Raw genomic sequence first — 55,997 nt, forward strand, 5'->3', positions numbered from 1 at the left:
CGCACCCCGCACTCCCCGCACCCCCGCACCCCCGCACTCCCGCACCCCGCACTCCCCGCACCCCCTAAAACTGCCCCTGCCACGAAATCCTCTGCTCCGCCCGGTTCTCCCCCAGCGATCGCACAGCGGTAATTTCAATCTGGGCATAGGTGCCACGGGTCAGGGGGCCGCGATCGATGGGCAGTCGCCCCAGGGCCAGCTCGAAGCGGTTGCCCGTCAGGCTCACCAGTTCCGCTGGCACTGCATCGTCGTAAACGGTGACGTAGCGCGGGCGGCGATTGTCCCTGGGGTCGTCGCGGGTGGTGCGCAGGGTGAGGCGAAATTGGGTCGTCAGATAGCCCGACTCGCTGGCCAGGTCGACTACGGCGGCCTTGAGGTTAGCGCCGCTGCCCTGCACGCCCCCCAGGGCCAGGCGGGTGACATCGCTGGCCCGCACCGCGTTGGTCACAGTAATCACCATCTGGTCGCCCTGGCGGCTGGTGGTGTAGTCGGCCCAGAGGCTGTCGGGAAACGTCGCCCCCAGCGACCCATCGGGCTGAATTTCGGTGCGCACATCGCCGCCCGCGAAGGTGCCCAGCGGCCTAGGGGCCTGCCAGTCAAGGCGGACGGTGCCCTCCACCCGTCCGGCGTACTCGTGATAGGTGTCGCTAACGCGGGAGCCGGGAGCCAGCAGGGCACTGGCGCCGCTGCGCTCGGTCCACAGGTTGCGCGAGAGCTGCACCGGCTGGGTGGCCAGGGCTTGTAGCCCCACCGCCACCGCTGGGGTTTCGGGCTGCAACGGCTCTAGCTGGTTGGCCAGCCACAGCTGGCCATCGGCACCGGGCGCGCCATCGCGGCCAAAGGCACCGTTGCTGCCGCTGCGGCCATCGCGGCAGCTGTAGCGGGTGTTTTGGCAGCTGTAGTCGGGCTGGCCGGGGGTGCCGGTGCAGGTTTGCACCTCCCAATCGCGATCGCTGCAGCGGCAGCCCAGGGCACCGCTGCCGCCGCGCCCACCGCGCCCAAATCGTCCGCCCCGGGCGTCTACCGAGAGTTTTTGCAGGGCGGTGCGATCGCCAAAGTACACCGTCAAATCGCCGCCGCTGCCGCCGCTGCCGCCGCTGCCGCCGTCGCCGCCGTCGCCGCCATCGGGGGCGCGCAGGTTGTAGCTAACGTCGCGGGGCTGGCCGCCGCAGCGGGGCCGATAGCCGTCTTCGCCATTCTCGCCGTCTTCGCCGTCGCTGCCGGAGAGGGTAAAGCTGGCCGGGGTGCCGTCGGCGATCGCGGTCTGGCTTGGACCAGCGGCCCCGTCGCGCCCGGCTCGTCCGGTGCGGCCATCGCTGCCCTGGCTGCCGTAGGTGCGCGTGTCTTGGGCCCAGGCCAGCATTGAGCAGCCGTTTAGCCCCGGCAGCGGTAGGGTGGTAACAATGCCCAGGCAAAGCGGTGCTAGGGCGAGGGCAAGGGCGCGTTTCATGACGAGGTTTCTCGGTGTGCAAAGCTACCCCAGGGTAGCCACGCCTTTGCCTAGACAGAACGGTCTATGTGCCAGAATTCCCGCTCAGCTGCCTTGCGTTCAGAGCGCTAAAGACCGGGGCAGGCGCTGCCTTCAAGGAAAATTTCGGGATATTGTTTGGGGATATTGCTCAGGACGATCTGACATAGCCATAGTCGCGTTGGTTAGGGCATCTAGAAACCCCATGAACGTTCAAACGTTTGAGCGTTCCTAGAAAACATGTCTGAACCAGACTGGCCACAGCTATAAGGACTATCTAATACGGACTATCTAATACAGAGATGAGTTCAACCGAGCTGCCCCTACTCTCCGCAGGACTTTCAGGTTAGGATCAAGCCGTCGTTACCGCCTGCACCCATGTTTTTAGATGAGCTAACTCCATTCGTTCAAGAGCTTACCGCCCACCCTGTAGCATTTTTGGGCGGGCTGACCTCGGGTTTGCTGCGGCTCAGCTTGTCGGACGACCCGGTCAAAAGCTGGCTCCAAAACCAGGGGGCCGCTCCAGCCCACAGCGACAGTGGTGCAAGCCGCGCCAGCTCCCGCAACGGCGGCCCCCAGAGCATTTCCATCGATTGAGCCGACCGCTTAACCCGACTAAGTAAACCAACCGACTGAACCGACAGGCGGTGCCGGAGCTAAGAGCGGCAGGAGCCCAGGCCTAGGCCCAGCTCTGGTGGGGCAGCAGTTCGGCAATCCAGCCTTTGACCCGCGCGACTAGCGTCTGGAGCTGTTCGCCCGATTTTTGGGCGGTCTCCAGGGCGCGGCGATAGTCGGCGATCGCGCAGTTCCAGTCACCGCGCAGGTGGTAGGTGCGGCCGCGCTCAGCGTAGATGAACTCGGGCAGTTGGTAGAACATCAGGGCCTCGTCAAAGCAGTCTAGGGCCAGGTCTAGGGCACCCATCTGCCGCAGGGTGGCCCCCAGATTAATGCGGGCGCGGCTGTTGAAAGGGTTGAGGTCAACGGCCTGCTCATAGTCGTCTAGGGCGGCGGGCAAATTGCCCAGGGCCGCGTGGCACAGGGCCCGGTTGTTGTAGGCCTGGTCTAGATCTGGGCCGAGGAAAACGGCGCGATCGCAGTCGGCCAGCGCTTTGCGGGGCCGATCCATCCACAGGTGCACCAGACCTCGATTGCTATAGTACATAGCTCGCTGGGGATGGCGCTCAATCAGCTGATTCAGCAGTTTTAGGGCCTGGGGGTACTGCTGACGCTTAACCGCCGCCGCCGCCAGCCGACTCAGGGTATCGTCGGCGGTAGTGTAGGTGGGTGGCACCGCATCAGTGACCGCCGACAGGGTGTTCGAGTCAGTAAGTTGCGCCCCGCGCGGAATGGTGCAAACCAGGGGCTGTTGTGGTCGGTAGATGTGCATGGCTATAGTCCTGTCGTGTGCTCATAAACCGTGGAACCAATCCAGCGGGACAGGGGAATAATGCCCCCTAGCCCATACCATCGATGCAGGAACTTATACACAGAGTCCCATTCATGCTGGTGTGGCTTAACCGTATCTGTGGCAGTTATTAAGTTGGCTCAGCCCAGCAGACTAGGCCAAATGAATGAAATCTTGGTCCGCCTCAGACGGCAAACCCATTAACCCTGCCCGATGTCGCTATAGTCGCATCTCCTTCCAGCGGGCTAAACCGAAAAAAAACGGAGGTTAAACCCACTTATCCGAGGGTTAACGCGATTTAGCGCCGCAACTTAAGGGAATATACGGAGAAACACTATGTATTTTCTTGGCCCAAAGTGAGGATTCTGTAACTACCTGAGTATTTATCGGGCATTGCGCGCAGAGATCTGCGCCTGCGCCTGGGTCTGGTCTACTCGGCTCGCTGCAGCGCCGAAATTTTGGGGTCGATAATTTTGCGTCCCTGGCCCGGAAAGTTGATCGCCAGACAAATCTTGTTGCCCGCGCCAAAAATGTGGGTCACCTCGCCGGCGCCGTAGGCCTTGTGCACCACCACATCGCCCACGGTCCAGTCAGACTCGTGGGCACCGCTGCCGGGTTTAGCGGCGGCCTCGCTCTTGTTGCGAGCTTCCCGCAGGGGGGTGCTCCACTTCTGGGGCAGGCCCGTGCTGCTGTTGCCCGTCACTAAATCGAGGGGCAGCTCCGATAAAAACAGCGAGGGGCTGGCGGGCTCGCGGTTGCCGTAGAGGCGGCGGGCGCGGGCGTGGGAGATAAACAATCGCTCCTTGGCGCGGGTGATGCCCACGTAGCAGAGGCGGCGCTCTTCTTCGGTGGCGGCGGGGTCTTCCAGCGATCGGTGGTTGGGAAAGAGGCCCTGCTCTAGGCCGACCAGAAACACGACCGGAAACTCCAGCCCCTTAGAAGAGTGCAGGGTCATCAGTGACACGGCTTTGTTGCCTTCCTGGGTGTCATCGAGATCAGAGGCCAGGGAAGCATTGGCCAAGAACGCCAGCAGGGAAGGGTCTTCGTTTTCTTCCTCAAACTGCAGCACGGCGTTGTAAAGCTCCTGCACGTTGCCGAAGCGATCGTCGGCCTCGTCGGTGCCCTCGGCCTTGAGGGCCGCCAGGTAGCCGCTGTCTTCGAGCACCCCCTGGATAATCTCTGAACCCTTTTGCTCGTCGATGTTCTGGCGATACCGCTTGATGATCTCAGCAAATTCCAGCACCCCCTTGGCCGATCGCCCCGCCAGGGTCTTCACCGAGGTCTCATCCGCCAAAATCTCCCACAGGGGAATGCCGCCCAGGGTTTGGGTGGCCTGCTCCAGCTTGTCGAGGGTGCCCTTGCCGACGCCGCGCCGGGGCACGTTGATCACCCGCTTGAGGCTGACGGTGTCGAAGGGGTTGGCGATCGCCCGCAAATACGCCAGCACATCTTTGATTTCGCGGCGATCGTAGAACCTGAGGCCGCCCACCACCTGGTAGGGGATGCCGTAGCGGGTCAGCACCTCCTCAAAGGCGCGGGACTGGGCGTTGGTGCGGTAGAGAATGGCGAAGTGGCCCCAGTGCAGCTCCGGGTGCTGGGTCTCCAGGTTGCGAATCTGGCTGATCACAAAGTCGGCCTCGGCGTTTTCGTCATCGGCCCGGTAGACATAGATACTTTCGCCCTCGCCCCGAGTGGCCCGCAGCACCTTGTCGATGCGCTCGGTGTTATTTTCGATCAGGTGGTTGGCGACTTCGAGAATGTTCGAGGTGGAGCGGTAGTTTTCCTCCAGTTTGACCATGGAGCGGGTGTCGTCGTCGGGCAGCCCGTCGCCAAAGTCATCCTGAAAGTTCATCAGAATGGTGAAGTCGGCAGCTCTAAAGGAATAGATACTCTGGTCTGCATCACCAACAACGAAAACAGAGCGATGGTTCCAGTCTTTGTAGGTGGCAATGGATTCGCCGTTGGTGGCCAGCAGCCGAATTAGCTCGTACTGGGTGCGGTTGGTGTCCTGGTACTCATCCACCAGAATGTGGCGAAAGCGCTTGTGCCAGTAAGCCAGCACCTGCTCATTCTGCTGGAACAGAAAGACAGGCATCAAAATTAGATCGTCAAAATCGAGGGCGTTGTTTTCGGCCAGGGCCTTTTGGTAGTGGCGGTAAACATCGGCAATTACCCGGCCCCGGTAGTTGGGCTGCTCTTTTTCCAGCTCATCGGGGGTGAGCTTCTGGTTTTTGGCGTTGCTGATGGCAAAGCGCACGGAGCGGGGATTGAACTTTTTATCGTCCAGGTTCAGCGTTTGGGTGACGATGGTTTTGACCACGCCCTGGGCATCCGACTCGTCAAAAATGGAGAAGTTCTTGGTCCACCGGTAGCCCGCCGGGTGCTGGTATTTCTCAATGTCAAACCGCAGAATGCGGGCGCAGAGGGCGTGGAAGGTGCCAATCCACAGGTGCTTGGTGATGGTTTTGTAGACCTGCGATCGGAGCTTGGTCTGCTCATACTGGGGCAGAGAAGAGAGCGATTTGCCGTGGCGGGCCTGGGCATCCTGCTCGGCAAACAGCACCTCAATGCGCTCCTTCATTTCCTTGGCGGCTTTGTTGGTGAAGGTGACCGCCAAAATGTTGTCGGGGTCGGTTTTGTGGGTGAGCACCAGGTTGGCAATGCGGTAGGTGAGGGCGCGCGTTTTGCCCGACCCCGCCCCGGCCACCACCAGCAGCGGCCCACAGTAGTGCTCGACGGCCTGGCGCTGGGCGGGGTTGAGGGGGGCGAGAAAATCAGTCATTGTAGCCGGGTAGGGTTTTTGCCTATTTAGTATGACACTGGCCGCGATTAAACGATGCGGCGGTCTTGGCTGGAAGCTCTGCCCGCCGCTGTCGCTACCTGGCGCAGCAACGGCACTTGCCAGCGGGGAATCGGAGCCATCAGCATGTGCCTCAAGGTCTGCCCTAATCATAGCTCCGCCATTGCTCGCCCCAGTCTCAGATACCTAGCAGCAAGCGGGCCGCAGTTGCGCTCAACCACCGTTTGAGCGTCCCTGGCGTGACCAGAGGCGCTGGCCCCAGCCGATCGCCGGGTTCCGGGCGAAAACCCGCTGCTGGAAACCCGTGGCCAAAAGTCCTGTGATATTCTCAGGAGAACGGTGACGCCGTGGTCAATTCGTCTGCAAATTCGCTTTTCTTAACCCTATGAAGTTGTCTCGACGGTGGTTTAACCAGGCCTGCCTGGGGGTAGCGACGGCGCTGGTAGCGGCGGCCTGCGGCGGTGGCGGCAGCAGCAATGTAGTCAGCGTCGGCTCGAAAGACTTTACCGAGCAGCTCATCATCGGCGAAATGTATGCCCTGGTGCTCGAAGAAAACGGCTTTACCGTGGAGCGCAAGCTGAATTTAGGCGGCACCCCCGTGGCCCAGGCGGCGATCGAAAGCGGCGACATTGACCTCTACCCCGAATATACGGGTACGGCGCTGCTGACGGTGCTCAAGCTGCCGGTCAGCACCGACCAGAAAGCGGTTTACGACACCGTTAAACAGGCCTACAAAGACCAGTTCAATCTGGTGTGGCTCGACCCGTCGCCCATGAACAACACCCAGGCGCTGGCTATGACCGAGGAAAAGGCCACCGCCCTCGATATTCGCACTATTTCTGCCTTTGCCGCCCAGGCCAGCAGCCTGACGCTGATTGGCCCGCCAGAATTTGAGGTGCGCGAAGACGGGCTGCCGGGGCTGAAGGCGGCCTACGGTGACTTCACCCTCAAGAGCTATAAACCCGTCGATGCGGGCTTGCGCTACAAGGGTTTGGTCGATGGCGAAGCCGATGTGGCCGTAGCCTTTGGCACCGACGGCGAGATCAGCGCCTTTAACCTGGTGGTGCTCGAAGACGACAAGGGGGTGTTTCCGCCTTACCAGATTGCGCCGATTGTGAGCCAGGCGGCGCTGGATGCCAACCCCGGCATTGCCGAGGCGCTCAACCAGCTTTCGCCCCTGCTCAACGATGAGGTCATGCGCCAGCTCAACTACGAGGTCAGCGGCAAGCAGCGCGAACCGGCGGAGGTGGCGCAGGAGTTTTTGGTCAAGGCAGGTCTGGTCACGCAATAGCTTCCCCGAAACATTTTCCCTAGAGAAACCCCTCAAGAAATCCAGCAAATCCCTAGAGACACCCATGGGCACCATCCAGTTTGACGATGTTTCGCTGCGGTTTGCCGGGGGGGCGCGTCCGGCGGTGAACCGGGTGACCTGCCAGATCAACTCAGGGGAAATTGTGGTGATTTTAGGGCCATCGGGCTGCGGCAAAACCACGCTGCTGAAAATGGTCAACCGCCTCTACGAGCCCACCGCTGGCAACATTTTTTTAGATGGGGTGAATATTCGCAAGCTCAAGGCGACCAGGCTGCGGCAGCAGATTGGCTACGTGATTCAGCAGTCGGGGCTGTTTCCGCACATGACGGTGGCCGACAATGTGGCGGTGGTACCCCGGCTGCTGGGCTGGGATAAGCCCCAGGTTCAGGCCCGCATTGACGAGCTGCTGGAGCTGGTCAAGCTGTCGCCGGGGGAATTTCGCGATCGCTACCCCGCTCAGCTTTCCGGCGGGCAGCAGCAGCGGGTGGGCATTGCCCGCGCCCTGGCCGGCGACCCCACCACCCTGCTGATGGATGAACCCTTTGGGGCGATCGACGCGATCACCCGTACGGCCCTGCAAGACGAGATTTTGCGGCTCCAGGGCCAGCTCAAAAAAACGATTTTGTTTGTCTCCCACGATGTGGAAGAGGCGCTGCGCCTGGCCGATCGCATTCTGGTCATGCGGCTGGGCGAGGTGGTGCAGTTTGACACCCCCTTTAACCTGCTGACTAAGCCCGCCGATGAGTTTGTCTACAATCTGCTGGGGGCCGACGACATGGTGCGCCAGCTCGGCCTGCTGCGGGTGGCCTCGGCGATGATGGCGCTGCCCCCCAACTACAGCAATGGCCACAACCCCACCCTCTCCCACTGCGACAGCCTGCGCGATGCCCTATCGCTGATTTTGCGCACCGGTGCCCCGGCGCTAACGGTGCTGGAGGACGGCGACCCGGTGGGGCTGCTCACCCTTGACCACATTCGGCAGTCGGCGGTAGTTGGGACTTCTCGATGAGTTATCTGATGAGCAACCCCGGCGATGTGCTGGTGCTGCTGCTGCAACACCTGCGGATGACGGGCATTGCCCTGGGGGTTGCGATCGCCTTCGCCGTTCCCCTGGCTCTACTGGTTACCCGCCTGCGCTGGCTTGCCGTGCCCGTAATGGGTGGGCTGGGCATTCTCTACACCATTCCCAGCCTGGCGCTGATTATCTTTTTGGTACCGCTGTTTGGCCTCAATGCCACCTCGGTGGTTGTGGCGATGGTGCTCTACACCCAGGTGATTTTGGTGCGCAACCTGACGGTGGGTCTGGCGGGCATCAACCCCGCCGTGCTGGAGGCGGCGCGGGGCATGGGCATGGGGGTGGGTCAGCGGTGGTGGCGGGTGCAGGTGCCCCTGGTGCTGCCGGTATTTTTGGCCGGGGTAAGGATTGCGGCGATTGTGGCGATCGCGATCGCCACCATTGGAGCCAAGTTCAACGCGGGCGGGCTGGGTAAGCTGCTGTTTGACGGCATTCAGACCAACCGCTACGACAAAATTGTGGCGGGGTCGATCGCCGTGGCCGGGCTGGCGCTGGTGATCAATGGACTGCTGCTGGCGCTGGAGCACTACGCTCAACCCCAGCGGCGACTAAAGCATGACTAACAGCTTCATTGCCTTATACCGTTTGTTGATGGTGTGGCAATAGTCACGTTGGCCAGGACATCCAGAAACCTTACGGCGTTCAAACGTTTGAACGCCCGATGGAGATATGCCTTAACCAGACTGGCTACAGCTATAGAGGCAGAATGCTGCGCTCTTGCGAGGTTTTTGGCTAAGCCCGCTGCCCGCACATCAGGCGTTGTTCCGCCGTCACCTGGTTGTACATAGTCTCCAGGGCAGAAATATTGTCCTTCAGGGTGTAGCGCTGGAGCACCCGCTCCCGCGCTTTTTGACCCAGTAGCTGAGTAATTTCAGGGTGGTCGCGCAAAATCGGCAAAATGGTTTGCAGCTGCGACGACACCCGCTGGGTATCGAGCACAATGCCCGCTCCCTCGGCCAGCACCTCGCCATCGGCCCCGGCGTCGGTCGCAATGCAGGCGCTGCCGCAGGCCATTGCCTCCAGCAGCGACAGCGACAGCCCCTCCACAAAAGAGGGCAAAATAAACCCATCCGCCGCCCGCAAAATATCGATGCGGCGCTGCTCGCTGGCGAGGTAGCCCAGCCAGAGAATATCGTCGTCGTCATAAAACCGCTTGAGCGAGGCTTCTAGGGGGCCGCCGCCCACGATCGCCAGCTTGCAGTTTGGCCCCATTTCGGCCTGTCGCCAGCCCCGCAGCAGCGCCTCCACATTTTTTTCGGGCGAGATGCGCCCCTGGTAGACAAACAGTCGGCGGGCGTAGAGGTCGGCCTTGACCGCCGACGGCCCCGGCGAGTAGCGGCGGGTGTCGACCCCGTTGGGAATGACCACCAGCGTAGAGGCAGGCACGCCCAGTTTGCTTAGCAGGTCGCGCTGGAGGTCAGAAAACACAATCACGCGATCGTAGTGGGCCAGGCAGGGGGCGTAGAGCTGGTAGGTGAGATGCTGGGTGCCCGAGGTGAGGCTGCGCACCCGGCGATCGAAGGCGGGATGGAAGGTAGCCACCAGGGGAATGTTGAGTTCGGCGCAGATCTCAGGCAGCCGAAAATCGAGCGGTGACAGGGTGAGAGAGGCGTGAACCAGATCCGGCTGCAACCGCTCTAGCGCTTCGGTGAGCAGCTTGCCCGATTTTAGCGAGGGAATGGTGAGAATCTGAGACTTGAATAAAAACGGCAGCGGGACTTCGTCTGAGCGATCGGGCTGGCGGCGCTCGGGCTGGCGGCGATCGGAGTGAGTTTCCTCTCGAGTTTGGGCAAAATGCAGAAAGGTGACCCGATATCCCCGCTCAAGCAGAGCGTTGGTAACCTCCCGGCCGTAGGTAACATTGCCACAAAAGGGCGATTTCTTGCCAAGCCACGCAATGTGCATGCCGTACAGCGGTATCCGTTAAACAACCGAAACAAGCATCAGCAGAACGCTGACACGATTCGCACAGCGTTCGGGAACCGACTCGAAACCGAGTAACCATCCCGGAATCGCCCCAGGGGCCAGTCTTTGATCATTCCCCGGGTAGCCGCACCAAGTTTCTAACTTTTCAAGGTAAAAAAATGGTGTCTAGCGTGGACCCTAGGTCTTTCTCATAGCCGTATCGGCAATATACCAGGTTACAACTCCCCCTAAGCCCACCAGGGCACCCATACCGACAAAAACGTTGGCTAAACCCAGGCGCGCTTCTACTACGCTAGCCAGGGCTAGGGGCAGGCTGAGGGCAATGTTGACTAAATTATTTTGGAGGCCAAATACCTTGCCGCGCATGGCTTCCGGCGTTTTTTCTTGAATCAGTGTCTGCATGGGAATGCCGACAAAAGCGCCACAGAGGCCGAGGACGGCAATAATCGCCATTGAGGCCCACAGCTGCTGGGTGGTCCAGGCCAGCGCAATCAGGCAAATCGCCATGCCCACCGCCCCCCAAAGGCTCAAAAAGCGCCTCGGAAAGCGGGGACCAAAGTTACCCACCAGCACCGCCCCCAGCCCCAGGCCCACGCCCCCCGCCGCCAGCAGAAAGCCAAACTGGGAGGCCTTAATCGCCGGAATCATCTCTGCCAGCCGCACGGCCAGCACCGCCAGGGCCGCAAACACCGACGACAGCAGCACCAGCTGAATAATCGCTACCCGCACCTGCACCTGTTCGTTTAGATAGCGCAGGCCGTCTTTGATGTCGGCCCAAAACTGAGCCAGATCTTCGTGGGCCGCTGAGAGATTTTCTTCGCTGGGAGCCATGGTCATCAGGCAGAGGCCCGCCATTAGATAGCTCAGGCCGACCAAAATAGCCGGACCGTTATCGGCAATGCCCAGCATCAGCATCAGCCTGTCGGCCAGGGCCAGCAGCGGCTCGCCCACCGCAAACCCGACAATGACCGAGGCCATCATGGTGGTGGTGTAGAGCGAATTGGCGGAGAGCAAATCGCCCTTCGCCACAATCAGCGGAATGATAGACTGCTCGGCGGGGGCAAAAAACTGGGTCAGAGTAGAGATTAAAAATGTCACCAGCAGCAGCAGCAAAAAGGCCACCGGAAGCCCCAGCACCGTGCCCCAGTCCATAGTTAGCCAAATGCCCAGGGGCAGGGCCATGACCAGCCCGCCGCGCAGCAGGTTGGACCACACCAGCACCGGGCGCTTGGGCCAGCGATCGACAAACACCCCTGCCAGCGCCCCAAACAATACGGCTGGCACGGTAAACGCGATCATCACGGCAGATACCCAGCCGCTAATGGTTTGGCCGGGGGTTTCAAACCGAGCCGCAATAATGGCGATCATCAGCACCAGGTAGACTTTGTCGGCCAGCTGAGAAAACAGCTGGCCAGCCCACAGAATCAAAAAATTGCGATTTTGAAACACCGCTCCAAAACCATTCTCCGGTTCGGGAGGCAGGTCTTCAGAGTAGGCCGCAGCGCTCCCCGGACCAGGATCATTGTCTAGGCTGGGGGCAGACTCCTCAGACCCTGCCTGGGGCAGATGGTTTGCCTCGGCGGTATCAGTATCAGCATCAAACTCGCGGAGCATGGGTTAACCAACGAACCAGGGCACTGGGCAGCTCACTATCCAGCAGTTTAAACGGTAGCAAAACAGACATCAACTAGAGCTGCCGACCGGATAGGACGCTCAAAGTAGTCTTCAGTATATTCTCGCAGAAGCCGCTCAACTCGCGCCCAAAGCTGCTGGCTTTTTCCAGATCCAGCGGAATCTGAGCCTGGGGATAGGCTGGGAGATAGACCCATGGGCAGAGTAGAGACAATGTCAGGCTTACTCAACTGCTGGAGCAGGGCGACATCGGTGGCGCTCAAAAGGCTGGAGCGCTTTTGGCCCTGGCTAGGGTAGCCTGAGGCCTCGGCGAGCTGGGGTATCGCGGCGGACTGCACCAGCCCTCCGGCCTCGGCACTGAACTCGACTCGCCAGGCGGGGTCGAGCAAATTGGGTACGATGGCGACCCGGCTGAGGGTGCAGCGATGCACCTCCGGGGCTACCCCAGCCAGGGCCAGCAGGTGGTAAAGCCCGTGGCATAGGGCTGCCAGCAGCGCCTCCGGGGCAACGGTTTCAAGGCGCTCCAAATGTTCGACTAAAACGTTGAATAAATCGCTCTGGGGACAGTCGCTCAGGGCCATCAGCAGCACCACCTCCGCCAAATACTGGCTGGCGGTCAGCCGACCCAGGTGCTGGCTCAGTTTAGGGAAAGTCCGTACGGTTTCGGCCTGAATTAGCTTGTCCAGGCGTTTGCCTTTGACCACCAGGCAGTCGTTGATCACAAATAGGCCGCTCCGTCCGCCCAGCCGCGACTGGTGCTTGCGCGACCCCGGTGCCACCGCCCGCACCAGCCCTATATCGGGGGTGAGAATGGTCAGCAGGCGATCGCTCTCGCCCAGGGGCATCGCCTTGAGGTTGATGCCAGTGGCTTTGTAGGTTTGGCTCATGGGGGCAGCGACAGAGCTAGAACCTTTAGCATAGCGCTCCGCCAGAAAATGGCTCAGGCCTCGATGCCGACAAGGCTGAAAGTGCATCCACAACATTTATCAGATATAGAATTTGCGTTACGTCATTACTGGGAGCACCCCGATGGACTCACCTCGATATACCCGTGGTCAAGATGCGCTGTCTAGAATTCATGGCCACATTGGGGAAGGGGTTATGGCGGCGCTGGGCGATATTGCCCCTGACTTTGCGCGGCTGATTATTGAGTTTCCCTACGGCGATATTTATTCCCGAGCTGGGCTGTCGCCCAGGGAGCGGCAGATCGCCACGATCGCTTCCCTGGTCACCCTTGGCAACGCGCCTGCTGAGCTAAAAGCCCACATTCAGGGCAGCCTCAACGTGGGCTGCACCCGCGAAGAAATTGTCGAAGTGATCATGCAAATGGCGGTGTATGCTGGCTTTCCTGCCGCCGTCAATGCACTCATGGTGGCCAAAGATGTGTTTACAGAACTCGATCTAATCGATGTGGCCGGGGGCAAGTGACCTCGCAGGGCTAGGGAACGCGATCGCTGATCAAAAACTTCTACCCCCTCGCCACACAAAAGCCGGGCAGATAGGGTAAGTTTATGCCTGTGGTTTGGCCTGAGTGGTTATGGGCTACAAGCGTTTTTTCACCGGGCTGTGCCTGGGTTTAGTTATCAGCGTGTGCATTGCCTGCTCCCAGCGGGTGCTGCTGTCTGAACCGGTTCCCCCGGCCGAGGCCGTGGCTGAGGATATTTCCCCCCATCAGGCCCGCGAAGGCTCGGCGGTGGCTCCAGACCCATCGGTGCCTGCCGCTCCAGCTCTATCGATCGAGGCCCAGGAGTGGATCGCCAGTGCCTCAGGCGGCATGGCCAATCCGCCCCGCAAAGACGTACGCCTGGTGGTGATTAGCGACCTGAACAGCGCCTACGGCTCCACCGACTACGACCCGGAGGTCGACAAGGCGATCGCGCTCATGCCCTTCTGGCAGCCCGACCTGGTGGTCTGCGGGGGCGACATGGTGGCGGGGCAGAGCCCTTCCCTCACCCCCGAGCAGATCAATGCCATGTGGCAGGCCTTTGACGCCCACATCGCGGCCCCCCTGCGCCAGCAAAAGGTGCCCTTTGGCTTTACCATCGGCAACCACGACGCCTCCAGCGCCACGGGGGTCCACGGCCAGTTTTTGTTTCAGCAGGAGCGCGACCTGGCCTCCAGCTACTGGGCCGACCCGGCCCACAGCACCGGGGTAAACTTTGTCGATCGCGATCAGTTTCCCTTCTACTACACCTTTGAGCAGCAGGGCATCTTCTTTATGGTCTGGGACGGGTCATCCAGCCGCATTCCGGCGGACAAAATGGCCTGGGTTGAGCAGGCGCTGGCCAGCGATACCGCCCAGCAGGCCAAGGCGCGCATTTTGCTCAGCCATCTGCCCCTCTACGGCGTGGCGGTAGGCCGTGACGAGCCGGGTGAAGTGATGGAGAACGCCGACCAACTGCGGGCTATGCTGGAGCGCTATAACGTACACACCTACATCAGCGGCCACCACCACGCCTACTACCCCGCCCACCGGGGCAAGCTACAGCTGCTGCACACGGGCATTTTGGGGGCTGGCCCCCGGCCGCTGATCGACAGCCGTCTGCCGGCCTGGAAAACTCTGACCGTCGTCGACATAGACTTTAGCGACCCGGCCTTAACGACCTATACCACCTACGACATGCAGACGCTGCGCACCATTGAGTACGCGGAGCTGCCTCGGTTTCTCGCCAGCCACAATGGCGTTGTGCTGCGCCGAGACATTGACTACGACGAACTGGCCCCCGACGAAAAATCCTTCTGCGAACAGCGACTGGGGAAAGGACTCTGCACCAGCTATCTACCCTTTCCTAGACCTAAGACCTACGCCGCCTAGTGCTCGAAGGTCGAAATATGCCGACTATTCCAGCTCGCTTGGCTCTCTAGCTCCCCTGCTCCCTCGCGATTAGCAGTAGTCGCCACATTTGTGCCGCAGTCTACTAGAGGCCGTTCTTAAGTTGCCTTTAAGCTGCTCCTCCTAAAAATGTGGAAAATGTAGGTGCTGAATTTGGGGAGTATGGCATGGATCGACGTAGGGCTTTAAGGGTGTTGGGCTTAGGCGGTGCCAGCGCCGTCGCTCTGGGATCTAGCTCGCTGTTGCGGGCCGTGGCCAGCGAGGGCGATCGCAGCTGGGGATACGTCGGAGATGACGGCCCCGCCGCGTGGGGCGAGCTTGCCCCTGAGTTCAAGGTTTGTAGCCTGGGGCAGGAGCAGTCTCCAATTGACTTGCATGACCCTATCCGGGCTGACCTCAGCGCCATTACCTTTAACTATCAGCCGGTGCCACTGCGCCTGATCAACACAGGACACACCATTCAAATCAACGTCGATGCAGGCAACACCATTGTCCTGGATGATCAGACCTACACCCTGCGGCAGTTTCATTTTCATCATCCCAGTGAGCATACGGTAGATGGTGCAGCATTCCCGATGGAACTACACCTGGTACATAGTAACGATAATGGCGAGCTAGCGGTGGTCGGTATTTTCTTGACCGAGGGCAGCGAAAACCTTACCCTAGCGCCAGTTTGGCGGGCCATGCCGACGCAGAAAAGTGAGGAAATCGCTGTCCCAAATGTTCAAATTGACCTAGATGCCCTACTCCCTCGCCACTGCGCTACGTTCCGCTATTTTGGGTCGCTAACCACGCCACCCTGTTCAGAAACCGTAGCCTGGTCGGTGCTGCAAACGCCTCTAGAAATTTCAACGGCTCAGGTTGATCAGTTTAAGGCGGTGTTTCCGCTCAATGCCCGCCCGGTTCAAGCCCAGCATCGACGAATTTTGTTGGAATCCAGGTAGCTAAAGCTGGCATTCAGGCGCGTTACCTGTGCTAGTCTTGGAAAGACGCAGGGGCCTGTTGCCCCTACTTTGCAGTCTGCATTGTTTGACCAGGGATATCAGGAGGTGGCTCAAAATCCCTAGGCCATAGTCAAAGTTTTTTGGAGGGGGCTTGCTGCCCCCGATGTCGTATTACTTCAGTTCGGCTAATCTTATTCAAGGAGTAAAGAAGCAATTTCGTATGACTCAAGTCGTTGTAGGTGAAAACGAAGGCATTGAATCAGCCCTGCGCCGCTTCAAACGGCAGGTTTCTAAGGCGGGGGTTTTCTCAGAGGTAAAGCGTCGTCGCCATTTTGAGACGCCGCAGGAAAAGCGTAAGCGCAAAGCCGTTGCGCGCCGCAAGAAGCGCTACCGTTAAGCGATCTCTAGGGGGTAGAGGCGATCGCTTCGGCGCTCCTCACCCTGTCAGCCCCCAGCGCGGGCGCAATAAGCGGGACACCGATAGACGATGTCCCGCTTATTGTATTCAGCTATTTCCCTATACCCGGCTCTTCCTCGGCGTTGGCGTTGACTAACGTGAGCAGGGGGCCGATTTGCTCCTGTCCACTCACGGCCAGCTCGCTGTGGCACAGCACCACCTGCTCGGTCACGCGACTCAATAAATCGCGCAAAATTCGCTCCGGGCGATCGCGGTGCAGTGTCTCCAGATCGTCTGTACGCCAGGGCTGTCCGGCGTAGGTGCTCAAAAATATGGGATATCCAAACAGCAAATCTTCGGTGCCCCCCAGCCACCGAGGCGACCCAGCGTCAATCCAAAAGTGCCAGCGGTGGCGCAGCCGCTGCAAACGGTACTGATACACCGTGGCGATGGTAATCTCCCGCTGGCTGGGGTCAGCCGATTCTACCGGGTAGGGGTCGGCGGTAACGGTGCCCTGGCGCAGCAGCAGAATAAATCGCTCCAGGGCCGGTTTGAGCAGGTGGGCTGGGGTGATGCCCAGGGCGGGCGGAATTTGGCGCAGCCGCTCTTCGATCGCCCAGTACTGCTGGGCGGTTTCCATCAGCTCTCGCAGGGCAGACAGCTGGTCGGGGGGCAGGTGACTGCCGCCCCAGTAAAACGTCTGGATCGCCCGGTCGAGGACGCTGACCACCCCCAGTGTCAGCCGTCGCTGGCGCTGCTGGCGCTGCTGGCCAATCCACTGACGCAGGCGGCTGTAGGCTTCCGTGGCCCTATAGCCCAGCCGATCCCAGCGATCGAAGCGCTCTATGGGCAGCAGCTCGGGCTGCTCCAGGCTGGGTTCAAAGCAGTGGTCAACCAGCAGTTCCGCCCGCACTGGGTCGATCTGAACCGCCTCGAACCAGGGGCCAGTCTCGGGCGCCTGGGGAATTTGGCTCAGCACCAGCAGCATTTCGGCTACGGCCTCAGGGTCGGCCAGCCGTCCCTGGCCGGGGTAGACAAAAGTTAGCAGGGTGAGTAAAGCTCGCACCAGGGGCGAGTGAATCACGGGGCGCTGGTCGTTGAGGGAGGCGACGGGCAGCCCCCGGCTGGACAGAATTTCCGCCAGGCTGTACCGGGCGATCGCGTCCAGGCCCGGCCCAATAATCGCCACCTCGTGGGGGGCCGCCTGCCCAGTGCCAATCACCTCGGCCACCCGTTCGGCCGTCTGCCGCAGCAGCTCTCCCCGCGATACCGTTTGCAGGGTTTGAAAACAGGCCAGGGGTTCAGGCAGCGTCATCGGATCCATAACCCACTGCACCACCCAATCGCCCCAGCCATAGCCGAGGGAATCGGCGGCGGGGTCAGGCCGCTGAAGCACTTGGCACTGGGGCTTGAGCCGCTGCTCTAGGGCAGTTGGGTCAGCGCCCATGCCCAGCCGCCCCTGGCCATAAAGGTTCCAGGTCAGCGCCACCGGTCGCGCCCGATCGATAAAGACCTGGAGCCACTGAGCCGCGATCGCCGGGTATTCATCCAGGTCATCGATAAAGACGCCGCTGTAGCGGGCCAGCAGCTTTTCCTGGTAGAGCGGATGGGGCAGCAAATGCCGCCAGTACAGCTCAGTCATGACGCCGTAGGTCAGCAGGCTGCGCGCCAGGCACCAGTCTCGCCAGCCGACCACCGCCTCACCGATGGCCTGCCACACCGCTGCGGGAGCGTACCCTGAGGGTATGCCCTCGCTCAGCAGCACCGGCAAGTCCTCGGCAGGAATGCCCGCCGCCGCCGCCATCTGCAAAAAATCGAGCGATCGCCGGACAGCCTGGGCCTCTCGCCAGCCCTCTACCGTCAGCGTCCCGTCGATCAGCTTCTCCTGCCACAGCCCGGCCGCCAGCTCCTGCTCATTCTCAGGCCGCAGCCGCAGCGGAAACTGTGGCAGCAGCCCCAGGCTATTGACCAGCAGCGGCCAAAACAGCGTCACCTCGTCTTGAATGAACCCGTTTGGGGTGGTCGTCACTACCGCCGCATCGGGGGCTACATCTCCGAGCCGAGCCGCCAGCCGCAAACGGTTGTCACCGTTGGCCGCAAACACCAAATAGCTCTGCCCCAGCTCCAGGCTCGGACCGGATGCAGAGCGAGTGGCCGAGGCAGCAACAATCTGGTCAAGCAGCCAGGCGGTCTTGCCGCTGCCCGTTGCGCCCTCAAGCCACTGAGGCCAGTCTGCCATGCTACCTACGCCACGACATTGCTATGCCTACTCTACCCTGGGCAGCTCTGAGCGCCATGATAAAAAGCCCTAAAACAGCTCACACAGCTGCTTCAGATCGCCTAATTCCTCGCTGACGTAACAGGTCAAGGGGCAAACCAGATTATGAAACCGATACCGCTACCACCATTAGCCCAGCGATCAGCGCCAGCGCCAGGCCGCCCAAAATAAAATAGGTGCGCTTTTGAGACGCAGTCGGCGGCTCAGCCTCATACATCTTGGGTTCACTGGCAAAATTATTCAGGCGACCGCCGTCTTCGGTGGTGTAAGGCATTGTTAGAGATCCTTCTTAAAAGTTGACTAACCTTAAAAGAAGGTTACCTGAAGACGGTATTAAGTGGGTAGCCCGCGATCCCCAATCAGGCAGATAGCCGGGGACCATCACGTCGCTGCCGCCGCCTCACGGGGGGATAAGTCGAGGGCAATGCGCTGCCCTACTTCGGGGCTGAGGACTTGAGTCGTCATGCCTTTCCGGGCGATCGCATCCTGTAGCATTTGGGGATTGCCCCTGGCCTTGAGCCAGTTAACCAGCACCCCGCTATAGGTCACTTCTCCCGCATCGGCGGTAGGCAGCACCACCTGGGGCTGAAGCCAGTCCACCAGTTCCAGCGCACCCTTTTGCCCGCGAATAATTGGCCCCACCAGCGGCAGTGTCAGATCTAGCACCGGGGTGATCACCACATCCACCGGCCCTTCTTGTTTGAGTTCTGGGCGGTGAAAGCCGTGGGGCTCATAAAACAGCGAGATGCCGGTTGTGCCGTCGCGCAGGATGTAGCCATTTTCGATCAGGGTGGGGCCAATCGGGGCACCCGGCACCGCCTTAATCGTCACCAGCCCGTTGAGAGTGAAGGTCTCGCCATGGTCTAGGCCGATGACCTGGCTATAGCCAAGGCCCTCGGCCACCTTAGCCGCGCTGGCTGAGCCCACCACCGGAATAGATCGATCTAGCGACTTTAGGGTAGGCGGATGGGCGTGATCCTCTAGTCCCTGGCTCAACAAGATCAGATCGATAGCCTCAGGCAGCGGCTGGGGTTGGGGGTGCTCACCCCTAAACAGCCAGGTCTGCTGTCCAAACACCAGCTCGCCCACTAGCCAGGGATCCACCAAAATACGCTGACCCCCGACGGTCAGCAGCCAAGAATTACTGTCGAGCCAGGTCACGTCCATGGGCAGGGGTTTTGTAGAGCGGTCTATACCAGTGTAACGGATTCTTTACAGTGGCAAAATCGGTGGTTCGGCCCAGCGATTTGGGTGGTATGTAGCCTGCGATATTCCCGCAGCGGATACCGCCCCGGAGCGACGGCCCAACTCTGGCCTCAGCCCTGTGCTGCAAACGGCCTTCGAAATTGTGCAAATGCGATGATCCCCGTATAATCCATGTTGGTCTGAGGGTCAGTTTTACGCCCGTTCCTCCATCATCTGTGCTGCCATGGCCCGTCTTCAAGTCAAGCCCTACACCGTGCTGATTACGGCAACCGGCAAGGCACCGATTACGCTGCGGCTGCGCCCGGTGACGCTGCTGGCTGGTGTTGGACTGCTGGTTGGGCTTCCCCTCGCCTGGATTGGCATGCTGCTGCACCAGAACGTACGGTTGGCCCAGCAAAACCAAGATTTATCCGAAACCGCCAGCGAGGTGCTCACCGAGCTAGACGCCATTGGTACTGAAATCGAGGTGCTTAAAAATCGGGCGGGGCTACCCGATGGACGGGTCGAGAGCACCCGCATTCCCGGCGATGAGCACAAGATTCCACCCCGGGGCGGGATCTCTGAGGCTGCCCCCGCTGAAATCATGTTTGAAGAGGCCCGTCGGCAGCTGCCGAGGGTGGAGAAGATGCTCTCGATCGCAGTTAAGCCTGCCCTGGAGGAAACCCTGGAGTCTGAGGCCGAGCAGGCGGCGGCCTTTCCCAGCGGCCAACCCCTGGCGGGAAAGCTCTCTGTCTCTTCGGAGTTTGGCCTACGCCCCAACCCTTTTGGCGCCCGCGGCTACGAAATGCACGAGGGACTCGATTTTTCTGGCCCGGTAGGCAAACCTATTCTGGCCACTGCTGAAGGGGTCGTGGTCCAGGCCGATTACAACGGCGGTTTCGGCAACCATGTGAGAATTGATCACGGCTACAACTACGAAACCCTCTACGCCCACATGTCGAAGCTAGCGGTCAAAATCGGCGATCGCGTCGAGCGAGGCGATGTGGTGGGCTATCTGGGCAACACCGGCCGTTCGTCTGGCCCGCATCTCCACTACGGCGTCTACCGCAACGGCCAGCCCGTGAACCCTCGCTATTATTTGAAGCTTGAGGAAACAAAATAAGCCCAATCCAAGTTCAGCCGTGGAGGTTTTTTGGCGGGGAAACCCCAGATCCTGAGCTGGACTTGGCATAGTAGGATCGGTAAACGTACCTGGGCCAGCACTGGCATTACCGAATCTATGGGCAACACCTTTGGGCACCTGTTCCGCATCACTACCTTTGGCGAATCCCACGGCGGTGGGGTGGGGGTGGTCATAGACGGCTGTCCACCTCGTCTGGCTATCTCCGCCGAAGAGATTCAGGCCGAGCTAGATCGCCGCCGCCCTGGCCAGAGCAAAATCACGACTCCCCGCAAGGAAAGCGATCGCTGCGAAATTCTCTCCGGGGTGTTTCAGGGCCAAACCCTGGGCACCCCGATCTCGATCCTGGTGCGCAACGAGAACACCCGCCCCCAGGACTACAGCGAGATGGTGACCACCTATCGGCCGTCCCATGCCGATGCCACCTACGACGCCAAGTACGGTCTGCGCAACTACCAGGGGGGCGGGCGATCCTCAGCCCGAGAGACCATTGGGCGGGTGGCGGCGGGGGCGATCGCCAAAAAGCTTCTCCAGCAGGTGGCGGGCACCGAGATCATTGGCTATGTCAAGCGCATTCAGGATCTGGAGGGCACCGTCGACCCCAACACCGTTACCCTAGAGCAGGTCGAGGGCAACATCGTCCGCTGCCCCGACGCCGAAGCCGCCCAGCGCATGATCGACCGCATTGAGGCCATCCGCGACCAGGGTGACTCCATCGGCGGCGTGGTGGAATGCGTGGCCCGAGGCGTTCGCGTCGGCCTGGGTTCCCCCGTTTTCGACAAACTGGAGGCCGACCTGGCCAAGGGGGTCATGTCGCTCCCCGCTAGCAAGGGGTTTGAAATTGGCTCCGGGTTTGCGGGCACCTTGCTCACCGGCAGCCAGCACAACGACGAGTTCTACACCGACGAAAGCGGCACCCTGCGCACCCGCACCAACCGCTCCGGCGGCACCCAGGGCGGCATTAGCAACGGAGAAAACGTGATCATCCGCGTGGCCTTCAAGCCCACCGCCACCATTCGCAAACCCCAAAACACCGTCACCAACACGGGCGAAGCCACCGTACTGGCCGCGCGGGGCCGCCACGATCCCTGCGTGCTGCCCCGCGCCGTGCCCATGGTCGAGGCCATGGTGGCCCTGGTGCTGTGCGACCACCTGCTGCGCCACCACGGCCAGTGCGAGCTGTTTTAGCATGAAGATCACGCACCTGGGCCAGGTTTCCGAAGAGGCTGTCTCCCACAACCCGGCGATTAAAAAGCGGGTGCTGCTGCGATCGCAGGATTTGCCCCACCTGACCAATTTTTCCCAGGCTCGCTTTGCCCCGGGGCAAGTTGCTAAAGGCCACAGCCACGGCGACATGGCCGAGGTCTTTTTTGTCGAATCCGGCCAGGGCACTATCACCGTAAACCACCAGGCCCATTCCCTCACCCCGGGGACCTGCATTGCCGTAGAACCCGGCGAGCATCACGAAGTCGCCAACACCGGCACCGAAGAGCTCGTCCTTACCTACTTTGGTCTTCGCGTCTAGGGTTCAGGTTTGTGGCCTGTACATCCCGAGCTGACGCCCGTCGAGCTTGGGTGGGCAATTCAGACTGAACTTTATTCCCATCCCTAGGTTTCAGCTCTTCACGTGCCACCCCACCTCCAGCAGGTCACATAGCTGTAGCCAGTCTGGTTAAGACATGATCTCCCAGGAACGTTCAAACGTTTGAACGTTCCTAGGGTTTCTGAATGCCCTAACCAACGTGACTATTGCTATACACCTCCCTATCTTCCTTACCTCCCAACCTTCCTCACCTCCCCACTCGCTTCCCCCGCCGCAAACACCCGCCCAATCACCTCCTCCACTGGCGGATCGCTGACAGTCAAATCCTGCACATCTAAATCTCCCAGCAGCTGGCTCACCGCTTGGGTGAGCGCTTCGCGGCGCACAATCAGCCGGGCGGTACAGCCCTCCAGCGATTCCAGCTCGCCATAGCGGCTGAGGATGGCGGCATCGCAAGAGGTAGACAGCTCGACAGTCACTTCCCGGTAAGGGGCAAAGCGATCGAGCAGTCCCTCCAGGCTGCCGTCGTAGATCAGCTGGCCCTGGTAGATCAGCAGTACGCGGCGGCACAGGGCAGTAATATCGGCCATGTAGTGGCTGGTCAGCAAAATAGTAGCCTGGTAGCGACGATTGTAGTCCTGCAAAAATTCCCGCACCGCCACCTGGGCGTTAACGTCTAACCCCAGGGTGGGCTCGTCGAGGAACAACACCTGGGGACGGTGCAGCAGGGCCGCCATCATTTCGGCCTTCATGCGTTCGCCCAGAGAAAGCTTGCGCACCGGCTGGTTGAGCTTGCCCTGGAGGGCAAGCATTTCGGTCAACTCGTCAATGCGGTAGTGAAATTCTTTATCGGAGAGGCCGTAGATGGCTGCATTGATGCGCAGTGAGTCAAGGGCCGGCAAATCCCACAGCAGCTGCTGTTTCTGCCCCATCACCAGCGTGATGTCCTGTAGAAATTCGGCCCGCCGCTGAAAGGGCACCTGGCCGCCGACCCGCACCGTGCCGCTGGAGGGGTGAATTAGCCCAGTCAACATCTTGAGCGTGGTGGTTTTACCCGCTCCGTTAGGCCCCAAAAACCCTACAATTTCCCCCGGTTCAATGCGAAACGATATGTCCCGCACCGCCTCTACCATCTGGTACTGGCGGCGCAGAAAATGGCGCAGAGTACCCTTTAACCCCGTAGCCTTTACGGCCACGGGGTAGCGCTTGCTGAGCTGGTTGACATCAATACTGGGCATGGCGGGGCGCGAATCGACGGCAGTAGACAGTCAGGCTAAAGGGCAGGCTAAGGGCCTGTAGCCTTCACTTTACCGTCAACAACCCGCGCCGAGGGCCTTCCCATGCTCGGCCTACATCTGCCTGGGGCGATCGCCCCCCAACCCAGCAAAACAATGCCGCCGCCGGCAGGAGAAAAATTATTCAGGGCCTGACCTGGGCCTACTGCACAACGCGGCGCAAAAAGTGGAGACGCTCGTTAAGCCCCATGCTGTCTAGACGGGCCAGCAGCGCCTGGGTCGCGGCGGGGCCGTTTTGGCAGGTGCTCAGGGACAGACGACTGGCGGGCATCAGGTGAAACAGTCGGTGCCAGAAGGCCAGCTTCATGTTGATGTTGAGATCCTGATAAACCTGGGTGAAGCGGGTATCGGCCCCAACCAGGATATCCCGCAGGATTGCCGCCTGGTCGGTGCGATCGACCTGCTGAATTTGGCTGAGCAGCTGCTGTACCGCCTGGGAGAAGAGGGCTACCGGCGCAATGGCCGCAAAGGCCTGACCCAGAGTGTCGTAGATTTGCCAGAGCACGGCAATCTTGCAGTCTACATCAACTGATTCAAAGGCCTCGACGGCTTGCTCAAAGTGAAGGCGAACGTCAATAGCAGTCATGGTGGTTTTCCTTGAGGAGTTTGTTATGGGTGAAATCAAAACGAGACGGTACCGAACGGGGTGAGCTGTCGAACTCGTCGCGGCGATCGCTGAGAGAAAACCTCCCGTCCTCGTTTGCTGGAGTTAAACAATGCTTTTAAGAGTCGAAACGAAAAAAACGAAGCGAGATAGGGATCAATTCAACTAGTTTTATCGTCTATTTATATTGATCCCTATCCTTTTTAGATAAGGAGCATTTCTTCCAAGTTTCTTCTGATTTAAATTCTAGCTAGGGCAACCAGTGGTGCCCACCCTCCCTCAGGATGAGAAAAATTCGACCAGTTAGCAGATCATTGGCCGAGCCGAAGCCATTGTCTTTTAAGATTTAGTTACATAGCTGGGCTGCCGGATTAGCAGCTGCGGTCTCTGTAGGGTCCATCTCACTCAGGCCATTGCTGGTTCAGGCCATTGCTTAGGGTGCTGTTCTCTGGAGTTATGAGGGCAATTCTGATGTTCAAACGTAAGTCGGCTCCGCTATTGACTTATCTAAGTCAAAAAACTGAGTTTGAGGGCGTCATCCACGCCGAAGGAATGCTGCGGGTAGACGGTGTTATCCACGGCACTGTAGATATCAAAGGCGATCTTGAGATCTCTTCCACTGGGTTAATCGAGGGGCCTGAGGTAAGAGCCCAAAATATTGTGGTGCAGGGAGTGCTTAAAGCCCGGGTCTTTGCCGAGGGGAAGCTCACCCTCAGCCGCACCGCTCGACTGGAAGGTGATGTGGTGGCTGGCGCTTTAGAAATAGAGCCTGGTGCCTACTACACGGGGTACATTGAAACCCGTGATGCCAAGTCACTGCCCCCAGCCCGAGAGGTCCCCGAACTCTACGGCACTACTGAGATTTAAGGATGTCTAGATCCCTGAAATCTACGAATCTATGTCTGACGCTTGAGGCTGTTGAACCAGACCTCAGGTCCAGGGCCGCTACTCACGCATCAGCCAGGTAGTTACGATTAGGGCTATCCCTCCCAGCAGCCAGGGCGAAGGTACCAACAGCTGCCCCAGGTGAGGCAAGCTGTTGACCAAGGTAGCCATGGACCAGGCCGCTATGACACAGATTGTCAACATCAAAAGTTCCATTTTTGGGGCATCCCTGGAGCCACTACTAGATACAAACTGCGCATTGGCCGGTTTTGCTGGAGACAGTTTAACCTTCTGTCTATTCTGGCTGGCGATCGCGCCCGTTACCCAGCACCATGGAGTTGAACCGTAGGAGACTGGGCATGGCCATCAAAAATCAACTGAGAGGGATCATGACCTTAACGGTAGGGCTAGTCATGGGCGGCATAGCGGCCCTGCCTGGCCTGGCCCAGCAGGCTAATTTTGAGTCGTTCACCCTGTCCGAAGCCGCGCCTACCGCTAACGTCAGCGGCTCCACAAACGCTATTTTTGCGCTGTCTAGCATAGCTGGGCGCGATCGCAACGGCAACATCTGCACCGGCTTTGCCGATACCAACCCCGATCACATCATGGTTTTGTCGCAAGACATCGCCTCCCTCACGCTCCGGGTCAACAGCAACGGCAATGACACTAGCCTACTGGTGCAGGGCCCCAACGACGACACCGTGCGCTGCGGCGAAGACATTGACCGCCGCAATCCCGATGCCCTGATTCAAGATCAGGGCTGGGCAGCGGGCACCTATCGTATTTGGGTAGGATCCCATAGCCAGGGACAACGCTATAGCTATTCCCTCAGCGTCAGCCCATAATTTTGTCCACAATTCCGGGTAAGCGAGGGGGTGTTGGTCGAGGGCAAGCCCACGCTAGGATGATAAGACTGCCATTAACCCCACTACCGTGCTCAAAACTCTGCTTGCCGACTTTCGCATCGTCTTCGAGCGTGATCCAGCGGCCCGCAGCTGGCTAGAGGTGCTGACCTGCTATCCGGGCTTTCATGCCCTGGTCATGCACCGATTTAGCCACTGGCTGTGGAACCTTGGCCTGCCAATCGTGCCCCGACTCATTTCTCATCTGGCTCGGTTTCTAACAGGCATTGAAATTCACCCTGGGGCCACCATTGGCCGGGCCGTTTTCATCGATCACGGTATGGGAGTCGTGATTGGGGAAACCGCCATTGTTGGCGACTACGCCCTCATTTATCAAGGCGTCACCCTCGGCGGTACTGGCAAGGAAATCGGCAAGCGCCACCCTACCCTGGGTGACAACGTTGTAGTGGGGGCCGGGGCAAAGGTCCTGGGCAATATCTACGTGGGTCACAATGTACGCATTGGGGCTGGTTCTGTCGTGCTGCGAGAGGTTCCCTCTGACTGCACGGTCGTCGGAGTGCCCGGGCGCGTCGTCTACCGCGCTGGAGAGAGAGTCGACCCCCTCGAACACGGTAGCCTACCCGATTCCGAGGCCCAGGTCATTCGCGCTCTGGTAGATCGCATTGAATCCTTAGAAAAAGAGGTGCAAGCCCTGGGACAGGCCCGTTCTAAACCAGTCTTAGTTGGAGCTATGCCATCCAGCGGAGTTCACTGCCGCCTACAAGATCGAGTGATTGAAGAATTTCTCGACGGCAGCGGTATCTAGCCAGGCATTAGCTGAACAAAGCCTTTGGCTTGCCCTAAAAACATAAATTCAGGGGGATTTCCGGATCCAAACTTCTGGGCAGATAAAACTCTTTAACTCAGTCACCGGGGAATCTACTGGGTTTTATCACTTGCCACCCAAAATATGTAAGGGTTTTGTCACAAAATGACTGGTCTTGTGTAGCTATCCTGACAACGACCAGAGATCAGCACAGGACCAAATTACTGTAGGTAGCCACGGCAAAATCCACTCCTCTTTCCTATCCATAGCCACGTCAAGACAGTCAAAAAAGTAGTTAGCTTGTTCTATATCTCTGACTTTCCAGCTTATTCCAATCCGGTTTTTCTGAGCTACTTTGCCCTGAAGTTAAGCCTTTCAGCCGATTAGGAGAGTCCTCTCAAAAGTTGGGGTGGTGCATCGCCTAATATTGCAGTTAAAATTGAGAGGCCTCAGCTCCGCTAATGTATTCCTCCTGGTAGAGGTAACGGCGAGCCAAGGCCATCAGCTCGAGATTGGTACTTTGGACACCTAAGCGCATACCATCCGATCTCCAAAAAATAGATCTGCACTTTTTCGGAACTGTGGGCATCTATCTTAGAGAGCTGTTAATCTGATCAAAGTCTTTGTCTTTCAACCTTAAGGAGCACGAGGATCGCGGCATGACCCAAGCAAATCATCTGCTCGGCACCATCGACCCTGATACTGAGCTCGATCTACTGATCGACGGTAACGATAACGATGGCGACGAGAATTTTGTTGCTCAAGATGACGAGGCCGGCGCCGACGACAAAGCGCCTAAGGGGAAAGTAACCCGCCGCCGTACTCAGACCAAGAAGCGCCACTATACCGAAGACTCGATCCGGCTTTACCTGCAAGAGATTGGTCGTATCCGTCTACTGCGAGCCGAAGAAGAAATTGAGCTGGCCCGAAAAATTGCCGATCTGCTCAAGTTAGAGCGCATCTACGATGAATTAGGGGATGCCCTTGAGCGAGATCCCTACGATGCTGAGTGGGCCGAGGCCGTTGGCAAGGACGAAGGCGAAACCTATAGCCTGGCTAGCTTCCGCCATCGCCTTCATATTGGCCGTCGCGCCAAGGACAAGATGGTGCAGTCCAATCTGCGTCTGGTGGTATCCATCGCCAAGAAGTATATGAACCGCGGTCTTTCCTTCCAGGATCTGATCCAAGAAGGAAGCCTAGGCTTGATTCGCGCCGCGGAAAAGTTCGACCACGAGAAGGGCTACAAGTTCTCTACCTATGCGACCTGGTGGATTCGACAGGCCATTACGCGGGCGATCGCCGATCAGTCGCGCACCATTCGACTGCCGGTGCACCTTTACGAAACTATTTCTCGCATCAAGAAAACCACCAAACTGCTCTCCCAGGAGCTAGGCCGCAAGCCTACCGAAGAAGAAATCGCTACTCGGATGGAAATGACCATCGAGAAGCTGCGGTTTATTGCCAAGTCGGCCCAGCTGCCCATCTCCCTTGAAACCCCTATTGGCAAAGAAGAAGATTCTCGGCTGGGGGACTTCATCGAGTCTGACGGCGAGACCCCCGAAGACCAGGTGTCAAAGAGCCTGTTGCGAGAAGATCTCGAAAGCGTGTTGGGTACCCTTAGCCCTCGTGAGCGCGATGTGCTGCGCCTGCGATACGGTCTCGACGATGGCCGTATGAAAACCCTTGAGGAAATCGGCCAGATTTTCAACGTTACTCGCGAACGCATTCGCCAAATTGAAGCCAAAGCCCTACGCAAACTGCGCCACCCCAACCGCAATAGTATTTTGAAGGAATACATCCGCTAGGGCTAAACCTCAGAAAGCTGTTGACGATAGAAAGGGCGACCATGAAGGTTGTCCTTTTTATTTTTTTCTCAAAGATAGAATTAGGCCGCTGCAATCAATATTGACGGCTGTGTGGACAGATTCCCTTTCAGTTGGTACACTTGTTCCATGAAATAACGTTGATGCTGTGGCTAAACCCTATGGAATCCCTAACAACTGCCCAACAGGAACTCTATGACTGGCTGATAGATTACATTAGAGCCAATCAGCATTCCCCATCTATTCGCCAGATGATGCGGGCTATGAATTTGCGCTCTCCCGCCCCCATTCAAAGCCGCCTAGAGCACCTTAAAAACAAGGGATACATCGAATGGAGCGAGGGTAAAGCCCGCACCATCCGTGTCCGGGATGATGTTAGGGGAGTGCCTATCTTAGGGACTATTGCCGCTGGTTTCGTCAACGAGGCTTTTACCGACAGCGTAGAGCGACTCGATCTCAACGGGCTGCCGATTCAGTCTGGTGACTATGCTTTGAAGGTTACCGGTGACAGCATGATCGAGGCCATGATTCAGGATGGGGACGTGGTCATTATGCGCCCCGTGAAAGATCCTCAGGGCATTCGGGAGGGCACTATCGTCGCGGCTCGGGTTGAAAGTGGCACCACCCTAAAGTCTTTTCATCGCCAGGGTAACCAGGTGCAGCTGAAACCCGCCAACCCCAACTATCCGGTCATGGAGTTCCCGGCAGATCTGGTGGATGTTCAAGGCCGCCTCGTGGCGGTATGGCGTGGCATTGACCCAGACTTTACTGTTTAAGCTCCCGTAGCTGGCGGTGTCCGTTTGGCAGCTTCCATAGTGCTTGCAAGCGCTGTTGTATTTAGCGACAGCGTTTTTTATGCTTTTTGACCTAGGGGCTGTCATCAATTAATTGCCAACGGCCTAAGAATCAGTGGTTACAGCCCCTAGCCTGTTTTTTTGGGGTCGGGCGTGGCAACGCCTATGGGATAGGGATTGTAGCGAGAATTGATGACACGCCCTAGGCGACAGGGCGTCCTACGCTGTCGGGCAATGATATGGCTGAGGTATCCTCTTGATTGGTTGGCTCTGGCGAGGGAGGGTTGATTAAGTCATAGAGACAGGTCTCTAAGGTGTCTCTCACCGACTCGTGGGTATATTCATCGTCCGGGTGGGGCGGCTGTCCTGGCTGCTGAAAATGGGGGCGGCTGTCGTAAATTTGTCCCCAGACGACGTCGGCCTGGCGCACAAGTTCGTAGAAGGTTTCGGGCGATCGCAAGATTGCCGTCAGCAGGTCTTTTACTGCTTTGGAGGGGTCGTCCAGATGGCGACTGAGGCGAGTTTCATCGTCGGAGAGCCAGCGGTCGAGTACCCGGTGAAGAGCACCGGGCCCATCGTGTAGCGACTCCTTCAACACCTGCTGGGCGGCGTGCTTGGCCTGCACCAGTCGGGGAATGGGAGATTCCCCTTTCATGAAATTGCCCGCTTCTTGGCCAATCGCGTCGGCCAGCGTGAATGGACGACTGAGGCGTAGCTCTTGCTGAATATTAGCTAACTCTTGGGGATCGGTAGCCATGGGGTAGATTTAATAGGGTAAAAATCTGGCCTGACAGGCTCTAGAGGCTCTGGCTCACTAGATTCTCTCCAGGCGCAGTGCAGCTTTTCTAGGGGCTGTCATCAATTAATCGCCAATGGTCTAAGAGTCAGCAGTTACAGCCCCTAGCCTGTTTTTTGGGTCGGGCGTGGCAATGCCTATGGGATAAGGATCGTAGCAAGAATTGATGACACGCCCTAGGACAAATGCTTTTGTAGCCGCTGAAGGGTCTTGTACATATCTGGCAGACGACGATAGACGGCTGAAGCTTTGAGGAATACCTTGTGGGGTAAGGCTGGTGTTCCAGCGACAATTTCGCCTGGGGCAACATCGCCGTGAATGCCAGTTTTAGCAGTGGCGATCGCCCCGTCGCCGATCTTTGCCTGGTTGGCAATACCCACCTGGCCCGCCAAAATTACCCTGTTTCCGACGATAACGCCGCCAGCCATACCGACCTGGGCCGCCATTGCCACCCCCTCTCCGACCTGACAGCCGTGGGCAATATGCACCAGGTTGTCGAGTTTGGTGCCGCGCCCAATGCGGGTATAGCCTACGGCTGGGCGATCGATGGTTGTGTTGCTGCCCACCCGGACCCCGTCTTCGATAATCACTATCCCGGACTGCTCCATTTTTTCCCAGCCCTGGGGGGTGGGCACAAAGCCAAAACCCTCGGCCCCAATTACGGCCCCGCTGTGAATGGTGCAATCAGAGCCAATCTGCGCCTGCTCGTGAATCACGCAGTTGGCGTGCAGTACGGTGCGATCGCCTATCCGAGCGCCGGGATAGATCACGACGTTGGGGTGAACGCAAACTTCATTCCCCAGATGCGCCCCGGCCTGAATCACTGCATTTGCGCCAATGGCCGCCTGTTCGCCGATTGAGGCCGTGGGATCAATGACGGCGGTGGGGTGAATGCCGGGCTCTGGTCGGTAGGGGGCGTAAAACAGAGCAATGGCGCGGGCAAAGGCGAGCCGGGGATCGGGGGCGCTGAGCCAGGCCAGGCCCCGCTCAGTGGCCTGGGCCTGCAAGGATGGATTTTGAGGCAAAATTAAGGCGCTGGCCTGGGTTTTGGCCACAAAAGCGGCGAACTTCTCCCCTTCGATATAGCTCAGCATGCCCATCGAAGCCTGGTCGACGGCAGCTACCCCAGCAATATCGGGGTCATGGGCGGGGTTTGCCGTCAGACTGGAGGCCGAGGTAACTTGAACTTTGTCGGCAATGGTGCTGAACTTCATAGGAGCTGGGAGAAACGCCTTAAAATCAATCTGGCTTTTACGCTACCAGAAATGCGACGCATTCGACGTGGGGAGTTTGGGGGAAGAAGTCGGCGGGCTGAGCTTTAGCCAGGGTGTAGCCACCCTCCTCCCGCAGAACTTTCAAGTCTCGGGCCAGGGTAGCGGGATCACAACTCATATAGACGATGCGGGGCGGGTGAAGCTCAATTAGAGCATCGAGCACGGTGCGATCGCAGCCCTTTCGGGGCGGATCGAGCACCACAATGTCCACTGCATCAGCGAGGCTAGCGGCAGCCAGGGGCAGTAGCTCACCCACATCCCCAGCGCGAAACTCCACATTGTCAATGCCATTGAGGCCAGCGTTGGCCAGGCCCTGGGCTACGGCTTCAGGCTGGACCTCCAGGCCCAGGCAGCGCTTAGCCTTTTGGGCTAGGGGCAGAGTCAGCGTGCCGACGCCACAATAGGCGTCGATCAGGGTTTCGCTGCCGCTAAGCTGTAGCTCGTCCACAATGATCTGTAGGATCTGCTCGGCCTGCTCGGTATTGACCTGAAAGAATGTGGTGGCGTGGATGTAAAACCGCAGCCCGGCGAAGATCTCCTCGATGTAGGGCACTCCATCGATAGCCAGAGTCTCAGCACCAAAGATGGCGTTGGTTTTATCGGGGTTGAGGTTGACGCATACCCCCACCAGCTCAGGGTAGCGATCGCGCCACTCCTGAGCTTGCAGCTCGATATCCTTTAGGTTAGGCGCCGTTGAGACTAAGGTCAGCAGCTGCTGGCCAGTGCGACGCCCGATTCGCAGGGCCAGGTGGCGCAGCCGCCCCTGGTGCTTGGTCTCGTTATAGATTGACCAGCCCCGGTCCTGAATGTCGCGCTTGACCTCAGCCAGCATTGGGTTCAGCCGCTCGTCCTGCACCGGGCACTGGTTGAGGTTGACCAGCTTGTGGCTGCCCTGGCGAAAGTAGCCCGCCTTGACCTGACCTTCGGGCGATCGCCCCAGGGGATAGGTGGCCTTGTTGCGATAGCCCAAAGGAGCGTCCGCCGCCAAGATTGGCAACACCGTAGGAGCCTCAAAGCCACCGATACGGGTGAGGGCATCGGTAACCTGCTGCTGTTTAGCCACCAGCTGAGCCGGGTATCTCACCGACTGCCACTGGCAGCCGCCGCACTTGTCAGCCACAATGCAGGCCGCTCGAACGCGATCGGGAGAGGGGGAGAGCAGCTGCCGCACTTTGGCCCTGCCAAAGGTAGGCTTAGCCTGTACCAGTCGCGCCCGCACGGTGTCACCGGGTACCGTATCAGGCACAAACACGACTCGCTCCTGCCATCGACCCAGGCCATCCCCACTGCTGCTCAGGTCAGTAATGGCCAAATCAATGGTCTCCCCCTGCTGCCACTGATCCATGACTGTGCTCCTGTAGCTGTGCTTTTATAGCGGCGGTTTGCATCTGTCCTGTATCAAACCCGCCTATCGACTTTAGCAGGGGAGCCGCGCAATGGGGGAAAGCCGGGGGTATTCCATGCCAGAAAACCTCCTCCTCAAGGGCATGACCTTAGCCCACCGGGCCTGTCTCGGCGAAACCCCAGAGGAGTATCTAGCTGGAACAAGCTTGGCTAGAAACCCTAATCTTCGGCGCTCAGGGCATCTATGGTTGCAGCGCTGAGCAGGGGTTTGAGCTGAACCTGAACGGTTTCGGGCTGATTGCCCCAGAGCATTCTACAAAAGGCACCTTTGCCCTGCTGGCTAGCCCGATTAAACACTACCGCCAGTTTCTCGCAGTTGGTGGCATCGCCCATGGTGAAACCTCTCAAATCGTGTTGCCAGCATAGCCGCTCTGGGCAACCCCCCGCATGACCTTCAGGGGTAAAAAGTAAAATGCTGTCCCCAACCAGGGAACAGCATTTTAGCAACAGATTATTGAGCGGTGGGTTGGGTAAACGAGATACAACCTAGCAAAGATTAGCTCCGCTGGGAGCTACTTGCGCAGGCCCAACCCATGGAAGCGTCAATTAGCTCTCCGCAGAGATTAGCTCACGCCGCTGCTCGGCCTGGATGGTGACCTTGCCGGTGTCGTCGACATCGACGGTGGCGGTGTCGCCATCGCTCAGGCGACCGGAGAGAATCTCCTCGGCCAGGGTGTCTTCCAGCAGGCGCATGATGGCTCGACGCAGTGGCCGTGCCCCATAGCTGGGATTGTAGCCCTCTTCCACCAAACGCTCCTTGAAGCGCTCGGTGACCTGGAGGTGAATATTCTTCTCGGTGAGTCGAGCGAATACCTCTTTGAGCAGGATGTCGGAGATCTCCTTGACCTCGTCCTTGGTGAGCTGGCGGAAGACGATGATTTCGTCGAGGCGGTTGAGGAACTCAGGCCGGAAGTACTGCTTGAGTTCTTCATTGACCAGAGAGCGGATGCGGTTGTACTGCGACTCGGCCTGGTCTTGCTCAAACTCGAAGCCGAGGCCGCCGCCACCCTTCTCAATCACCTTGGAGCCAATGTTGGAGGTCATGATCAGCAGGGTGTTCTTGAAGTCCACCGTGCGACCCTTGGCATCGGTTAAGCGACCGTCTTCTAAAATTTGCAGCAGCATGTTGAAGACATCGGGGTGGGCCTTCTCGATCTCGTCGAACAGCACCACGGTGTAGGGGCGACGGCGTACCGCTTCGGTCAGCTGTCCGCCCTCGTTGTAGCCCACGTAGCCCGGCGGCGAGCCGATCAGCTTGGAGACCGTGTGGCGCTCCATGAACTCGGACATATCCAGGCGAATCATGGAATCTTCGGAACCGAAGAAGTAGGCCGCCAGAGACTTGGCTAGCTCTGTTTTACCAACCCCGGTGGGGCCAGAGAAGACAAAGCTCGCAATGGGTCGGTTGGGGTTTTTGAGCCCTACTCGAGCGCGACGAATAGCACGAGAGATAGCCTTCACCGCCTCGTCTTGACCAATCAGGCGCTGGTGCAGGGTGTCTTCCATGTGCATCAGCTTCTCAGACTCGGACTCGGTGAGCTTGCTCACCGGCACCCCAGTCCAGGAGGCGACGATGTGGGCGATATCTTCTTCGCCCACCACGGGTTGGTCTTCACCGCCAGCGTCTTCGGTGGCTTTGTTTTGGGCGATCGCCCGAATCTCGGCCTTGATTTCCATCTCGCGATCGCGCAGTTCCCCGGCCTTGTCAAAGTCCTGGGAGCGCACGGCGTTGTCCTTGTCCTTGAGCACCTGGCGCAGCTCGCGATCGAGTTCCTTCGCCGCCGGAGGCAGCTGGGAGTTGATCAGACGAACGCGAGAACCTGCCTCGTCGATCAGGTCGATGGCCTTGTCGGGCAGGAAGCGATCGGCAATGTAGCGATCGGAGAGCTTGGCGGCGGCCTCCAGGGCTTCGTCGGCGATCTTCAGCTTGTGGTGCTGCTCGTAGCGATCGCGCAGGCCGTGGAGAATCTCAATCGTTTCATCCACACTGGGCTCGCCCACCATCACCGGCTGGAAGCGGCGCTCCAGGGCGGCATCGCGCTCGATGTGCTTGCGGTACTCATCTAGGGTGGTAGCCCCGATGCACTGCAATTCACCCCGAGCCAGGGCAGGCTTGAGAATGTTGGCGGCGTCGATCGCGCCCTCGGCGGCCCCCGCCCCGATCAGGGTGTGAACTTCGTCGATCACCAGGATGACGTTTCCGGCAGAGCGGATTTCATCCATGATTTTCTTCAGGCGCTCTTCAAACTCGCCCCGGTACTTAGTACCGGCCACCAGCAGGCCGATGTCGAGGGTGACCACGCGGCGGTCTTCGAGAATGTCGGGCACGTCGCCGTTGCCAATGCGCTGGGCCAAGCCCTCCGCGATCGCGGTTTTACCCACGCCGGGCTCGCCAATCAGCACCGGGTTGTTTTTGGTGCGCCGACCCAGGATCTGGATGACGCGCTCAATTTCTTTCTGGCGACCCACCACCGGATCGAGCTTGCCATCGGCGGCCATCTGGGTCAGGTTAGAGCCAAACTCGTCGAGGGTGGGAGTTTTGGTGCGGCCTTGACCACCCCCAGCAGAGACCTCGGCAGTTTCACCCAGCATGCGAATTACCTGAGTGCGCACCTTCGAGAGGTCAACCCCCAGATTTTCGAGAACGCGGGCCGCGACCCCCTCGCCTTCGCGGATCAGTCCCAGGAGCAGGTGCTCGGTGCCAATGTAGTTGTGGCCAAGCTGACGGGCCTCTTCCAGGGAGAGTTCAAGCACACGCTTGGCTCGGGGGGTAAAAGGAATTTCAACGGCGACAAAACCGGAGCCACGACCAATGATCTTTTCGACTTCAATGCGCGCGTCCTTGAGGTTGACGCCCATCGACTTCAAGACCTTGGCGGCTACGCCCGTGCCTTCCCCAATTAACCCCAGGAGAATTTGCTCGGTGCCCACAAAGTTGTGGCCTAACCGACGAGCTTCCTCCTGCGCCAGCATGATGACCTTGATTGCTTTTTCTGTGAAGCGTTCAAACATGATGGTATTAATTACCTGGTGCGTGCCGGATAGGCAAATTCTAGCACAGCAATTTTTGTCAGTTGTGCCCTACCAAACAGCCGGTTTACCGCGCTTAGTTAGGGCGCTCCTAAAACCGGAAAAATAGCTCGGGATCGCCCATTGTCAATAGGTTGAGATTGGGGAAAATGTAAATTTTCTCAACTTTAAAGGTTCGGTTTCAGGTTCGGTTCGCGGGCAATTTTTTATTCCCGATCTGCCACCCTTGACGCTCAAGACGGTCAGTAGCCGCACTGGATAGCTGTCGCAGTCGATCCCCAAATTCAGTGGTTTTGAGGGAATTTTGCCACAAAATCAGGGCATCTTCGCCATCGGCATAGTAGCGGCGGCGGCGGCCCAGGGTCTCAAACCCAAAGCTTTCGTAAAGGGTCAGGGCCCGGCTGTTGGAGGGACGGACCTCTAAGGTTGCGCGGGTGAGGGCGATCGCGTCTTTCCCTGCGGATCTCTCGGCGCGGGCATTCGCCAGCAAGTTGATCAGCAGCCACTTGCCCAGGCCTCGCCGCTGGTAGCGCGGATCGACCGCCAGCACGGTAATGTGAGCCTCGTCTAAAATCGCCCAGTAGCACCCCAACCCCAGTACGCTAGGGGCCTCAGACGCCTCGCCATCAGCGTAGTCAGCTGGTTCTCTAGGGTCAGGCGACTCTGGGTCCGAAGCATGCTGGAGATCGGCCATCGAAACCATCGATAGATTGCTCTCCTCTCCCCCGTTAGCATTGAGACCACTGGCGCTGGGGCTATCTACCAGCATCAGTAAGCAGCTGTTGGGGCTTTCTATCTCGCGCCTGTAGCCCTCCGCCGACCAAAGCCCCCCCAGCGATCGCCGATCGAGCGCCACCAGGGCTGCGATATCGTCAAGGCAAGGAACCTGGCAAAAAAGATAGCCCACGGCAAAAAAGCAAATTGGCTGAAAACCGGCACAGCCCTTAATTGTACACTGAGGGCTGGGGCGCAACGGGATGGCCTTTAAGGCAGCCTCTCTAAAAGCGCTGGACCACGAAAGCGTTAGACCACTGGGAGGCCATTACCTGCCACAAAGTTACCTGTCATAAAGTCGCGGCTGGTTCACTGATTCAAATTACACCTGACCCAAACCTCATCTGCCCCTCTTTCGTTTTTGTGAGCGCAATGTCTATGGTTTCGACTTCTCCTGTACCGGCATCCACGACCGATAGCCGCCAATATCTACCTCCCACCCGCCCCCCGGAAGAGCTATCCCCCAACCAGCAGCTGCTGCCCCTGACCGCCGTGGTCACCCCCGATGACCACCTGAGCATAGGCGGCTGCGACGTGGTGGAGCTGGTAGAGCGATTTGGCACGCCACTGTACATCTTGGACGATCGCACCCTGCGCACCGCTTGCCGTCAGTATCGCCAGGGATTCGAGCGTTACTACCCAGGCGAAGCCCTGGTGCTCTACGCCTCTAAAGCCTGGAGCTGCATGGCCGTGTGCGCCATTGTGTCAGATGAAGGATTGGGCATTGATGTGGTGTCAGCCGGCGAACTGGTAACCGCCACTGAGGCCGGAGCCCTTCCCGAGGCGATCTATTTTCACGGCAACAACAAATCTGGTGAAGAGCTGGCTCTGGCGGTGGAAGTCGGCTGCCGCATCGTGGTCGACAACTGGCTAGAGCTCAAGACGCTGGGTGAAATGGCGACCCAGCAAGGCAAAACGGTCCCTGTTCTGCTGCGGGTTACCCCCGGTATCGAGTGCCACACCCACGAATACATCCGCACTGGCCACCTGGACAGCAAGTTCGGCTTCGACCCCGACCAGATTGAGGCGGTATTTCAATTTTTGTCTGACCAGCCCCAGCTCCACTGCCTGGGGGTCCATGCCCACATTGGCTCACAAATTTTTGAACTCACCCCCCACACCGACCTGGGCGGCGTCATGGCCCAGTGGGTGGTCACGGCCCAGCGTTACGGGCTGACGCTAACCGAATTGGATGTGGGCGGCGGCTTAGGCATTCGCTACACCGAAGCGGACGACCCGCCGAGCATCGACACCTGGGTCAAGACCGTGTGCGAGAGCGTTGTGGCCGCCTGCAACGCCAGGGGTATTCCCCTGCCGCGCCTGCTGTGCGAACCGGGGCGATCGCTGATCGGCTCCGCCTGCATGACCGCCTACCGGGTGGGTAGCCAGAAAACGATCCCTGGGCTGCGCACCTATGCCTCCGTGGACGGCGGCATGTCTGATAACCCACGGCCGATTACCTATCAGTCAGTGTACCGGGCGCTGGTCGCCAACCGGATGACCGCCCCCTTTGCTGAAACTATTACCCTGGCCGGTAAGCACTGCGAGTCAGGAGATATTCTAATTAAGGACGCGGCTCTGCCCGAGTTGAAGAGCAGCGATGTCGTGACCATTGCCGGCACGGGTGCCTACAATTACAGCATGGCGTCAAACTACAACCGGGTGCCTCGGCCTGCGGCGGTGCTGGTGGCTGAGGGCAACGCCGCTCTTATTATTCGCCGGGAAACCGTGACCGATCTGCTTCGTCAGGACTGTCTACCCGAAACTCTGCGCCCCCAGGCCAAGTCTACTTAAGCCAGTAACCGTTGCTAGCCTTGGACAAGGTTTTGCCAGGGGGCTGATCGGGTCACCCTATCGCACAGCCGCTCAGGCACCATCCTCTAACGCTGCATGAACTACCTCTGGGAGCAATGGCTAACAAACCTTGACCAGGTTAGGTTTGTGCTTCAGGCGCTGGACATTGCGCTAGTACTGCTGCTCAGCTATGTAGTGCTGGTGATTATTGGCGAGCGTCGCACGCTGTGGATGGTGCGGGGGCTGATTTTTTTGATGCTGGCAGCGGCTCTGAGCAAGTTTTTGGGCCTGGCGCTGCTGGGCTTTGTGCTCGATAAGCTGGTGATCGGCTCAGCGGTGGCCATGGCGTTTATGCTCCAGGGAGAGTTTCGGCGGCTGCTGGAGCTGCTTGGCCAGGGGCGAGTGTGGGAGTTGCTCAGTCCCTCCCGCGAGGCCATGCCCCAGCCCGACAACGTGATCGACGAGATCGTCGATGCGGTGAAGGAACTCTCCCAAAACCGCACCGGGGCGCTGTTGATTTTGGAAACCGATAAGCCTATTGACGAGCGCGACTTTACGGTGCCTGGGGTGCGCATCAACGCGGAGGTGTCTAAGGAGCTGATCCAAACCATTTTTCAAACCAGCACCCTGCTCCACGATGGGGCCATGCTGGTGCGCGGCTCACGGATTGCGGCGGCGGGGGTGATTTTGCCCATTTCTGAGCGGGTGGCTTCGCGGCAGCTGGGCACTCGCCACCGGGCGGCAATGGGGATTACAGAGCGGGTGGAGCATTGTCTCTGTGTTGTGGTATCAGAAGAAACAGGCTCTATTTCTTTGGCGGAAGGCGGTATTCTAGATCGGCCTCTGACCAGCAGTCGTCTGCGCAGTATTCTGCGATCTAAATTTTCAAAATCGGTAGATCGCGAGGCGGTAGCTCCCCAGCTCAGAAGCCTTGGTCGACGGCTGGGCAGCCTTGGCATTACCTACCTGCTGCGCTTGTTTCGTCTGCCCTCATCGTCCCCCCGAGAGAAAAAATGACCACCAAGCCTGTCGTTCGCTACGCCCTGCCCGCCGACCTCAAGCCCGATCGCCTGCCGCAGCACGTAGCGGTCATTATGGACGGTAACGGGCGCTGGGCTAAGCGGCGGGGGCTGCCGCGCATTATGGGCCATCGCCGGGGAGTTGATACGCTCAAAACGCTGCTGCGCTGCTGCCGTGACTGGGGCATTGGGGCGTTGACGGCCTACGCCTTTTCGACCGAAAACTGGGGACGCCCCGTTGAGGAGGTCGACTTTTTGATGGCGCTGTTTGAGCGAGTGCTGCGCCAGGAACTGCTGGAAATGATGGAGGAAAACGTCCGCATTCGGTTTGTGGGCAATCTGGCGGCGCTGCCCCGATCATTACAGGGGGAGATTCACCAGGCGGTAACCCAAACCCAGGACAACCACGGCATTGAGTTTACGGTGGCAACCAACTACGGCGGGCGGCAGGAGATCGTGCAGGCCTGTCAATCCATAGCGATTCAGGTGCAGAAGGGCGAAATCGACCCCAGCGCCATTGACGAAGAGTTGTTTAGCCGCCACCTCTACACGGCTGAAATCAGCGATCCTGACCTGCTGATTCGCACCAGCGGCGAAATGAGGATCAGCAATTTTTTGCTTTGGCAGCTGGCCTACGCCGAAATTTACGTCACCGATACCCTGTGGCCCGACTTTGACACCTCGGAGTTTCACCAGGCTATCTATGCTTACCAGCAGCGCGATCGCCGGTTTGGCAAAGTCAAGGGATAGAGCGCTCAAGTTCTCTCCTTGGGGAAGAGGAACTTTAGGTCAAAAAGACCTTTGATGGAAAAGCGCTAGACGCTGCCCAATCCTCCCCAAATCTAAAATCCAAAATCCAAAATCCAAAATCCAAAATGTTATGAACATTCCCACCTGGATCACCGTCTCCCGGCTCCTTGGCGTTCCTCTGCTGCTGGTGCTGCTTCAGGCTCCTACCCCGGTCCAGCGCTGGTGGGCCGCCGGGATTTTTGTGGTGGCCGCAGGCACCGACTGGCTCGATGGCTACCTGGCGCGCAGGCTCGACCAGGTGACGGATCTGGGCAAATTTTTGGACCCCTTAGTCGATAAATTGCTGGTGTTAGCCCCCCTGCTGATGCTCATTGAGCTAGATCAGGTGCCCGCCTGGGGTGTTTTTTTGATTGTGGCGCGGGAGATCACGATCGCGGGCTGGCGGGTGAGTCCGGCCCTACAGGGAGGGGCTGTACCGGGGGCGAATCTGTGGGGTAAAGCCAAGACCGTGGTGCAGATCGCGGCGATCGCGCTTTTGATCGCGCCCCTGCCGCCTCTGTGGGAGGTACCGGCTCAGGTTCTATTTTGGCTGGCAGTGGTGCTCACCCTGGTCTCGGGGTTGGTCTACCTTTGGCCCCAGCTAAAGCCAAGCCCTGTGCCGTAGGTTTTTAAGACTTCACCGAAGCGTTGGGAAAAAGTCTTGCGGTTCGCTCAAGTCTCTGCCGAGTGTCTGCTAAACTAACAAAGAACTTCTTCTTGTTCTTGGAAGCGTGGCTGAGTGGTCGAAAGCGCCTCCCTGCTAAGGAGGTAGGGGAGTAAACCTTCCCTCGTGGGTTCAAATCCCACCGCTTCCGTATTTGAGCGTGTAAGTGCCGCTGCGATGAGTCCTTCATTTCAGCGGCATTTGCCGTAAAAATCGGCTAAAACTGGCCGATCTTTAAGATACTGGTGTACTTGAAGATCGCTTGTACTGTAGACTTGGGGTAGTGGTGCTAATGTACCCATGATTCCCAAGCACATTGCCCTCAAAAATTTTCTCAGCTACCGCGATGCCAGCCTCGACTTTAGCGGGCTGCACGTAGTGTGCGTAGCTGGCGCCAACGGGGCCGGTAAATCGTCGCTGCTGGAGGCCATTGCCTGGGCGCTGTGGGGCCAAAGCCGGGCCGCCGCCGATGACGACATTATTCACCAGGGGGCAATGGAGGCCAGCGTTAGCTTTCAATTTCAGCAGGGGGAGCACACCTATCGAGCCATCCGCAGCCGCCACCGCAGCCAGGGGACCAGCCTGGAGTTTCAGGTTTACACCGCAGCGGGCTGGCGGGTGCTGACCCAGCGGGGGGTGAGGGCCACCCAGACGATGATTTGCCGCCATCTTCGACTCGATTACGACACGTTCCTCAACTCGGCCTATCTGCGCCAGGGTGGGGCGGACGACTTTATGCTGAAGCGCCCTGGCGATCGCAAGCAAATTTTGGCCGACCTGCTCAAGCTCAGTCACTACGATCGGCTCGCCGAGCAGGCCAGGGATCAGGCTCGTCAGGCCAAGGTCGAGGCGGGTCTGCGTCAAACCCAGCTCGACGAGCTAGGTGCCGCCCTGGCCAACTATGAGCCCACTCTGCGGCGCCAGGAGCAGCTACAGCAAGCGCTATGCGAGCTCGATCGGCAGCAGGCGAGCGATCGCCAGCAGCAGCAGCAGCTCCATGCCCTGGCCCACAGCTACCGCAGCCATGGGCAGCAGTGCCAGATGCTGCGGCAGCAGCAGGGCCACCTCGCCGCCCTCCTCCAGCAAACCGAGACGGCTCTGGCTACCCTCGCCCGTGAGCAACGCCAGCGCGAAAATCTTCTGGCCGAGGCCGATGCGATCGAAGCGGGCGTTGCCGAGCTAGGTCAGCTCGAGGCCGAAGACGCCCGGCTCAACCAGCAGTTTCAGCAGTACCAGGACTTACAGGCCCAGCGTCAACCCCTAGAGGCCCAGTGGCAGGATCGCTCACAGCACTTCCGCAGTCGCCTTAGCCAGACCCAGGCCCAGCTAGCGGCCGTGCAGGCCCAGCGGGTCGATCTGGAGGAGCTGCTGAGCCAGGGTGAGGTAATCCAGGCCAATCGTCAGCAGTTTTTGGTAGCTAAAACCCAGCTCAAGCACCTCGATGCCCTCCAGCTCCAGGCCGAGCCGCTGCTACAGCGGCGGCGGCAGCTGGAGGCAGGGCTTCAGCAGGCCCAGACTCGGCTGCAAACCAGGTTTGAGGAACTCACCGCCAGGGCCGAGCAGCTTCAGATTCACCAGGGCGATCGCCCCCAGCTCGTGGCCACTGCCCGGGAATTGTCTGATACCCTCAGCTATCTGGAGCAGCGGCGAGCCTACCAGGAGCAGGTGCGCGAAAAGGGGCTAGAACGGCGCAGCTTTATGGAGGTGTTGCAGGCCAACCAGCGCCGCTGTGAAGCCCAGATTGCCCAGATTGGCCAGAAGCTTGGACTGCTGGCTCAGCCCGAAGCGACTTGCCCCCTGTGCGATCGCCCCCTGACCGACCACCACCGGGCCATCGTGGAACAGCGCCACCGCCACGAGCAGCAGGAGCTGCAAGCAGAAATTTGGGTGATTCGAGAGCAGCTGGCCGCCTCCGAACGAGAAATTCAGGTTTTGCGCCAGGAGTACCGGGCCGTGGAGGCTGAGCTAGAAGCCTACGCCCCGGTGCTGCAAAAACAGGGGCAGCTGAGCGCTCAAATGGCCTCCCAGGCAACGGTGCATGAGCAACTCCAGGCCCTAGAAGCCGAGCAGCAGCGCCTGGGGCAGTGCCTAGCCGACAACCAGTACGCCCTCGATCTGCGGGGCGAGCTGCACCACATCGACCAAACCCTGGCCCAGCTGGCCTACGACGATCGCGACCATGCCCTGGTGCGCGGCCAGGTCGATCGGCTGCGCTGGGCCGAGATCAAACACCGCGATCTGGTTCAGGGGCGGCGGCGGCAGCGGCAGCTATTGCAGCGGCAGCAGCACCTTGAGGCCGAGCAAGCCCAGCTGGAAACTGAGCTAGCCCAGCTTCAGCAGAGTGAGGTAGGGCAGGCCCTGGCCGTCGTCCAAGACGCCATCGATCAGCTCAACTACTGCATCGATCGCCACCAGCAGGTGCGCCAGGCTTTGCAGGCAGCCCAGGGGTGGCGGCAGCGCCACCACGACCTGGCGCAGGCCCGCCAGCAGCACGGTGAGCAGGCAGCCCGGCTCAGCCTGCTCCAGGCCCAGGACCAGCAGCAGCGGCAGGAACTGGCCCGCCTGAACGAGGCCCTGCTGGCCCTAGAGGCCCAGGGCAAAACCTTCAGCTACGATCCCAACGCCTTGGAGGTCCTAGAGGATGCGATCGCAGGGCGGCAGCACCAGCGCGACGCCCTGCTAGCTCAGCTCGGCGCCCTGGACCAGGCTCGTCAGCAGCTCGAAGAGCTTCAGCAGGGGCTGGCCCAGCAGCAGCAGCAGCTGGCCGCCGTTCGGCAGCGGCAGCGCACATACCAAGAGCTAGCCCAGGCCTTTGGCCGCAACGGCATTCAGGCCATGATGATTGAAAACCTGCTGCCCCAGCTGGAGGCCGAAACCAACCACCTGCTGGGGCGCCTTAGCGCCCACCAGCTCCACGTCCGCTTTGTCACCCAGCGGGCGACCAAGCGGGGCCAGGGGGTAATCGATACCCTGGATATTTTGATTGCCGACGCCCATGGCACCCGGGCCTACGAAACCTACTCCGGCGGCGAGGCGTTTCGGGTTAACTTTGCCCTGCGGTTGGCCCTGGCTCGGCTGCTGGCCCAGCGGTCCGGCCTGGCCCTACAGCTGCTGATCATCGACGAGGGCTTTGGCACCCAGGATCAGCAGGGGTGCGATCGCCTAATTGCCGCCATTAACGCGATCGCCCCTGACTTTGCCTGCATTCTTACCGTCACCCACATTCCGCACTTTCGAGAAGCCTTTCAAACCCGCATCGACGTGATCAAAACTGCCCAGGGTTCCCGGCTTTCGCTTTCAGCTTAACAACCCTTTGCAAGGATCCAATACAGCGGATTGATGCTCAAAATTTATTAATATTCTTTTTAGATTTTAAGAATTTCTTTCTTCGCAATCTCAAAAATATGTCTTCTGGGATGCAAACCACCCAACTGGAGGGCTTTAATCTAGGGACTGTTGGCCTGCAATTCAGGCAGCGCTGAGTATTAATAACCATTCACGCTTTCTTTCATAAATGTTACAGTTGTTTACACAAACAATTAATAAAGTTATAGCCATGAGCCCTGTTGAAATTCTGCTGGAAGCTGGTGCAGCCCTAGTCATAGCCGGTGCGATTCTCAAGCGTCGTGCTGAGGAAGCTGCCCTTGAAGCTGAGCCGATTCCTGTACCTGTGCGATCGCGCCCTTAGGCCGACCGCTTCAGCCCGTTAGCTGTGCGATCGTCAGCGGTATTGACCTGACGTCAATTTTCGCTGACCCGCGCCTTTTGCGGTTAGGCCGCTGCCTAGCCCGATGTTCCTCCGACACTATTCCCTAGGTTGCTGAGTTATGAGAAGTGTGCAGAATTCTACGGATCTGGTGCGCACCTACCTGAAGGAAATCGGTAAGGTGCCCCTGCTCACCCACGAGGAAGAGATTGTACTGGGTAAGCAGGTGCAGAAGCTGTCGGCTCTAGAGGCGGAAAGGCGGGCGCTGGAGGAGACTACTGGCGACGCAATCACCCTTGAGCAGTGGGCCGAAGCGGTTGAGCTGCCGGTAGCTGAACTAGCCACCATTGTGCGCCAGGGCAACCTGGCCAAGCGCAAAATGGTAGAGGCCAACCTGCGCCTGGTCGTGTCGGTGGCCAAGAAGTACATCAAGCGCAATGTCGACCTGCTCGACCTGATTCAGGAAGGCACCATCGGCATGCAGCGCGGGGTGGAAAAGTTTGACCCCACCAAAGGCTATCGTTTCTCCACCTACGCCTACTGGTGGATTCGCCAGGCCATTACCCGCGCCATTGCCGAAAAGAGCCGCACTATTCGGCTGCCTATCCACATCACTGAAAAGCTGAACAAGCTTAAGAAAGCCCAGCGCACCCTCTCCCAGCACTACGGTCGAGCGGCAACGGTAGCTGAGCTGGCCGTGGAGTGCGACCTCACCACCAAGCAGGTGCGTGACTACCTGGAGAAGTCACGCCAGCCTCTCTCCCTCGACCTAAAAGTAGGTGACAACCAGGATACGGAGCTGGGTGAGCTGCTGGAGGATGACGGCCCATCGCCCGAGGATTTCGCTACCCAAGTTTCCCTGCGCCAAGACCTGGAGCGTCTGATGGGTGAGCTAACTCCCCAGCAGCAAGAGGTGCTTTCCCTGCGCTTTGGCCTAGCCGATGGCAAAACGATGACGCTGGCAAAAATTGGCGACCTGCTGTCTATTAGCCGCGAGCGCGTGCGCCAAATTGAGCGCGAAGCCCTAACCAAGCTTCGCAAGCGCCAGGCTGACATTCGCGAATACCTGGCTAGCTAGGGGAGGAGCCTGCAATCGTAGCGCAGCCCGTGGGTCAATCACCCACGGGCTATTTTTTGTCAACACAGATGAGTTTCTCCAAATCGGCTGCCGTTAGCCGCTCAATCCTTTTAGCACCCAGTCTCGAAGAGGCTCTGGGCAATGGACTATGGCTATAGTCACGCTGGTTATGACAAGGAGAGACTTTGCGAACCTTCAAACGTCCGAACGCTGGCTCTGAGCAATCTCCTAACCTACCCGTCGGCTGATATATCTGCTCTTTTCCCAAATCTAGGAGCCGTAATCGTAGTCTGATTGACCAAACCCGGGAAATCCCGCATTCTAGAGTGGTTCTAGCTAGATTTGCCCCCCTTTTTGAGGAGTCCCCATGAGCTACCGCATGGACCGCCGTGCCTATGCCGAGACCTTTGGCCCTACGGTGGGCGATCGCATTCGCCTGGCCGACACCGAGCTCATCATTGAAGTGGAGCAAGACTTCACCACCTACGGGGACGAGGTGAAATTTGGCGGCGGCAAGGTGATTCGCGACGGCATGGGCCAGTCGCCGATCGGGCGCGACGCCGGGGCAGTGGACATGGTGATCACCAACGCTTTGATTTTGGACTGGTGGGGCATTGTTAAGGCCGACATCGGCATCAAAGACGGCAAAATCTTCAAAATTGGTAAGGCGGGCAACCCCTACATCCAAGACAGCATCGACATCATCATTGGTCCTGGAACCGAGGTAGTGGCGGGCGAAGGCATGATTGTCACCGCCGGGGGCATCGACAGCCACATTCACTTCATTTGCCCCCAGCAGATTGACACCGCGATCGCCTCGGGCATCACTACCATGATCGGCGGTGGCACTGGCCCCGCCACCGGCACCAACGCCACTACCTGCACCCCCGGGGCCTGGAATATCTGGCGCATGCTGCAAGCCGCCGATGCCTTCCCCATCAACCTGGGCTTTTTGGGCAAGGGCAACAGCGCCCAGCCCGAGGGCCTGGTAGAGCAGGTCAAGGCCGGGGCCATGGGCCTCAAGCTGCACGAAGACTGGGGCACCACCCCCGCCACCATCGACGCCTGTCTGGGGGTGGCCGACGAGTACGACGTGCAGGTGGCCATCCACACCGACACCCTCAACGAGGCGGGCTTTGTGGAAGACACCATCGCCGCCTTCAAAAACCGAGTCATTCACACCTACCACACCGAAGGGGCAGGGGGCGGCCACGCGCCCGACATTATCAAGGTTTGCGGCGAGGCCAACGTGCTGCCGTCTTCCACCAACCCCACCCGCCCCTACACCCGCAACACCCTCGACGAGCACCTCGATATGCTGATGGTGTGCCACCACCTCAGCCCCAGCATCCCTGAAGATATTTCCTTTGCCGAATCGCGCATTCGCCGCGAAACCATCGCCGCCGAAGACATTCTCCACGACCTGGGGGCCTTCAGCATGATTGCCTCCGACTCCCAGGCCATGGGCCGGGTGGGGGAAGTGGTGATTCGCACCTGGCAGACCGCCCACAAGATGAAGGTGCAGCGCGGCGCCCTGGCCGAAGACAGCGATCGCAACGACAACCACCGGGCCAAACGCTACGTGGCCAAGTACACCATCAACCCCGCCATCACCCACGGCATTGCCGATCACGTGGGCTCGATCGAGGCGGGCAAGCTGGCCGACATTTGCCTGTGGAAGCCAGCCTTCTTTGGGGTCAAGCCGGAGCTGGTGATCAAGGGAGGTGCGATCGCCTGGGCTCAGATGGGCGATCCCAACGCCAGCATTCCGACGCCTCAGCCGGTACACATGCGGCCCATGTTCGGCAGCTTTGGGGGGGCGATCGCGGCCACCTCCCTCAGCTTTATCTCTCGAGCGGCCCTGGACGCTGGAATGCCTGCCCACATTGGCCTCACCAAGACAGCGGCGGCGGTGGCCAACTGCCGCAACCTCAGCAAAGCCGACATGAAGCTCAACACCTACCAGCCCCGCATGGAGGTCAACGTCGAGACCTACGAAGTGCGGGCCGACGGCGAACTGCTCACCTGTGAACCAGCGGAGGTATTGCCCATGGCCCAGCGGTACTTTCTGTTTTAGCGCTGCGCTAGCCCTAGGGCGTGTCATCAATTCTCGCTACAATCCCTATCCCATAGGCGTTGCCACGCCCGACCCCAAAAAAACAGGCTAGGGGCTGTAACCACTGATTCTTAGGCCATTGGCAATTAATTGATGACAGCCCCTAGCGTTCTCCATGGCAGCGTCTCCCCCCGGAAGGATGGCGCAACCCCAGGTAAAACCTAGGCTAAAAGCATCGCATGGGAAACAGTATGAACGTTCGCAATCGAATCCTAGCTCTGGCCGCCGTTGTTCTGGCCATAGCTGTTGGATTGATCGTTTGGGGCACCGCGCTCACCTACGCCGGGCAGGGGGCCGAACCCTCGTCCATCGATCGAGAAATAGTGGACCCTACCCTAGAGCAGCCGCTTGATTTGGACATTGCCCGCGATCGGGCCGAAGAACTCGCCGGAGGTGTCTATAATGGCCTAGACACCACAAAGCAGCTGATCGGCAAGACCGAAGCTCGCAATGAGGCGATCGAGCATGGCCGCGATCAGGCCAGCAGCACGCTGCAAAATCTGGCAGATAAAGCGCAGCGGGCCGAGGCCTCAAACGATGAGGTGCTGTCTGAAACCGATAGGCGAATCCTAAAGCACATCTCGCAGTAGAGGGCGGCTTCAGGGGGTTTGGCAATGGCACAGAAGTCGGTAGAACTCCTGGCTTGGCAAAGAGCCTGGACGAGAGCGCTCACCTAAAAAAGTCTGCTGCGAACAATTTACAGGTTCCCGAAAGCAGTAACAATTTTTGGTTACCACAAATTTGTTGAGAATGTCATTGGGCGGTGGCAGATTTTCAAGTGTCCACAGTAGAATAGAGACGTACTGAAACCTTTGTTTCAGTTCACTCCTCACACCACACTCCGCCCAGGCCTTTGGTCTGGGCGGTTTCTTATAGAGATCCATCCCTGGCTTGAGAAACCCCGCCACGGCGTCGTTTCTGTTAATAGAAGGCCGTTTTGCTAACCAGATGTTGCATTTCGACTCAAGTTGGCTGGGGATTGGCTATGGTAAGATTGCGTGTGGTTAACAACGGCAAGGAACACTAGGCATGGCAGCCGCTCAGGTAACAGATTCTACTTTTAAGCAAGAAGTTCTCGAAAGCACCGTCCCGGTCTTGGTTGACTTTTGGGCCCCTTGGTGTGGCCCCTGTCGTATGGTGGCCCCGGTGGTAGAAGAAATTGCTGAGCAATACGATGGCCAGGTAAAGGTCGTCAAGATCAACACTGACGAAAACCCCAGCGTGGCCAGTCAGTATGGCATCCGCAGCATTCCTACCCTAATGATCTTCAAAGAGGGTCAGCGGGTTGATATGGTGGTGGGCGCTGTACCCAAAACCACCCTGGCTAACACCCTCGAAAAGTATCTCTAAATAACGATCTCTAGCCCAGCGTCTGCCAGAGATAAAGGTGGGCCGGGTTCAATGCGAGCAGCAAATCACCCTTCAGGGAGGCATTAGCCTCTCCCTGGAGGGTTTTTGGAACGGCAAGGGGCAAAATTGTCGCTAAAATAGAGTGCTGCCTATATTGGAAACCAACGGCGTATGGTCGCGCTTCCCTCAGATTTACCCTCTAGCGTTCAGGCTGACCTGGCTACGGTGCTGGAGCAGTTGCCCCACCTCGAACATGGCAGGCTCATTCGGCAGGTGCTAGAGACTATTTTGCGCATGATGGGGCGCGAGGCAGATCGCCTAGACTGGAAAATTTTGAACTATGCCCTGCTCGATATGGAGCAGGGATTTCAGATCTTTTACCCCTACCGGCACACCCGCAAAATCACAATTTTTGGCTCAGCTCGCACTGGCGCCATTAGCCCCGATTACCAGCTGGCTGAGCAGTTTGCCAAACAGATCACTGAACTGGGCTTTATGGTTATGACCGGGGCGGGGGGCGGCATTATGGAGGCGGGCAACGCTGGGGCCGGCCCCGATCACTCCTTTGGTCTCAACATTCAGCTGCCCTTTGAGCAGGGGGCCAACCCAGTGATGGCGGGTGACCCCAAACTGATTAACTTCAAGTATTTCTTTACCCGCAAGCTCTTCTTCCTGCGCGAAAGTGATGCTCTGGTTCTGTTCCCTGGCGGCTTTGGCACCCAGGATGAAGCCTTTGAGTCTTTAACCCTGATTCAAACCGGTAAAGCTGACCCCATGCCCGTTGTGCTGGTCGACCACCCCGGCGGCGACTACTGGCAGGGCTGGGACAGCTACATCCGCACCCACCTGCTAAATCGGGGCTTGATTAGCCCCGACGACCCCAGCCTCTACACGATTACCGACAATGTCGACGATGCCTGCCACGCGATCAGCAGCTTTTACCGGGTGTACCACTCCTGTCGTTACGCGGGCGATCGCCTGATTGTTCGGCTGAAGTGCGACCTGTCCGATGGGGCCGTTGACCTGCTCAACGACGAATTTGGGGATATTTTGGCTAAGGGCAAAATTGAAAAGTCTGCTGCTCTACCCGAAGAGCACGGCGACGAAACCGCCACCATGCATCGGTTGATCATGCACTTTAACCACCGCGACTTCGGTAAGCTGCATCGGTTTATTTGGCGGCTCAACGACCTGGGCGATCGCCGCCCCGAAGCCCAGCACCCCGAGCAGAAGTAGAGGTCCGATTAATTCGCGTTCCTGCGCCCGTTTGTGCCCTGTCCTGCCCTTTGAAAGCCCTCCCCCATGGCCCAGGTTCAAGCCTTTCTAGAGCAGCTCCACCACGAGTTCAAAGGCATCTCCGCCGGTAAGTTGGCCTCCTATATTCCCGAGCTGGCGCGGGCCGATCCCGACTGGTTTGGCATTAGCATGGTGACGCTCGATGGCCGCACCTTTGAGGTGGGCGACATCGCCCAAAAGTTCACCATCCAGTCGATCTCTAAAGTGTTTGTCTACGGCATGGCTCTGGAGGACTATGGCCGCGAAAAACTGCTCAAGAAGGTGGGCGTAGAGCCAACGGGGGATCCGTTTAATTCGCTGATTCGCCTAGATGAAGACTCAAAGCGCCCGGACAACCCGATGATCAACGCGGGCGCGATCGCCACCACGGGTCTGATCACCGGCCATCACCCCGCCGAGCGCCTCAACCGCATGCTGACCATGTTTCAGAACTATGTGGGCAACGAGGTGTTTGTGGATGTGTCCACGTTTATATCTGAGCGATCCACCGGCCACCGCAACCGGGCCATGGCCCACCTGATGCTCAATTTTGGCATGATCGATCAGCCCATCGAAGAAGCGCTGGATCTTTACTTTCAGCAGTGCTCAGTGCTGGTCACCTGCCACGATTTGGCTGTTATGGCCGCGACTCTGGCCAACCAGGGGATAAACCCCGTCACCGGGCAGCGGGCCGTTGGGGCCGAGCACGTGCGCGATATTTTGAGCGTCATGTATACCTGCGGCATGTACAACTTTGCTGGAGAATGGGCGTTTCGGGTGGGTATTCCGGCCAAGAGCGGGGTGTCAGGCGGCATTTTGGCGGTAGTGCCCAACCAGGCGGGCATTGCCGTTTTCTCTCCCCTGCTCGATCACCACGGCAACAGCGTGCGGGGACTCAGGGTATTTGAAGCCCTGGCCCAGGAGTACGGGTTTCATTTGTTCGACCTATCCCTGGGCCGCTGCAAGTTTACCAGCCGCGATTAAAGCAGGCCGCTCTCTCTAGGCGCTAGCCGAGCAGGGGTTTAAGCATTTGCAGCTGCTTTCAGCGCCACCCGCCCTGGATCGCGCATAACCTAACCAGGGCCTCATGCAGCCTACTCAATGTCTCCGAAGTTGACCTGTTTGGCAATGAGACTCAGCAGCTTGCGTTTGGAGCGATCGGGTTCGTACTTGCTGTTTTCCCACTCACTCACAGTTTCCCGGCGAACGCCTAGCTCACTGGCAAATTTCTCCTGGCTGAGCCGTTTATAAACTCTCAGCGCCTTGACGGCGCTACCGTTCCAGTCAATTTCCCCATCTTTAATTTGGATGTTGTACATCGCCTGCAAAGTCTGGAAAGTGACTGTTTGCTCAGCTAGATCGACAGTCTCAACCTGATAACCTGCCCCCACCCAGGCTCCGGCCTGTAGCGCGCTGTCGCTGTCGCGATTGGTCCACCAGGTTGTTTTCTTAAACGCTGACTTGGGCAGTGAACTACCCATCAAGGCTTCAATTTCACTAAACGTCAGCGTTATGGCGTCTTGCTTACAGCGAAGCAAGTGTTCGAAGATTGGATGGTACTTGCTTCCTGGCTTAATGCTCATGAAAGGAATTGGTCAAAACCTTATAGAACGGGCGAAACTATTAGATTAAAGACAGGTCTGGCTTTTGGCCGGGCTGCACCAGGCTGGGGCGCTCAGTGGCGGGTTTGGTCAGAAATTCCACTACTTTACCCAAATCCTTGAACATTTTGCTTTCAATGTCGCGACGGTAGGCGTCCACCACCGAAGTCGCACGGAAGTAGCGCAGGGCGTCGGTGAGGTAGCGCACGTGGCGTTCTTCGTCTCGTAGCACCGACTCAAGGGCAGTCCGGGTGACGGTGAGATCGCTGGGCAGCGCCCTAAGGATACAGCGAAATCCTCGTACACCCATTTCTTCGGCCAGCAGCACGCTAGCAAGCAGAGAGGGCAAGGGGGCAGCAGCGAGATCGTCGACTTGGTGGTAGCGTCGCATGGAACCCTCCCCTACGCTAGAGAGCGATTGCTGAGCCGCCTCACTGTCTAGATCGATAAAATAGCCCTCGCGCTCCACAGCTTTGGTAAAGATTTGAGCATGGCGCACCTCGTCGGAGATGTGGCGCTGCATTTGCTCATCGAGCCAGAGGGGAATTTCAGCCGTTTTTACCTGGCGAATGCGATCGACGGTGCGACTTCCCTCAGCTTCTTGCAGCGCCAGCGAGGCAAACAAGTGGGGCCGCCGCTGGGGATTCGCAGCGCTTTGGCTGTAGTAGATGGCGGTGAAGCCAACAAACAAGTAGTGCTGGAGCATAGCTGGGAATGTTAAGAAAGGATCCTGCTGACTAGCCTAGCAACATCGTTAGACGCGTTTGGCCGAAACGCGGCTAGGGAGACAAAGAAGACAGGCCCCTAACCAGTAAACCGCAGCGACCGAGGTCACCACGGCTTAGATTTCCTGAGCTGAGGTCTGAGCAGCTTGGGAAGAAGGTACTAAAGACGCCCTAGGCTAGCTCATCTTCGTCGTCAACGGGGACTTCGTCGTCAACGGGTACCTCTGCCACAGGGCTGGGGGGTGGAGCAGCCACCGGCGCGGGAGGGGGCGACATCTCAGGGGCCGGGTCCAGCGGAGCCGGGGGGGCAGCGGCTGGCGCGGGGGGGGCTGGTTCTGGTTCTGGAATACCCAGCTGCTGGCGAGCCTGGGAAAGCAGGTAGGCCGTGCCCGACTGGACCGTGTCGAGCAGCGCCTGACCCGTAGATGCTATGGACTGGGGTTCTTCGGAGCTAGGACTTTTTTCGCTCAGGCCGATATACCAGGCGCGGGTGCTGCGACCTAGGCCAACGGCGGTGCGATAAAACCATTCACCACCCACAAAGGTGAGACAAATGATCAACCACAGTAAAATACCGACCTCGCGGAGAATATCCCAGGTGCGAGTCAGGGTCTTTCGGTAGATCTGGCCAGTATCGGCGGAAAATAGCAGCTGGCTGACGATATTAGCCTGTTCTTTAACTTTGTCCATAGCTGTCAAGTCTCCAATGGCTGAGCATGGGTTCGATAATGACCGCCTTCTGCCTAATCCTAGGCCACGGGTCTGCGGGTGGCTAAGGGCTGTGGGATGGCGACAGGTTGTCAATCAGGCCATTTGCTTAGGCGCCTTCACTCCAGATCTTTTTAAGCACCTGGTCGGGGGAAATACTGGCCAAGCTGCCCGTGGGCGACGCCAGGGTAACCAGGCGATTTTCCTCTGGGGCGCTGGGCAATACTGAATCGTCGCTAGAAAGTAGCCCTACGGCATAGACGTTGAGAGCGATCGCCAGCCCCAGCGGATACCCCTCTACCGCCACCAGCAGGTTAGCGGCAGCAATCATAGCCGCCGCCTGACCTGGGCTCTCGGGCCGTAAAATCTTGAGATCAGGCATGGCGCCAGTTAGCTCAGCTGCTTGGGGGGCGGCATCGTCGATTTGCAGCAGGGCCAGAGGCATGGCGGGCTGACGCTGCTGAAAGTCTTTTAGAATAGCAATCCAGCTGTCGGTGGGGTAGGTGCTTTCCCCTGAGGCGGGACCGGGATAAACCAGCACGTAGCCGCTTTCGAGCCCGGCTCCCCGGCGCACGGCCTCAACAGCGGTTAGGTCAGCCCGGGGCACATTCACGGAGAGAGTTCCAGGGCTGTCCGCTACGCTGATCAGACTTAGCAAATCGCCATAGTGGGTCGATTTGGCAGAGCGGGGAACTGTAGCTGTGAGCAGCAGATCGTTTGCGGCGCCGCTGTAGCCCAGGCGGGTGGGCACCCCACTCAGCCACAGCAGCAGGGCAATGGACCAGGAGTCGGTGAGGGTGAGGACCACATCGAACTCGCGATCGCGCACAATACCCAGTAAATTGGCCCAGTCCGCGGGGCTGTTGGGGGCCGCAAAGTTGTAGGGCACCACCTCGGCAACCCCCTTAGAGAGCTGATAAATTGCCGTGGCGCTGGGGGCCGCCACCACAGAAACCTCGGCATTTTCAAAGCTGTTCTCGATTTGATGAATCACCGGAAAGAAGCTCAGCTGAGTCTCCATTTCCCCTGGAACAAGAGCCAGTACCCGCATACATTACGTCCATGCCTGTTCGCAAGCTATTGTAGTGGAACCTGGCCAAGGTTTAGGGGATATCTGGCTTACAAAATGCATTAAATTTCACCAAAGGGGATAAATTATCCCTGATTTCTCCCCCACCACTACCCGATATGACACCCGTTCATCTGCTCATTCCCGCCGCTGGCAGCGGTCGCCGCATGGGGGCCGATCGCAACAAAGTCTTGCTGGAGCTGCTGGGACAGCCGATCATTGCCTGGACGCTGAAGGCCGCCGATCGGGCCGACTCTGTGGTTTGGATCGGCCTGATTGGCCAGGAGAGCGATCGCCCCAGCCTGGTCGCGATCGCGGCATCGCTGCACCTGGCCAAGCCCGTAAACTTTATTGTTGGTGGCGATACCCGGCAGCAGTCGGTTTACAACGGCCTGCAAAGTCTGCCCCCAGAGGCGACCCGTGTGCTCATCCACGACGGGGCACGCTGTCTGGCAACCCCAGACTTGTTTGACCGCTGTGCTGCCGCCCTAGACGCCTGCCCCGGCCTGGTCGCGGCGGTGCCCGTCAAAGACACAATCAAAGTGGTCAACGCCGAGCGGCGCATTGAGGCGACCCCCGATCGCCAGCGGCTGTGGGCGGCCCAAACCCCCCAGGGCTTCGATGTAAAACACCTAAAACAGTGCCACCGCCAGGGCCTTGCCCAGGGCTGGAACGTCACCGACGACGCTGCGCTGTTTGAAAAGTGTGACCTGCCGGTACAGGTGGTGCCCGGCGAAGAAACCAACCTCAAGGTTACGACGCCAGTGGATTTGGCGATCGCGGCGTTTATTCTAAAGCAGCGCCTGGGCTGACCGAGAGGTCGCCCAGGCGCTGCTGCTGCCTGAATCCTGAAACCGTAGCCTTAGAAGCGCGGCAGAGTTATGGCCCTAAAGGTCGCCGCCGCGCAAAAACAGCAGAAACACGATCACCGGGCCAGCGATGACAATCATCCCCAGCATGGTCAACTGGGCAATGAGTTCAAAGTTAATGCTGCTAAAAAAGCTGCTCAAAAAGCTCATGAAACCTCCCAACACAAGGCGACTAGACTAAAATAGGCGTGCTTATCGGAGCTTATTTTACCTGCTAACGCGGCGCCATTTTTAGATAACTTAACAAAATTCTAAGGCAGCCCCTGCTGCCCGCTATCAATTGGGCCAGAGACGGCCAGAGGAGAACGAATGGCCACCTGGCAATGTGTAAAGTCTTGCGGAGCCTGCTGCTTTTTGGCCCCGGCCGAGCGCCCTGACCTGGCCTCGTACCTGACCCCCGATCAGCTGGCGCTGTATCTCAGCATGGTGGGTGAAGACGGCTGGTGCATTCACTACAGTGCGGGCGATCGCCTATGCCGCATCTACCCCGATCGCCCCGACTTCTGCCGGGTCACCTTCAGCACCTTTGAATCCATGTTTGGCATCGCCAGCGACGAGCTAGACGACTTTGCCATCGACTGCTGCCAGGAGCACATTGGCGATATTTACGGCGACCCTAGCCCTGAGATGGAGCGGTTTAACCGAGCGGTGGGGGTGGGGGAGTGAGGGCGTGGGGGAGTGAGGGCGTGGGAGAGTGGGGGCGTGGGAGAGTGGGGGCGTGGGAGAGTGGGGGCGTGGGAGAGTGGGGGCGTGGGAGAGTGGGTTGCGATTTTGCTGCCTCTTGCAGATAATGAAAGCATTATGAAATGGCTGGCGGCATTTAGCTGCGAAATTGGCCTGTTGCCTTGTTTTGCAGGCCTTGCCCAAACCTGGCCCGATTGACTGTTTCAGTGACCTGCTGTTTATTCCCCTTGTGTCTATCTCCAGCCCCGCTCCCCGGCCCGCTAC

The 55,997-nt window shown here is 58.8% G+C and carries 53 protein-coding genes and 1 tRNA gene (1 of these 54 only partly in view); 32 read left to right on the plus strand and 22 right to left on the minus strand.

Features of this window, described 5'->3' with window-relative positions:
* Positions 1-64: 64 nt before the first annotated feature.
* Positions 65-1,450 (minus strand): hypothetical protein, encoded by a 1,386-nt coding sequence (locus LEPTO7104_RS0120410; RefSeq protein ID WP_017300446.1) that lies wholly within the window; start codon positions 1,448-1,450, stop codon positions 65-67.
* Positions 1,451-1,846: 396 nt separating this feature from the next.
* Here LEPTO7104_RS0120410 and LEPTO7104_RS0120420 point away from each other — a divergent pair, with 396 nt between their 5' ends.
* Positions 1,847-2,065, plus strand: a complete 219-nt coding sequence (locus LEPTO7104_RS0120420) for a ssl0294 family protein (protein WP_017300448.1) — start codon at positions 1,847-1,849, stop codon at positions 2,063-2,065.
* A gap of 82 nt (positions 2,066-2,147) precedes the next feature.
* On the opposite strand, the gene LEPTO7104_RS34710 is transcribed toward LEPTO7104_RS0120420, so the two are convergent.
* The gene (locus tag LEPTO7104_RS34710; RefSeq protein WP_017300449.1) at positions 2,148-2,855 is read right to left on the minus strand and encodes a tetratricopeptide repeat protein; all 708 of its coding nucleotides are present in this window, start codon (positions 2,853-2,855) and stop codon (positions 2,148-2,150) included.
* A gap of 448 nt (positions 2,856-3,303) precedes the next feature.
* A complete protein-coding gene (pcrA, locus tag LEPTO7104_RS0120430; RefSeq protein WP_017300450.1) occupies positions 3,304-5,655 on the minus strand; it encodes a DNA helicase PcrA in 2,352 nt (783 codons plus the stop codon).
* 403 nt (positions 5,656-6,058) lie between these two features.
* On the opposite strand from pcrA, the gene LEPTO7104_RS0120435 reads away from it, so the two are divergent.
* From LEPTO7104_RS0120435 to LEPTO7104_RS0120445, 3 genes are all read left to right on the plus strand, one after another.
* Positions 6,059-6,964, plus strand: a complete 906-nt coding sequence (locus LEPTO7104_RS0120435) for a glycine betaine ABC transporter substrate-binding protein (RefSeq protein ID WP_017300451.1) — start codon at positions 6,059-6,061, stop codon at positions 6,962-6,964.
* Positions 6,965-7,028: 64 nt separating this feature from the next.
* Positions 7,029-7,994, plus strand: a complete 966-nt coding sequence (locus tag LEPTO7104_RS0120440) for an ABC transporter ATP-binding protein (protein WP_017300452.1) — start codon at positions 7,029-7,031, stop codon at positions 7,992-7,994.
* The gene (locus LEPTO7104_RS0120445) at positions 7,991-8,623 is read left to right on the plus strand and encodes an ABC transporter permease (protein ID WP_017300453.1); all 633 of its coding nucleotides are present in this window, start codon (positions 7,991-7,993) and stop codon (positions 8,621-8,623) included. The genes LEPTO7104_RS0120440 and LEPTO7104_RS0120445 overlap by 4 nt, the downstream gene beginning before the upstream one ends.
* A 169-nt stretch (positions 8,624-8,792) precedes the next feature.
* On the opposite strand, the gene LEPTO7104_RS0120450 is transcribed toward LEPTO7104_RS0120445, so the two are convergent.
* From LEPTO7104_RS0120450 to recO, 3 genes are all read right to left on the minus strand, one after another.
* A complete protein-coding gene (locus LEPTO7104_RS0120450; protein WP_017300454.1) occupies positions 8,793-9,965 on the minus strand; it encodes a glycosyltransferase family 4 protein in 1,173 nt (390 codons plus the stop codon).
* A 198-nt stretch (positions 9,966-10,163) separates the two neighbouring features.
* Positions 10,164-11,600 (minus strand): MFS transporter, encoded by a 1,437-nt coding sequence (locus LEPTO7104_RS0120455; RefSeq protein WP_017300455.1) that lies wholly within the window; start codon positions 11,598-11,600, stop codon positions 10,164-10,166.
* A 47-nt stretch (positions 11,601-11,647) separates the two neighbouring features.
* Positions 11,648-12,505, minus strand: coding sequence for a DNA repair protein RecO (recO, locus tag LEPTO7104_RS0120460; RefSeq protein ID WP_017300456.1), 858 nt, complete (start codon positions 12,503-12,505; stop codon positions 11,648-11,650).
* 142 nt (positions 12,506-12,647) lie between these two features.
* Here recO and LEPTO7104_RS0120465 point away from each other — a divergent pair, with 142 nt between their 5' ends.
* The 4 genes from LEPTO7104_RS0120465 to rpsU all read left to right on the plus strand — a co-directional run bounded on the left by LEPTO7104_RS0120465 (position 12,648) and on the right by rpsU (position 15,792).
* Positions 12,648-13,046 carry a carboxymuconolactone decarboxylase family protein gene (locus tag LEPTO7104_RS0120465; RefSeq protein ID WP_026072898.1) on the plus strand — a complete coding sequence of 133 codons (399 nt, stop codon included), beginning with the start codon at positions 12,648-12,650 and terminating at the stop codon, positions 13,044-13,046.
* 109 nt (positions 13,047-13,155) lie between these two features.
* The gene (locus LEPTO7104_RS0120470; protein ID WP_017300458.1) at positions 13,156-14,433 is read left to right on the plus strand and encodes a metallophosphoesterase family protein; all 1,278 of its coding nucleotides are present in this window, start codon (positions 13,156-13,158) and stop codon (positions 14,431-14,433) included.
* A 185-nt stretch (positions 14,434-14,618) separates the two neighbouring features.
* Positions 14,619-15,395, plus strand: a complete 777-nt coding sequence (locus LEPTO7104_RS0120475; RefSeq protein WP_026072899.1) for a carbonic anhydrase — start codon at positions 14,619-14,621, stop codon at positions 15,393-15,395.
* A gap of 220 nt (positions 15,396-15,615) precedes the next feature.
* Entirely contained in the window at positions 15,616-15,792 is a 177-nt protein-coding gene (rpsU, locus tag LEPTO7104_RS0120480; protein WP_026072900.1) for a 30S ribosomal protein S21, read from the plus strand.
* Between the two features lie 112 nt (positions 15,793-15,904).
* On the opposite strand, the gene LEPTO7104_RS0120485 is transcribed toward rpsU, so the two are convergent.
* From LEPTO7104_RS0120485 to LEPTO7104_RS0120495, 3 genes are all read right to left on the minus strand, one after another.
* A complete protein-coding gene (locus LEPTO7104_RS0120485) occupies positions 15,905-18,031 on the minus strand; it encodes a hypothetical protein (protein ID WP_017300461.1) in 2,127 nt (708 codons plus the stop codon).
* A gap of 142 nt (positions 18,032-18,173) precedes the next feature.
* Complete coding sequence (gene psb34 / locus LEPTO7104_RS40285) at positions 18,174-18,344, minus strand: photosystem II assembly protein Psb34 (protein ID WP_017300462.1); 171 nt, start codon at positions 18,342-18,344, stop codon at positions 18,174-18,176.
* 107 nt (positions 18,345-18,451) lie between these two features.
* On the minus strand, positions 18,452-19,237 hold the full coding sequence (locus LEPTO7104_RS0120495) for an MBL fold metallo-hydrolase (protein ID WP_017300463.1): 786 nt from the start codon (positions 19,235-19,237) through the stop codon (positions 18,452-18,454).
* 262 nt (positions 19,238-19,499) lie between these two features.
* Between LEPTO7104_RS0120495 and LEPTO7104_RS0120500 the strand changes: the two genes are divergently transcribed.
* From LEPTO7104_RS0120500 to LEPTO7104_RS0120510, 3 genes are all read left to right on the plus strand, one after another.
* On the plus strand, positions 19,500-20,378 hold the full coding sequence (locus LEPTO7104_RS0120500; protein WP_017300464.1) for a M23 family metallopeptidase: 879 nt from the start codon (positions 19,500-19,502) through the stop codon (positions 20,376-20,378).
* Between the two features lie 117 nt (positions 20,379-20,495).
* The gene (gene aroC / locus LEPTO7104_RS0120505) at positions 20,496-21,584 is read left to right on the plus strand and encodes a chorismate synthase (protein ID WP_017300465.1); all 1,089 of its coding nucleotides are present in this window, start codon (positions 20,496-20,498) and stop codon (positions 21,582-21,584) included.
* A 1-nt stretch (position 21,585) separates the two neighbouring features.
* On the plus strand, positions 21,586-21,921 hold the full coding sequence (locus tag LEPTO7104_RS0120510; protein WP_017300466.1) for a cupin domain-containing protein: 336 nt from the start codon (positions 21,586-21,588) through the stop codon (positions 21,919-21,921).
* A 248-nt stretch (positions 21,922-22,169) separates the two neighbouring features.
* Here the strand turns inward: LEPTO7104_RS0120510 and LEPTO7104_RS0120515 are convergent, their stop codons facing one another.
* The gene (locus LEPTO7104_RS0120515) at positions 22,170-23,177 is read right to left on the minus strand and encodes an ABC transporter ATP-binding protein (protein WP_017300467.1); all 1,008 of its coding nucleotides are present in this window, start codon (positions 23,175-23,177) and stop codon (positions 22,170-22,172) included.
* Positions 23,178-23,376: 199 nt separating this feature from the next.
* A complete protein-coding gene (locus LEPTO7104_RS0120520) occupies positions 23,377-23,820 on the minus strand; it encodes an orange carotenoid protein N-terminal domain-containing protein (protein WP_017300468.1) in 444 nt (147 codons plus the stop codon).
* Positions 23,821-24,309: 489 nt separating this feature from the next.
* Between LEPTO7104_RS0120520 and LEPTO7104_RS0120525 the strand changes: the two genes are divergently transcribed.
* The 5 genes from LEPTO7104_RS0120525 (at position 24,310) to lexA (ending at position 28,990) form a co-directional block, all read left to right on the plus strand.
* On the plus strand, positions 24,310-24,705 hold the full coding sequence (locus LEPTO7104_RS0120525; protein ID WP_040697135.1) for a bactofilin family protein: 396 nt from the start codon (positions 24,310-24,312) through the stop codon (positions 24,703-24,705).
* Between the two features lie 407 nt (positions 24,706-25,112).
* On the plus strand, positions 25,113-25,568 hold the full coding sequence (locus tag LEPTO7104_RS0120540) for a hypothetical protein (RefSeq protein WP_026072901.1): 456 nt from the start codon (positions 25,113-25,115) through the stop codon (positions 25,566-25,568).
* An 88-nt stretch (positions 25,569-25,656) separates the two neighbouring features.
* Positions 25,657-26,391, plus strand: a complete 735-nt coding sequence (gene cysE / locus LEPTO7104_RS0120545) for a serine O-acetyltransferase (RefSeq protein ID WP_017300473.1) — start codon at positions 25,657-25,659, stop codon at positions 26,389-26,391.
* 659 nt (positions 26,392-27,050) lie between these two features.
* A complete protein-coding gene (rpoD, locus tag LEPTO7104_RS0120555) occupies positions 27,051-28,196 on the plus strand; it encodes an RNA polymerase sigma factor RpoD (RefSeq protein WP_017300475.1) in 1,146 nt (381 codons plus the stop codon).
* 179 nt (positions 28,197-28,375) lie between these two features.
* A complete protein-coding gene (gene lexA, locus LEPTO7104_RS0120560) occupies positions 28,376-28,990 on the plus strand; it encodes a transcriptional repressor LexA (RefSeq protein ID WP_026072902.1) in 615 nt (204 codons plus the stop codon).
* A gap of 220 nt (positions 28,991-29,210) precedes the next feature.
* Here the strand turns inward: lexA and LEPTO7104_RS0120565 are convergent, their stop codons facing one another.
* From LEPTO7104_RS0120565 to LEPTO7104_RS0120590, 6 genes are all read right to left on the minus strand, one after another.
* Complete coding sequence (locus LEPTO7104_RS0120565; protein ID WP_017300477.1) at positions 29,211-29,765, minus strand: hypothetical protein; 555 nt, start codon at positions 29,763-29,765, stop codon at positions 29,211-29,213.
* Positions 29,766-29,980: 215 nt separating this feature from the next.
* Positions 29,981-31,018, minus strand: a complete 1,038-nt coding sequence (gene lpxD, locus LEPTO7104_RS0120570; protein WP_017300478.1) for a UDP-3-O-(3-hydroxymyristoyl)glucosamine N-acyltransferase — start codon at positions 31,016-31,018, stop codon at positions 29,981-29,983.
* A 37-nt stretch (positions 31,019-31,055) separates the two neighbouring features.
* Entirely contained in the window at positions 31,056-32,423 is a 1,368-nt protein-coding gene (gene rlmD, locus LEPTO7104_RS0120575; protein ID WP_017300479.1) for a 23S rRNA (uracil(1939)-C(5))-methyltransferase RlmD, read from the minus strand.
* Between the two features lie 218 nt (positions 32,424-32,641).
* Positions 32,642-32,815 (minus strand): hypothetical protein, encoded by a 174-nt coding sequence (locus LEPTO7104_RS40290; RefSeq protein ID WP_017300480.1) that lies wholly within the window; start codon positions 32,813-32,815, stop codon positions 32,642-32,644.
* A gap of 213 nt (positions 32,816-33,028) precedes the next feature.
* Entirely contained in the window at positions 33,029-35,494 is a 2,466-nt protein-coding gene (locus tag LEPTO7104_RS0120585) for an ATP-dependent Clp protease ATP-binding subunit (protein WP_017300481.1), read from the minus strand.
* Positions 35,495-35,693: 199 nt separating this feature from the next.
* A complete protein-coding gene (locus LEPTO7104_RS0120590) occupies positions 35,694-36,419 on the minus strand; it encodes a GNAT family N-acetyltransferase (protein ID WP_026072903.1) in 726 nt (241 codons plus the stop codon).
* Between the two features lie 245 nt (positions 36,420-36,664).
* Here LEPTO7104_RS0120590 and lysA point away from each other — a divergent pair, with 245 nt between their 5' ends.
* From lysA to glsA, 13 genes are all read left to right on the plus strand, one after another.
* Positions 36,665-38,080 carry a diaminopimelate decarboxylase gene (gene lysA / locus LEPTO7104_RS0120595; protein ID WP_026072904.1) on the plus strand — a complete coding sequence of 472 codons (1,416 nt, stop codon included), beginning with the start codon at positions 36,665-36,667 and terminating at the stop codon, positions 38,078-38,080.
* 96 nt (positions 38,081-38,176) lie between these two features.
* Positions 38,177-39,097, plus strand: coding sequence for a diadenylate cyclase CdaA (gene cdaA / locus LEPTO7104_RS0120600; RefSeq protein ID WP_017300484.1), 921 nt, complete (start codon positions 38,177-38,179; stop codon positions 39,095-39,097).
* Positions 39,094-39,849 carry an isoprenyl transferase gene (locus LEPTO7104_RS0120605; protein ID WP_017300485.1) on the plus strand — a complete coding sequence of 252 codons (756 nt, stop codon included), beginning with the start codon at positions 39,094-39,096 and terminating at the stop codon, positions 39,847-39,849. Before cdaA ends, LEPTO7104_RS0120605 begins: the two co-directional genes overlap by 4 nt.
* A 130-nt stretch (positions 39,850-39,979) precedes the next feature.
* A complete protein-coding gene (pgsA, locus tag LEPTO7104_RS0120610) occupies positions 39,980-40,513 on the plus strand; it encodes a CDP-diacylglycerol--glycerol-3-phosphate 3-phosphatidyltransferase (protein WP_017300486.1) in 534 nt (177 codons plus the stop codon).
* 100 nt (positions 40,514-40,613) lie between these two features.
* Positions 40,614-40,703, plus strand: a tRNA-Ser gene (locus tag LEPTO7104_RS0120615).
* A 149-nt stretch (positions 40,704-40,852) separates the two neighbouring features.
* Positions 40,853-43,858, plus strand: a complete 3,006-nt coding sequence (locus LEPTO7104_RS0120620) for an AAA family ATPase (protein ID WP_017300487.1) — start codon at positions 40,853-40,855, stop codon at positions 43,856-43,858.
* 250 nt (positions 43,859-44,108) lie between these two features.
* A complete protein-coding gene (locus LEPTO7104_RS42425; protein ID WP_264308691.1) occupies positions 44,109-44,240 on the plus strand; it encodes a hypothetical protein in 132 nt (43 codons plus the stop codon).
* Between the two features lie 139 nt (positions 44,241-44,379).
* The gene (locus tag LEPTO7104_RS0120625) at positions 44,380-45,336 is read left to right on the plus strand and encodes an RNA polymerase sigma factor, RpoD/SigA family (RefSeq protein ID WP_026072905.1); all 957 of its coding nucleotides are present in this window, start codon (positions 44,380-44,382) and stop codon (positions 45,334-45,336) included.
* Positions 45,337-45,703: 367 nt separating this feature from the next.
* On the plus strand, positions 45,704-47,413 hold the full coding sequence (gene ureC / locus LEPTO7104_RS0120630; protein WP_017300489.1) for an urease subunit alpha: 1,710 nt from the start codon (positions 45,704-45,706) through the stop codon (positions 47,411-47,413).
* 230 nt (positions 47,414-47,643) lie between these two features.
* Positions 47,644-48,042 (plus strand): hypothetical protein, encoded by a 399-nt coding sequence (locus LEPTO7104_RS0120635; RefSeq protein ID WP_017300490.1) that lies wholly within the window; start codon positions 47,644-47,646, stop codon positions 48,040-48,042.
* A gap of 439 nt (positions 48,043-48,481) precedes the next feature.
* Entirely contained in the window at positions 48,482-48,802 is a 321-nt protein-coding gene (gene trxA / locus LEPTO7104_RS0120640; protein ID WP_026072906.1) for a thioredoxin, read from the plus strand.
* Between the two features lie 171 nt (positions 48,803-48,973).
* Positions 48,974-50,038, plus strand: a complete 1,065-nt coding sequence (locus LEPTO7104_RS0120645) for an LOG family protein (protein ID WP_017300492.1) — start codon at positions 48,974-48,976, stop codon at positions 50,036-50,038.
* 66 nt (positions 50,039-50,104) lie between these two features.
* Positions 50,105-51,061, plus strand: coding sequence for a glutaminase A (gene glsA / locus LEPTO7104_RS0120650; protein WP_017300493.1), 957 nt, complete (start codon positions 50,105-50,107; stop codon positions 51,059-51,061).
* Positions 51,062-51,171: 110 nt separating this feature from the next.
* Here glsA and LEPTO7104_RS0120655 read toward each other — a convergent pair whose 3' ends face one another.
* The 4 genes from LEPTO7104_RS0120655 to LEPTO7104_RS0120670 form a co-directional block, all read right to left on the minus strand.
* On the minus strand, positions 51,172-51,660 hold the full coding sequence (locus LEPTO7104_RS0120655) for a helix-turn-helix domain-containing protein (protein ID WP_017300494.1): 489 nt from the start codon (positions 51,658-51,660) through the stop codon (positions 51,172-51,174).
* Between the two features lie 40 nt (positions 51,661-51,700).
* Positions 51,701-52,384, minus strand: coding sequence for a ferritin-like domain-containing protein (locus LEPTO7104_RS0120660; protein ID WP_017300495.1), 684 nt, complete (start codon positions 52,382-52,384; stop codon positions 51,701-51,703).
* A 190-nt stretch (positions 52,385-52,574) separates the two neighbouring features.
* Positions 52,575-53,093: a hypothetical protein gene (locus LEPTO7104_RS34715; protein ID WP_017300496.1), complete on the minus strand. Its 519-nt coding sequence runs from the start codon at positions 53,091-53,093 to the stop codon at positions 52,575-52,577.
* 127 nt (positions 53,094-53,220) lie between these two features.
* A complete protein-coding gene (locus tag LEPTO7104_RS0120670; protein ID WP_026072907.1) occupies positions 53,221-54,162 on the minus strand; it encodes a glycosyltransferase family 9 protein in 942 nt (313 codons plus the stop codon).
* Between the two features lie 137 nt (positions 54,163-54,299).
* Here LEPTO7104_RS0120670 and ispD point away from each other — a divergent pair, with 137 nt between their 5' ends.
* The gene (gene ispD, locus LEPTO7104_RS0120675; protein WP_017300498.1) at positions 54,300-54,992 is read left to right on the plus strand and encodes a 2-C-methyl-D-erythritol 4-phosphate cytidylyltransferase; all 693 of its coding nucleotides are present in this window, start codon (positions 54,300-54,302) and stop codon (positions 54,990-54,992) included.
* Between the two features lie 75 nt (positions 54,993-55,067).
* Here the strand turns inward: ispD and psb30 are convergent, their stop codons facing one another.
* Positions 55,068-55,199, minus strand: coding sequence for a photosystem II reaction center protein Ycf12/Psb30 (psb30, locus tag LEPTO7104_RS0120680; protein ID WP_017300499.1), 132 nt, complete (start codon positions 55,197-55,199; stop codon positions 55,068-55,070).
* A 159-nt stretch (positions 55,200-55,358) separates the two neighbouring features.
* Between psb30 and LEPTO7104_RS0120685 the strand changes: the two genes are divergently transcribed.
* Positions 55,359-55,715 carry a YkgJ family cysteine cluster protein gene (locus LEPTO7104_RS0120685; RefSeq protein WP_026072908.1) on the plus strand — a complete coding sequence of 119 codons (357 nt, stop codon included), beginning with the start codon at positions 55,359-55,361 and terminating at the stop codon, positions 55,713-55,715.
* Positions 55,716-55,899: 184 nt separating this feature from the next.
* Positions 55,900-55,997, plus strand: the 5' end (the start) of a protein-coding gene (locus LEPTO7104_RS0120690; RefSeq protein ID WP_017300501.1) for a TMEM165/GDT1 family protein. 328 nt of this gene lie beyond the right edge of the window; 98 of the gene's 426 nt are visible here — the first part of the coding sequence; it begins with the start codon at positions 55,900-55,902; the stop codon falls past the right edge of the window.

This window comes from Nodosilinea nodulosa PCC 7104 (assembly GCF_000309385.1).
In the GTDB taxonomy this organism is placed as follows: domain Bacteria; phylum Cyanobacteriota; class Cyanobacteriia; order Phormidesmidales; family Phormidesmidaceae; genus Nodosilinea; species Nodosilinea nodulosa.

Bases quoted from the DNA above. Each gene is read 5' to 3' on its own strand.
- LEPTO7104_RS0120670 (WP_026072907.1), bottom strand. From the start codon at position 54,162: ATGCGGGTACTGGCTCTTGTTCCAGGGGAAATGGAGACTCAGCTGAGC.
- LEPTO7104_RS0120660 (WP_017300495.1), bottom strand. From the start codon at position 52,384: ATGCTCCAGCACTACTTGTTTGTTGGCTTCACCGCCATCTACTACAGC.
- LEPTO7104_RS0120645 (WP_017300492.1), top strand. From the start codon at position 48,974: ATGGTCGCGCTTCCCTCAGATTTACCCTCTAGCGTTCAGGCTGACCTG.
- LEPTO7104_RS0120420 (WP_017300448.1), top strand. From the start codon at position 1,847: ATGTTTTTAGATGAGCTAACTCCATTCGTTCAAGAGCTTACCGCCCAC.
- LEPTO7104_RS0120410 (WP_017300446.1), bottom strand. From the start codon at position 1,450: ATGAAACGCGCCCTTGCCCTCGCCCTAGCACCGCTTTGCCTGGGCATT.
- LEPTO7104_RS0120495 (WP_017300463.1), bottom strand. From the start codon at position 19,237: ATGGACGTGACCTGGCTCGACAGTAATTCTTGGCTGCTGACCGTCGGG.
- LEPTO7104_RS0120620 (WP_017300487.1), top strand. From the start codon at position 40,853: ATGATTCCCAAGCACATTGCCCTCAAAAATTTTCTCAGCTACCGCGAT.
- LEPTO7104_RS0120445 (WP_017300453.1), top strand. From the start codon at position 7,991: ATGAGTTATCTGATGAGCAACCCCGGCGATGTGCTGGTGCTGCTGCTG.
- LEPTO7104_RS0120540 (WP_026072901.1), top strand. From the start codon at position 25,113: ATGACCTTAACGGTAGGGCTAGTCATGGGCGGCATAGCGGCCCTGCCT.
- lpxD (WP_017300478.1), bottom strand. From the start codon at position 31,018: ATGAAGTTCAGCACCATTGCCGACAAAGTTCAAGTTACCTCGGCCTCC.
- LEPTO7104_RS0120605 (WP_017300485.1), top strand. From the start codon at position 39,094: ATGACCACCAAGCCTGTCGTTCGCTACGCCCTGCCCGCCGACCTCAAG.
- aroC (WP_017300465.1), top strand. From the start codon at position 20,496: ATGGGCAACACCTTTGGGCACCTGTTCCGCATCACTACCTTTGGCGAA.
- LEPTO7104_RS0120465 (WP_026072898.1), top strand. From the start codon at position 12,648: ATGGACTCACCTCGATATACCCGTGGTCAAGATGCGCTGTCTAGAATT.
- LEPTO7104_RS0120470 (WP_017300458.1), top strand. From the start codon at position 13,156: ATGGGCTACAAGCGTTTTTTCACCGGGCTGTGCCTGGGTTTAGTTATC.
- LEPTO7104_RS0120520 (WP_017300468.1), bottom strand. From the start codon at position 23,820: ATGACTGCTATTGACGTTCGCCTTCACTTTGAGCAAGCCGTCGAGGCC.
- recO (WP_017300456.1), bottom strand. From the start codon at position 12,505: ATGAGCCAAACCTACAAAGCCACTGGCATCAACCTCAAGGCGATGCCC.
- LEPTO7104_RS0120685 (WP_026072908.1), top strand. From the start codon at position 55,359: ATGGCCACCTGGCAATGTGTAAAGTCTTGCGGAGCCTGCTGCTTTTTG.
- LEPTO7104_RS34710 (WP_017300449.1), bottom strand. From the start codon at position 2,855: ATGCACATCTACCGACCACAACAGCCCCTGGTTTGCACCATTCCGCGC.
- LEPTO7104_RS42425 (WP_264308691.1), top strand. From the start codon at position 44,109: ATGAGCCCTGTTGAAATTCTGCTGGAAGCTGGTGCAGCCCTAGTCATA.
- ispD (WP_017300498.1), top strand. From the start codon at position 54,300: ATGACACCCGTTCATCTGCTCATTCCCGCCGCTGGCAGCGGTCGCCGC.
- LEPTO7104_RS0120525 (WP_040697135.1), top strand. From the start codon at position 24,310: ATGTTCAAACGTAAGTCGGCTCCGCTATTGACTTATCTAAGTCAAAAA.
- LEPTO7104_RS34715 (WP_017300496.1), bottom strand. From the start codon at position 53,093: ATGGACAAAGTTAAAGAACAGGCTAATATCGTCAGCCAGCTGCTATTT.
- cdaA (WP_017300484.1), top strand. From the start codon at position 38,177: ATGAACTACCTCTGGGAGCAATGGCTAACAAACCTTGACCAGGTTAGG.
- pgsA (WP_017300486.1), top strand. From the start codon at position 39,980: ATGAACATTCCCACCTGGATCACCGTCTCCCGGCTCCTTGGCGTTCCT.
- LEPTO7104_RS0120655 (WP_017300494.1), bottom strand. From the start codon at position 51,660: ATGAGCATTAAGCCAGGAAGCAAGTACCATCCAATCTTCGAACACTTG.
- LEPTO7104_RS0120475 (WP_026072899.1), top strand. From the start codon at position 14,619: ATGGATCGACGTAGGGCTTTAAGGGTGTTGGGCTTAGGCGGTGCCAGC.
- LEPTO7104_RS0120635 (WP_017300490.1), top strand. From the start codon at position 47,644: ATGAACGTTCGCAATCGAATCCTAGCTCTGGCCGCCGTTGTTCTGGCC.
- rpoD (WP_017300475.1), top strand. From the start codon at position 27,051: ATGACCCAAGCAAATCATCTGCTCGGCACCATCGACCCTGATACTGAG.
- rlmD (WP_017300479.1), bottom strand. From the start codon at position 32,423: ATGGATCAGTGGCAGCAGGGGGAGACCATTGATTTGGCCATTACTGAC.
- LEPTO7104_RS0120510 (WP_017300466.1), top strand. From the start codon at position 21,586: ATGAAGATCACGCACCTGGGCCAGGTTTCCGAAGAGGCTGTCTCCCAC.
- LEPTO7104_RS0120440 (WP_017300452.1), top strand. From the start codon at position 7,029: ATGGGCACCATCCAGTTTGACGATGTTTCGCTGCGGTTTGCCGGGGGG.
- psb30 (WP_017300499.1), bottom strand. From the start codon at position 55,199: ATGAGCTTTTTGAGCAGCTTTTTTAGCAGCATTAACTTTGAACTCATT.
- LEPTO7104_RS0120585 (WP_017300481.1), bottom strand. From the start codon at position 35,494: ATGTTTGAACGCTTCACAGAAAAAGCAATCAAGGTCATCATGCTGGCG.
- trxA (WP_026072906.1), top strand. From the start codon at position 48,482: ATGGCAGCCGCTCAGGTAACAGATTCTACTTTTAAGCAAGAAGTTCTC.
- lysA (WP_026072904.1), top strand. From the start codon at position 36,665: ATGGTTTCGACTTCTCCTGTACCGGCATCCACGACCGATAGCCGCCAA.
- LEPTO7104_RS0120565 (WP_017300477.1), bottom strand. From the start codon at position 29,765: ATGGCTACCGATCCCCAAGAGTTAGCTAATATTCAGCAAGAGCTACGC.
- LEPTO7104_RS0120485 (WP_017300461.1), bottom strand. From the start codon at position 18,031: ATGGCAGACTGGCCTCAGTGGCTTGAGGGCGCAACGGGCAGCGGCAAG.
- lexA (WP_026072902.1), top strand. From the start codon at position 28,376: ATGGAATCCCTAACAACTGCCCAACAGGAACTCTATGACTGGCTGATA.
- LEPTO7104_RS0120515 (WP_017300467.1), bottom strand. From the start codon at position 23,177: ATGCCCAGTATTGATGTCAACCAGCTCAGCAAGCGCTACCCCGTGGCC.
- rpsU (WP_026072900.1), top strand. From the start codon at position 15,616: ATGACTCAAGTCGTTGTAGGTGAAAACGAAGGCATTGAATCAGCCCTG.
- psb34 (WP_017300462.1), bottom strand. From the start codon at position 18,344: ATGCCTTACACCACCGAAGACGGCGGTCGCCTGAATAATTTTGCCAGT.
- glsA (WP_017300493.1), top strand. From the start codon at position 50,105: ATGGCCCAGGTTCAAGCCTTTCTAGAGCAGCTCCACCACGAGTTCAAA.
- LEPTO7104_RS0120435 (WP_017300451.1), top strand. From the start codon at position 6,059: ATGAAGTTGTCTCGACGGTGGTTTAACCAGGCCTGCCTGGGGGTAGCG.
- LEPTO7104_RS0120625 (WP_026072905.1), top strand. From the start codon at position 44,380: ATGAGAAGTGTGCAGAATTCTACGGATCTGGTGCGCACCTACCTGAAG.
- LEPTO7104_RS40290 (WP_017300480.1), bottom strand. From the start codon at position 32,815: ATGGGCGATGCCACCAACTGCGAGAAACTGGCGGTAGTGTTTAATCGG.
- LEPTO7104_RS0120455 (WP_017300455.1), bottom strand. From the start codon at position 11,600: ATGCTCCGCGAGTTTGATGCTGATACTGATACCGCCGAGGCAAACCAT.
- LEPTO7104_RS0120450 (WP_017300454.1), bottom strand. From the start codon at position 9,965: ATGCACATTGCGTGGCTTGGCAAGAAATCGCCCTTTTGTGGCAATGTT.
- ureC (WP_017300489.1), top strand. From the start codon at position 45,704: ATGAGCTACCGCATGGACCGCCGTGCCTATGCCGAGACCTTTGGCCCT.
- pcrA (WP_017300450.1), bottom strand. From the start codon at position 5,655: ATGACTGATTTTCTCGCCCCCCTCAACCCCGCCCAGCGCCAGGCCGTC.
- LEPTO7104_RS0120500 (WP_017300464.1), top strand. From the start codon at position 19,500: ATGGCCCGTCTTCAAGTCAAGCCCTACACCGTGCTGATTACGGCAACC.